The sequence below is a fragment of the Nocardia sp. NPDC005998 genome (genome assembly GCF_040614395.1).
Taxonomy (GTDB): Bacteria; Actinomycetota; Actinomycetes; order Mycobacteriales; family Mycobacteriaceae; genus Nocardia.
The window spans coordinates 1-57,671 of sequence record NZ_JBEXUI010000041.1 but is presented as its reverse complement, the minus strand read 5'-3'; the positions used below and the strand labels follow the sequence as shown (position 1 = coordinate 57,671).

53 protein-coding genes (1 of these 53 running past the window's edge) are annotated in these 57,671 nt (G+C 65.6%); 23 read left to right on the top strand and 30 right to left on the bottom strand.

What is annotated here, in order from left to right:
* The 4 genes from ABZ293_RS35185 to ABZ293_RS35170 form a co-directional block, all read right to left on the bottom strand.
* Positions 1-1,457, bottom strand: the 5' portion of a protein-coding gene (locus ABZ293_RS35185) for a tetratricopeptide repeat protein (protein WP_355187879.1). It extends 1,027 nt beyond the left edge of the window; only the first 1,457 of its 2,484 coding nucleotides appear in the window; it begins with the start codon at positions 1,455-1,457; the stop codon falls past the left edge of the window.
* 245 nt (positions 1,458-1,702) lie between these two features.
* Positions 1,703-4,279, bottom strand: coding sequence for a tetratricopeptide repeat protein (locus tag ABZ293_RS35180; RefSeq protein WP_355187877.1), 2,577 nt, complete (start codon positions 4,277-4,279; stop codon positions 1,703-1,705).
* A gap of 16 nt (positions 4,280-4,295) precedes the next feature.
* Positions 4,296-4,682, bottom strand: coding sequence for a hypothetical protein (locus tag ABZ293_RS35175; RefSeq protein ID WP_355187875.1), 387 nt, complete (start codon positions 4,680-4,682; stop codon positions 4,296-4,298).
* Between the two features lie 609 nt (positions 4,683-5,291).
* Entirely contained in the window at positions 5,292-6,170 is an 879-nt protein-coding gene (locus tag ABZ293_RS35170) for a hypothetical protein (RefSeq protein ID WP_355187873.1), read from the bottom strand.
* A gap of 118 nt (positions 6,171-6,288) precedes the next feature.
* Here ABZ293_RS35170 and ABZ293_RS35165 point away from each other — a divergent pair, with 118 nt between their 5' ends.
* The 4 genes from ABZ293_RS35165 (at position 6,289) to ABZ293_RS35150 (ending at position 10,315) form a co-directional block, all read left to right on the top strand.
* A complete protein-coding gene (locus ABZ293_RS35165; protein ID WP_355187871.1) occupies positions 6,289-7,197 on the top strand; it encodes a sigma-70 family RNA polymerase sigma factor in 909 nt (302 codons plus the stop codon).
* A 42-nt stretch (positions 7,198-7,239) separates the two neighbouring features.
* Positions 7,240-8,055, top strand: coding sequence for a class I SAM-dependent methyltransferase (locus ABZ293_RS35160; RefSeq protein WP_355187869.1), 816 nt, complete (start codon positions 7,240-7,242; stop codon positions 8,053-8,055).
* 957 nt (positions 8,056-9,012) lie between these two features.
* Entirely contained in the window at positions 9,013-9,363 is a 351-nt protein-coding gene (locus ABZ293_RS35155) for a glycine zipper domain-containing protein (RefSeq protein ID WP_355187867.1), read from the top strand.
* 130 nt (positions 9,364-9,493) lie between these two features.
* Positions 9,494-10,315: a hypothetical protein gene (locus ABZ293_RS35150; RefSeq protein ID WP_355187866.1), complete on the top strand. Its 822-nt coding sequence runs from the start codon at positions 9,494-9,496 to the stop codon at positions 10,313-10,315.
* A gap of 121 nt (positions 10,316-10,436) precedes the next feature.
* Here the strand turns inward: ABZ293_RS35150 and ABZ293_RS35145 are convergent, their stop codons facing one another.
* Together ABZ293_RS35145 and ABZ293_RS35140 are read right to left on the bottom strand one after the other, a co-directional pair.
* Positions 10,437-10,844 (bottom strand): VOC family protein, encoded by a 408-nt coding sequence (locus tag ABZ293_RS35145; protein ID WP_355187864.1) that lies wholly within the window; start codon positions 10,842-10,844, stop codon positions 10,437-10,439.
* Between the two features lie 141 nt (positions 10,845-10,985).
* Entirely contained in the window at positions 10,986-11,912 is a 927-nt protein-coding gene (locus ABZ293_RS35140) for an AraC family transcriptional regulator (protein ID WP_355187862.1), read from the bottom strand.
* A 75-nt stretch (positions 11,913-11,987) separates the two neighbouring features.
* Here ABZ293_RS35140 and ABZ293_RS35135 point away from each other — a divergent pair, with 75 nt between their 5' ends.
* Positions 11,988-12,839 carry an NAD(P)H-binding protein gene (locus ABZ293_RS35135; RefSeq protein WP_355187860.1) on the top strand — a complete coding sequence of 284 codons (852 nt, stop codon included), beginning with the start codon at positions 11,988-11,990 and terminating at the stop codon, positions 12,837-12,839.
* Positions 12,836-13,282, top strand: coding sequence for a nuclear transport factor 2 family protein (locus tag ABZ293_RS35130; RefSeq protein WP_355187858.1), 447 nt, complete (start codon positions 12,836-12,838; stop codon positions 13,280-13,282). The genes ABZ293_RS35135 and ABZ293_RS35130 overlap by 4 nt, the downstream gene beginning before the upstream one ends.
* Before the next feature lie 132 nt (positions 13,283-13,414).
* On the opposite strand, the gene ABZ293_RS35125 is transcribed toward ABZ293_RS35130, so the two are convergent.
* Positions 13,415-14,341, bottom strand: coding sequence for an LppP/LprE family lipoprotein (locus ABZ293_RS35125; RefSeq protein WP_355187856.1), 927 nt, complete (start codon positions 14,339-14,341; stop codon positions 13,415-13,417).
* A gap of 841 nt (positions 14,342-15,182) precedes the next feature.
* On the opposite strand from ABZ293_RS35125, the gene ABZ293_RS35120 reads away from it, so the two are divergent.
* Both ABZ293_RS35120 and ABZ293_RS35115 read left to right on the top strand, forming a co-directional pair.
* Positions 15,183-15,725, top strand: a complete 543-nt coding sequence (locus ABZ293_RS35120; protein ID WP_355187855.1) for a hypothetical protein — start codon at positions 15,183-15,185, stop codon at positions 15,723-15,725.
* 466 nt (positions 15,726-16,191) lie between these two features.
* Entirely contained in the window at positions 16,192-16,965 is a 774-nt protein-coding gene (locus ABZ293_RS35115; RefSeq protein ID WP_355187853.1) for a methyltransferase domain-containing protein, read from the top strand.
* Positions 16,966-17,013: 48 nt separating this feature from the next.
* Here ABZ293_RS35115 and ABZ293_RS35110 read toward each other — a convergent pair whose 3' ends face one another.
* Positions 17,014-18,303: an MFS transporter gene (locus ABZ293_RS35110; RefSeq protein WP_355187851.1), complete on the bottom strand. Its 1,290-nt coding sequence runs from the start codon at positions 18,301-18,303 to the stop codon at positions 17,014-17,016.
* A gap of 7 nt (positions 18,304-18,310) precedes the next feature.
* Positions 18,311-19,099 carry an MBL fold metallo-hydrolase gene (locus ABZ293_RS35105; protein ID WP_355187849.1) on the bottom strand — a complete coding sequence of 263 codons (789 nt, stop codon included), beginning with the start codon at positions 19,097-19,099 and terminating at the stop codon, positions 18,311-18,313.
* Between the two features lie 89 nt (positions 19,100-19,188).
* Here ABZ293_RS35105 and ABZ293_RS35100 point away from each other — a divergent pair, with 89 nt between their 5' ends.
* Entirely contained in the window at positions 19,189-19,785 is a 597-nt protein-coding gene (locus tag ABZ293_RS35100; protein WP_355187848.1) for an ABATE domain-containing protein, read from the top strand.
* A gap of 224 nt (positions 19,786-20,009) precedes the next feature.
* On the opposite strand, the gene ABZ293_RS35095 is transcribed toward ABZ293_RS35100, so the two are convergent.
* Complete coding sequence (locus ABZ293_RS35095; RefSeq protein ID WP_355187846.1) at positions 20,010-20,783, bottom strand: hypothetical protein; 774 nt, start codon at positions 20,781-20,783, stop codon at positions 20,010-20,012.
* A 513-nt stretch (positions 20,784-21,296) separates the two neighbouring features.
* Here ABZ293_RS35095 and ABZ293_RS35090 point away from each other — a divergent pair.
* Positions 21,297-22,598, top strand: coding sequence for a GDSL-type esterase/lipase family protein (locus ABZ293_RS35090; RefSeq protein ID WP_355187844.1), 1,302 nt, complete (start codon positions 21,297-21,299; stop codon positions 22,596-22,598).
* 629 nt (positions 22,599-23,227) lie between these two features.
* On the opposite strand, the gene ABZ293_RS35085 is transcribed toward ABZ293_RS35090, so the two are convergent.
* A complete protein-coding gene (locus ABZ293_RS35085) occupies positions 23,228-24,298 on the bottom strand; it encodes an acyl-CoA desaturase (RefSeq protein ID WP_355187842.1) in 1,071 nt (356 codons plus the stop codon).
* Between the two features lie 419 nt (positions 24,299-24,717).
* A complete protein-coding gene (locus tag ABZ293_RS35080) occupies positions 24,718-25,674 on the bottom strand; it encodes a 2-dehydropantoate 2-reductase N-terminal domain-containing protein (protein ID WP_355187840.1) in 957 nt (318 codons plus the stop codon).
* 140 nt (positions 25,675-25,814) lie between these two features.
* Between ABZ293_RS35080 and ABZ293_RS35075 the strand changes: the two genes are divergently transcribed.
* Both ABZ293_RS35075 and ABZ293_RS35070 read left to right on the top strand, forming a co-directional pair.
* The gene (locus ABZ293_RS35075) at positions 25,815-26,408 is read left to right on the top strand and encodes a TetR/AcrR family transcriptional regulator (protein ID WP_355187838.1); all 594 of its coding nucleotides are present in this window, start codon (positions 25,815-25,817) and stop codon (positions 26,406-26,408) included.
* Positions 26,409-26,678: 270 nt separating this feature from the next.
* Positions 26,679-27,272: a DinB family protein gene (locus tag ABZ293_RS35070; protein WP_355187836.1), complete on the top strand. Its 594-nt coding sequence runs from the start codon at positions 26,679-26,681 to the stop codon at positions 27,270-27,272.
* Positions 27,273-27,509: 237 nt separating this feature from the next.
* On the opposite strand, the gene ABZ293_RS35065 is transcribed toward ABZ293_RS35070, so the two are convergent.
* From ABZ293_RS35065 to ABZ293_RS35055, 3 genes are all read right to left on the bottom strand, one after another.
* Entirely contained in the window at positions 27,510-29,546 is a 2,037-nt protein-coding gene (locus tag ABZ293_RS35065) for a protein kinase (protein WP_355187834.1), read from the bottom strand.
* A 72-nt stretch (positions 29,547-29,618) separates the two neighbouring features.
* Positions 29,619-30,305: a response regulator transcription factor gene (locus ABZ293_RS35060; protein ID WP_355187907.1), complete on the bottom strand. Its 687-nt coding sequence runs from the start codon at positions 30,303-30,305 to the stop codon at positions 29,619-29,621.
* A 5-nt stretch (positions 30,306-30,310) separates the two neighbouring features.
* Complete coding sequence (locus ABZ293_RS35055) at positions 30,311-31,699, bottom strand: histidine kinase (protein ID WP_355187832.1); 1,389 nt, start codon at positions 31,697-31,699, stop codon at positions 30,311-30,313.
* A gap of 157 nt (positions 31,700-31,856) precedes the next feature.
* Between ABZ293_RS35055 and ABZ293_RS35050 the strand changes: the two genes are divergently transcribed.
* From ABZ293_RS35050 to ABZ293_RS35040, 3 genes are all read left to right on the top strand, one after another.
* Complete coding sequence (locus tag ABZ293_RS35050) at positions 31,857-32,240, top strand: hypothetical protein (protein WP_355187830.1); 384 nt, start codon at positions 31,857-31,859, stop codon at positions 32,238-32,240.
* Between the two features lie 72 nt (positions 32,241-32,312).
* On the top strand, positions 32,313-33,029 hold the full coding sequence (locus tag ABZ293_RS35045; protein ID WP_355187828.1) for an ABC transporter ATP-binding protein: 717 nt from the start codon (positions 32,313-32,315) through the stop codon (positions 33,027-33,029).
* Positions 33,026-35,518, top strand: a complete 2,493-nt coding sequence (locus tag ABZ293_RS35040) for an FtsX-like permease family protein (protein ID WP_355187826.1) — start codon at positions 33,026-33,028, stop codon at positions 35,516-35,518. The genes ABZ293_RS35045 and ABZ293_RS35040 overlap by 4 nt, the downstream gene beginning before the upstream one ends.
* Positions 35,519-35,688: 170 nt before the next feature.
* Here ABZ293_RS35040 and ABZ293_RS35035 read toward each other — a convergent pair whose 3' ends face one another.
* Complete coding sequence (locus ABZ293_RS35035) at positions 35,689-37,926, bottom strand: protein kinase (protein ID WP_355187905.1); 2,238 nt, start codon at positions 37,924-37,926, stop codon at positions 35,689-35,691.
* Between the two features lie 281 nt (positions 37,927-38,207).
* Here ABZ293_RS35035 and ABZ293_RS35030 point away from each other — a divergent pair, with 281 nt between their 5' ends.
* On the top strand, positions 38,208-39,110 hold the full coding sequence (locus ABZ293_RS35030; RefSeq protein WP_355187824.1) for a hypothetical protein: 903 nt from the start codon (positions 38,208-38,210) through the stop codon (positions 39,108-39,110).
* Here the strand turns inward: ABZ293_RS35030 and ABZ293_RS35025 are convergent.
* The 6 genes from ABZ293_RS35025 to ABZ293_RS35000 all read right to left on the bottom strand — a co-directional run bounded on the left by ABZ293_RS35025 (position 39,107) and on the right by ABZ293_RS35000 (position 43,480).
* Positions 39,107-39,772 (bottom strand): response regulator transcription factor, encoded by a 666-nt coding sequence (locus ABZ293_RS35025; protein ID WP_355187822.1) that lies wholly within the window; start codon positions 39,770-39,772, stop codon positions 39,107-39,109. The two genes, ABZ293_RS35030 and ABZ293_RS35025, sit on opposite strands and share 4 nt — an antisense overlap.
* Positions 39,773-40,293: 521 nt before the next feature.
* Positions 40,294-40,638 (bottom strand): hypothetical protein, encoded by a 345-nt coding sequence (locus tag ABZ293_RS35020; protein ID WP_355187820.1) that lies wholly within the window; start codon positions 40,636-40,638, stop codon positions 40,294-40,296.
* Positions 40,638-41,003 carry a hypothetical protein gene (locus tag ABZ293_RS35015; RefSeq protein ID WP_355187818.1) on the bottom strand — a complete coding sequence of 122 codons (366 nt, stop codon included), beginning with the start codon at positions 41,001-41,003 and terminating at the stop codon, positions 40,638-40,640. The genes ABZ293_RS35020 and ABZ293_RS35015 overlap by 1 nt, the downstream gene beginning before the upstream one ends.
* 64 nt (positions 41,004-41,067) lie before the next feature.
* Positions 41,068-41,697: an AAA family ATPase gene (locus ABZ293_RS35010; protein WP_355187816.1), complete on the bottom strand. Its 630-nt coding sequence runs from the start codon at positions 41,695-41,697 to the stop codon at positions 41,068-41,070.
* Positions 41,694-42,317, bottom strand: coding sequence for a 3'-5' exonuclease (locus tag ABZ293_RS35005; protein WP_355187814.1), 624 nt, complete (start codon positions 42,315-42,317; stop codon positions 41,694-41,696). Before ABZ293_RS35005 ends, ABZ293_RS35010 begins: the two co-directional genes overlap by 4 nt.
* Entirely contained in the window at positions 42,314-43,480 is a 1,167-nt protein-coding gene (locus tag ABZ293_RS35000) for a radical SAM protein (protein ID WP_355187812.1), read from the bottom strand. Before ABZ293_RS35000 ends, ABZ293_RS35005 begins: the two co-directional genes overlap by 4 nt.
* Positions 43,481-43,637: 157 nt before the next feature.
* Here ABZ293_RS35000 and ABZ293_RS34995 point away from each other — a divergent pair, with 157 nt between their 5' ends.
* Positions 43,638-45,119, top strand: coding sequence for a helix-turn-helix transcriptional regulator (locus ABZ293_RS34995; RefSeq protein WP_355187810.1), 1,482 nt, complete (start codon positions 43,638-43,640; stop codon positions 45,117-45,119).
* On the opposite strand, the gene ABZ293_RS34990 is transcribed toward ABZ293_RS34995, so the two are convergent.
* Complete coding sequence (locus ABZ293_RS34990) at positions 45,116-45,832, bottom strand: haloacid dehalogenase-like hydrolase (RefSeq protein WP_355187808.1); 717 nt, start codon at positions 45,830-45,832, stop codon at positions 45,116-45,118. The genes ABZ293_RS34995 and ABZ293_RS34990 overlap by 4 nt on opposite strands.
* Before the next feature lie 294 nt (positions 45,833-46,126).
* Between ABZ293_RS34990 and ABZ293_RS34985 the strand changes: the two genes are divergently transcribed.
* Positions 46,127-46,876, top strand: coding sequence for an IS630 family transposase (locus ABZ293_RS34985; RefSeq protein ID WP_355187806.1), 750 nt, complete (start codon positions 46,127-46,129; stop codon positions 46,874-46,876).
* Between the two features lie 15 nt (positions 46,877-46,891).
* Here ABZ293_RS34985 and ABZ293_RS34980 read toward each other — a convergent pair whose 3' ends face one another.
* A complete protein-coding gene (locus ABZ293_RS34980; protein ID WP_355187804.1) occupies positions 46,892-47,521 on the bottom strand; it encodes a hypothetical protein in 630 nt (209 codons plus the stop codon).
* A gap of 334 nt (positions 47,522-47,855) precedes the next feature.
* Entirely contained in the window at positions 47,856-49,085 is a 1,230-nt protein-coding gene (locus tag ABZ293_RS34975) for a histidine kinase (protein WP_355187802.1), read from the bottom strand.
* 168 nt (positions 49,086-49,253) lie between these two features.
* Between ABZ293_RS34975 and ABZ293_RS34970 the strand changes: the two genes are divergently transcribed.
* From ABZ293_RS34970 to ABZ293_RS34960, 3 genes are all read left to right on the top strand, one after another.
* Complete coding sequence (locus tag ABZ293_RS34970) at positions 49,254-50,021, top strand: hypothetical protein (protein WP_355187800.1); 768 nt, start codon at positions 49,254-49,256, stop codon at positions 50,019-50,021.
* 122 nt (positions 50,022-50,143) lie between these two features.
* Positions 50,144-51,472 carry an alpha/beta-hydrolase family protein gene (locus ABZ293_RS34965; protein WP_355187798.1) on the top strand — a complete coding sequence of 443 codons (1,329 nt, stop codon included), beginning with the start codon at positions 50,144-50,146 and terminating at the stop codon, positions 51,470-51,472.
* 60 nt (positions 51,473-51,532) lie between these two features.
* The gene (locus ABZ293_RS34960) at positions 51,533-51,979 is read left to right on the top strand and encodes an SRPBCC domain-containing protein (RefSeq protein WP_355187796.1); all 447 of its coding nucleotides are present in this window, start codon (positions 51,533-51,535) and stop codon (positions 51,977-51,979) included.
* Positions 51,980-52,049: 70 nt separating this feature from the next.
* Here ABZ293_RS34960 and ABZ293_RS34955 read toward each other — a convergent pair whose 3' ends face one another.
* Entirely contained in the window at positions 52,050-52,637 is a 588-nt protein-coding gene (locus tag ABZ293_RS34955) for a TetR/AcrR family transcriptional regulator (protein ID WP_355187794.1), read from the bottom strand.
* 107 nt (positions 52,638-52,744) lie between these two features.
* On the opposite strand from ABZ293_RS34955, the gene ABZ293_RS34950 reads away from it, so the two are divergent.
* Positions 52,745-53,632 (top strand): SDR family NAD(P)-dependent oxidoreductase, encoded by an 888-nt coding sequence (locus ABZ293_RS34950; RefSeq protein WP_355187792.1) that lies wholly within the window; start codon positions 52,745-52,747, stop codon positions 53,630-53,632.
* A 94-nt stretch (positions 53,633-53,726) separates the two neighbouring features.
* Here ABZ293_RS34950 and gatA read toward each other — a convergent pair whose 3' ends face one another.
* A complete protein-coding gene (gene gatA / locus ABZ293_RS34945) occupies positions 53,727-55,214 on the bottom strand; it encodes an Asp-tRNA(Asn)/Glu-tRNA(Gln) amidotransferase subunit GatA (RefSeq protein WP_355187790.1) in 1,488 nt (495 codons plus the stop codon).
* Positions 55,211-55,510, bottom strand: coding sequence for an Asp-tRNA(Asn)/Glu-tRNA(Gln) amidotransferase subunit GatC (gene gatC / locus ABZ293_RS34940; RefSeq protein ID WP_354955764.1), 300 nt, complete (start codon positions 55,508-55,510; stop codon positions 55,211-55,213). The genes gatA and gatC overlap by 4 nt, the downstream gene beginning before the upstream one ends.
* A 262-nt stretch (positions 55,511-55,772) precedes the next feature.
* Between gatC and ABZ293_RS34935 the strand changes: the two genes are divergently transcribed.
* The gene (locus tag ABZ293_RS34935) at positions 55,773-56,423 is read left to right on the top strand and encodes an amino acid-binding protein (protein WP_355187788.1); all 651 of its coding nucleotides are present in this window, start codon (positions 55,773-55,775) and stop codon (positions 56,421-56,423) included.
* A 16-nt stretch (positions 56,424-56,439) separates the two neighbouring features.
* On the opposite strand, the gene ABZ293_RS34930 is transcribed toward ABZ293_RS34935, so the two are convergent.
* The gene (locus ABZ293_RS34930) at positions 56,440-56,949 is read right to left on the bottom strand and encodes a GNAT family N-acetyltransferase (protein ID WP_354955768.1); all 510 of its coding nucleotides are present in this window, start codon (positions 56,947-56,949) and stop codon (positions 56,440-56,442) included.
* 110 nt (positions 56,950-57,059) lie between these two features.
* Positions 57,060-57,404, bottom strand: coding sequence for a hypothetical protein (locus ABZ293_RS34925; RefSeq protein ID WP_355187786.1), 345 nt, complete (start codon positions 57,402-57,404; stop codon positions 57,060-57,062).
* Positions 57,405-57,671 lie beyond the last annotated feature (267 nt).

Here is a 57,671-nt window from a genome sequence, read left to right as displayed (position 1 = left end):
CCGAGATCGTGTGCTGTGACGACAGTGCGCTGCTGAACAGCTACCGCGTGCGGCCACGGACCGTCGCGCTCCAACAAACCGGCGAGCGCCCCGGCGAGGTCAGGTGTTTGTGGGTGGTGGCGGTCGGCGGCGACCTCGAGGCAGGCCAGCAGGTTGGCACGCTCCGTTCGCATCCATGCCAGCGCCTGCTTCTCATCGCGGAAAAACCCGGTTCTAACACGTCGGGGCACAGCCGGTGGGTGGGAGTCAGGCTGTGTGATGGGGCAGGTGATGCGGGCCAAGTGCTGGTTCGCAGCGGCGGCAGTGACCTGATAGTGGTCGAGCAGGCGATCAAGAGCCCGGTTGTTGTCGTCGGGAGGGTCCGTCTCGGCAAGGGCGCGAGCATAGTCACACAGCAGATCGTGCAGTCGATAGCGACCCAGAGTGGTTTCCTCGATGAGGTGGTCGTTATAGAGCTCCTCCAACTCTGCCCGCGCTTCCCGCACCGATATACCGGCAAGCGCCGCCGCGGCATGAACGTCGATGTCCGGGCCGGGACACAGACCCAGGCACCGAAACACTCGCGCTCGCTGGGAAGGCAAGTCGCGGTAGGACATGGTGAACGCGGCGCGGACAGCGCGCTCCCCGGTGTCGAGTTCGGTGAGACGGTCACCGGTCGCCGCAAACTCGGCCGCCAGCGCCGCGATCGTCCACACGCGGTGGTGGGCCAGACGTCCGGCCAGCAATACGATCGCCAACGGCAGATATCCGCACAACTGCACGATCTGCGCCGCGGCGGCCCGGTCATTGTCATCGGGGTCACGGCGAGCCAGAGTGATGAACAAGTCAATAGCAGCACCGGGATCGAGGATGTCCAATGCCAACGGCATCGCGTCGTCGAGAGCGACCAAGCGTCGGCGGCTGGTGACAAGCGTGAAACAGCCGTCTCCGGCCGGCAACAGCGGCTCGATCTGGTCCGCGGTCGCGGCATCGTCGAGGACCAGCAGAACCTTCTTGTCCGCCAGCCAGTCCCGCCACAGATTGCTGCGCCCGGTGACCGTGTCGGGTAGGTTGCGGGGATCGATACCGAGGTCGGTAAGAAGGGTAGCCAGCACGTTGGCAGGGTCGGCGGGAGCCTGTCCGGGAGTGTGCGCATGCAACTCCACGAAGTAACGACCGTCGGGGAAACGCTCAGCCAGCACATGGGCGGCACGGATTGCCAGGGCGGTCTTGCCGACACCGGGCATTCCGTCGATCGTATGGATCGACACCACCCGCGTCGGCCCCGCCGCATCGAGAATCTGCTGCAGCTCATCGTCGCGGCCGAGAAAACCCTTCGTATCACGGCGGAGCGCAGTAGTTACGACCGGACGCGGTGGAGGCGGGGCCTCGTGCAGGGTTTTCAGGTTGAAAGTACCGGTGTTACTGCCGATTACGTTCACTTGCTGAGAGCTGTCTCGAGCCCGAAAATCGGACACGACCCCCCTATCTCATCTCGATTGTCAGCGTCGCCGCCATGCATGCTAGTACTCCGGCCACAGTCACCCCCTCTGCCTTTCTCCTGGATATGCGTGGCCCATCACTGGATGGCGAGGATCTTTACTTTGACCCTGTCGACCTCGAAACCGACTGAACTCCAACCAATTCCAGCTGGTCGAATACTGACGACAGGGCACTCAACAGGCATCCGAGCACGACAAGCAGAACGTTCCCAGCGGGTCAGCTAGAGGTCTGATCGCAAGGCCGCGAGACGCGATACTGCCGGACCGACTTCGGGTACCCCGATGCGGCGAAAGATTTCGATGGCCTCGGCCAACTGCGTAACAGCCACATCGGTATGGCCGAGACTTGCCAGACAGCACGCACCACCCTCGAGCGCGCGTGCTTGTTCGAATTTGCTTCGAATACGGCGTGCCAGCTCGAGCGCGTCGGAAAACGTTGCGAGGGCGCTTCTCAACTCGCCGATCTGAGTCAACAACTGCCCCGTCTCGTTGAGAACCTCGACCTCTCCAAGGCGGTCACCGATCTCACGACAGATTGCCAGGGCCTGTCCCAGGAGGCTGGCAGCCTCCCCATGGCTCCCCGTCCGCCAGCGCACGCCACCAAGATTGTTGAGGGCGGCGGCCATGCGGCGGCGGTCGCCTGCCTCCCGACAGATAGCCAGAGCCTGCCCGTGCAGGTCGGCGGCCACGCGGTAGTCCCCGGTCTGCATGAACACATTGCCGAGATTGTTCAGCGCATCGGGTTCGCCGCGGCGATTGCCCATCTCTCGATAGATTGTCGACGCCTGCCCGTACAGGGTGACGGCTGTGGCGTAGTCACCAGTCCGTCGGTACACATTGCCGAGGTTGAGGTACGTGTCTGCTTCACCGCGGCGCTCGCCGATCTGGCAGTAGAGCGCTTGGGCGCGAACGTGGAGATCACTCGCCTCGGTGTAGTCTCCGGTCCGCCATGCCACGATTCCGAGATCATCGAGCGTATCGGCTTCACCCCGACGATTGCCCGTCTCGCGATAGAGGTCCAGAGCCTGCCGCAATAATGCAGTGGCTTCGACATGATCACCGAACCACCACTGGACACCGCCCAGATATTCGAGCGCGCCGGCTTGCCCCAGACTGCTGTCGACTTCGCGATAGATAGCCAGAGCCTGCCGATGCAGGCTAGCGCTTTCCGCGTAGTGCCCGAGCGAAACCTGCACAATCCCTAGGTTGTTGAGGGCGTTGGCCTCGCCGACACGGTTGCCGATCTCGCGATAGATCGCCACGGCCTGCCGATGCAAATCGGCAGCATCGCCGTAGTCTCCGATCCGTCCGTGCACGAACCCTAGGTTGTCCAGGGCGGTGGCTTCACCGATCCTGTCGCCGAGATCTTTCGCGGCCGCCGCAGCGCGCTGATGAAGCAGGCGCGCCAGTGGCCAGGGCCCATCTTGATCCAGCAACCCAGCCAACACCTCGGTCAAGGCGGGCAGGCGCGTCTGCCGTTGCCCTTCTGCGTGTTCCAGACAGGCCAGCAAGTTCGCCCGTTCGGTACGCAACCACGCCACCGCCTGCACATGATCATCGAATTGCGGTAGCGCAGCGGCCGATGGCAGGGTGAGATCTGCCCTGGACCGAGGGAACAGAGACAAGTAGCTGTCAGCGAAGCCAGCCGCGAGTAGGTAATAGTCCAGCAGCCGTTGTAGCGCCTGGTGGGTCTCCACTGCGGAGTCTGTGGTTGCGAGTGCTCGCGCGTACTCACGCAACAGATCGTGCAACCGATATCTACCCGACGTGGTCTCGTCAACGAGGTGATCGACATACAGCGCCTCCAGCTCACGCCGCACCTCTGGCACCGGGCAATCGATAAGAGCTGCCGTCGCATAGACGTCGGTATCGAGCCCAGGGCGGAGACCCAAGTATCGGAAGATCCTCTGCCGTTGCGGCGGCAGATCCTGGTAGGACATGGTGAATGCCGCGCGCACGGCACGGTGCCCGGTGTCGAGTTCGCCCAGCCGGTCGGTCGCGCCGGCGAACTCCGAGGCCAGCCCCGTGATCGTCCAGGCGGGATGGTGAGCCAGCCGTCCAGCCAACAGCACGATCGCCATCGGCAAGTACCCACACGACTGCACGATCGTGCCAACCGCGCCCAAGTCGGCCTCCGTCAGGCATGTACGGCAAGCCAAGGTCGTGAACAGCTCGACGGCTGCATCCGGTGCGAGGATATCCAGAGTCAGCGGCACCGCGTCGTCGAGAGCGATCAATCGGCGGCGACTGGTGACCAGAGTCAGGCACTGGCGACCAGTCGGCAGCAGAGGCTCGATCTGGGCGTGGTCTCGAGCGTCGTCGAGCACCAGCAAGACACGTTTCCCATCAAGCCGGTCGCGCCACAGATCGCGGCGACCAACAAGGCTGTCGGGAATTCCGCCAGGATCGATCCCCAGTTCGATCAGCAATCCCGCCAGCACTTCCGTTGGGTCGGCGGGCTTTTGACCGGGAGTGTGCGCATGGAGCTCAACGAAGTATTGACCATCGGGAAACCGCTCCGCCAGCTCGTGTGCAGCACGCGTGGCCAAGGCAGTCTTACCGATCCCGGCCATGCCATCGATCGTGTGGATCGCGACCACCCGCCCCAGCCGTGCCGCTTCCAGTATCCGCCGCAGTTCATCGTCACGGCCGATAAAGGCCGCCGCGTCACGGCGCAGCGCATTAGTGACTACCGGCCTCGGCGCGGCTTCATACACGGTCGAGACACGGATACTGCCGGTGTTGTCACCAGCCACGTTGACCTGCTGGGCTCGACCACCGGCCAGGTGTTCGGACAACGGAATTCCTTGGCGTTCAAGCGATGCTGATGGTGCCGATATTATCGCCGCGAATGTTGACCTGTCGTGCGCAGTCGTAGGCGCGCGCGACGAACAGATCGATTTCTTTGTCCCATCGTGCACCGGCGATCAGCCGTTCCACCTCATGGGCAAATTCCGGATCGCGGCGCGCTGAGGCCTCTATCTGCTCAGCCAGCCGATCCCAGCCCTGTGGTGTGGCATCGTCAACGAGAGCTGTTATCGCAGTGTTGGTTTCAGCGTCACGGCCCAGCTCGGCTCCGATCAGCTCACGAAGGCGTTCGACCGCGTTCCAGGTGCTGCTTCCAGCGTCGTTCGCCAGTCTTTCACCGAACTTCGATGCCAACAACGCTGCCGCCCCGATTCCCAGCGTCACAGGCTCCATATCAACCTCCCCCTACTCGGCCCCGACAATCTGAGTCTAAGTCCGCCACGACAGCATCGCAGCCGAACCGGTCGACCAACCGTCGGTAGCGAATGGCATCGGAGGTGCGGGATCTCGATCGCATGACCCCGTGATCCGACGCCGATCCACCTGGCATCCCTGGCGCGAATCACCTTGCGGCAACCTCCGCCTCGCACCCAGGGCCCGTTCACCGATGCCTTCGGCGGATCGTATCGAGTGCGGCGCACCGGTCGACAGCATGACACTGCGCGCCGCAGATCTGACGCTGCCGTTGCGCACCGTAGACCCCGTGCTGGCACAGATCCTGCACCGGCATGCCGATTCACTCGCGACATCCCGTCTCGACGAGCCGTCCTGGACGGAGCGAGTGCAGCAGGAGCTGGCCCAGCACAACGGGCGAGGACCGAGCCACGAAATCGTCTGGCACACCGGCTCGGTTACTCCGATGCGCGGGCATTGCGCCGTGCGGCCCGGCGCTGGGATTCCGAGCCGATGTCGAACGTCAGGCCAGCTGAGGGGATTGTCCTGGATAAGACGCACTCGCAATCAGGTTGCTGCAGACAGATACCGTCGTGGCCAGCACTGCGGTCAGTTGTTCCTGGTCAGCGAGCCCGAGGTCATCATGAACGGGATGCTGTGATCCTGTCCCGCCAGGATGGCGGTTTGATGGCGCTCGTCGTCGGCGATCGACCAGAACGCCAGCGTGGTTGCGCCGCAGGTCTGCGTGGCCGGGGACAGCTCGGCGGTATTCCCATGGGCCTCGAAGGTCCAGCTGCAACCGTCGGCGGTACGCGCGGTGACGGTGCTGCCCGCCGACGGGGCGAAGGTGACCGGCCCGGACATGGGAGCGGGCGTGAACGGCAGGGGAATGAAGTAGGAGTTGGTGGCGGCGTTGGTGGGGAAGGGCGCGCGGTCGAAGGTCCAGGTACCGCTGAAACGCCGCGCGGTGTCGGCCTGCGTGCCCGCGGCGGCGTTGGTGCGGCGGCCGTCGACCAGATCGAATCCGAAGGTCCCCGGGCCGAGATAACTGTTGGCGTGCAGGGTTTCTCGCTCGATGCCGTCATCGACGGTGACGCGCCAGCGGTCTATGTTGTAGCCGGATCCGATCACCTGGTTGAAGCAGTACTGGGTGGTGGAGGTCATTTCCAGAGCGTCCCCCACGGGCCGGAAATGCCAGGTGCAGCCCTGATCGGTGTGGCCAAGGACCTCGCCGTCGGCACCGCGAGTGAAGGTAATGGTGCCGATCTGCGGAATGTCGGGCCGGTATCCGAACAGGTCCATGGTGGCGATGTTGGTTCTGCTGACGCGGTCCGGCTGGTCGTAATTCCATGTGCCCAGGTACTTTTCGACCGCTCCGGTCATTTCGGCGGACGCGGTCGAATCCGCTCCGGCCGGTGCCGGGGCGGTCGCGAGGCCGGCCAGCGCCAGGGCCGCGATCGCGGTCAGTCGGCTCGAACTGCGCAACATGAGTTCTCCTCGAATGGTGCTTCGTGTTTTGCGGGTCGGCACTATGACGAGGCGGGCGGCGGGAAAGTTACCGCGCCGGATCGGTAACTTTTCACCCCGCCGTCTCGTCGTAATCGGTATGGAGACTCATGGCGACCAGTTCACCGCGCTGTGGGATGCGCATCGCGCCTACCTGGTGGACCTGGCATTCCGAATGCTCGGTGACATCGCGGAGGCCGAAGACGTTGCACAGGAGGCGTTCCTGCGCCTCTCCCGCACCCCCGCGGACGAACTGAACAACATCCGCGGCTGGCTGACCGTGGTGACCGGCCGCCTGTGCCTGGACCTGATGGGCAGTGCCCGGGCCCGGCGCGAGCAACCCGGCGACCCGGAGCTGCTGAACTCGGTGGTCTCGCCGGGCGTCGACCCGGCGGACCGGGTCACGCTCGACGATCACCTCCGGTCGGCACTAGCGATAGTGCTGCAGCGACTGAATCCGCCCGAACGGGTGGCGTTCATCCTGCACGATGTGTTCGCGCTGCCCTTCGAGGAGATCGCGGCGATCTTGGGCCGTCCAGCGGGTACGTGCAGACAGCTGGCGCGACGGGCGCGTACGAAGATCACCGGGGCGACGACTCGTCCCACGATCGCAGCGGCTGATCGCGCGGTCGTCTCGGCCGACCCGGTAATCGATCAGGCCACGGCATCGACACACCGAGCCGTCCTGGACCGGTTCATCGCGGCCTGCTCCGGCGGCGACCTCAACGCCCTGCTGACCGTGCTGGCACCGGACGCCTGGGGATCGGCGACCTTCGTCGCGGGCTCGCTGCCGACCCCGAAGGACACCCACGGCGCGACGGCCGTGGCGTCGAACCTGCTCAGCTACTTCGGATCCGGCGCGACGCTGGTGTCACACCCAGCACCCGCAACCGTGGGTGTCCTGGCGTACCACAACCGCGTGCTGTACGGCATGCTCGTGCTCACGATGCGCGGCGACCGCGTGGCGGGCATCGAGGCGATCGTCGACCCGACGATCCCCATGGCGTAAGGACGGCCTACCGGCGCGCGCCCTGTGAGTAGTGTCGCTAGCGTGGAAGACGCCGGACTCGTCGGAGTGCAGAAGACCCTCAGCCCCGTCCTCAGGGCCAAAGCACTGGACAACCGGCTGCCCGATCCGATCCTCGGCGACAAATACGCCGAGCAGACGATGCGCCGCCTCGACCCCGACTACGACAAACGCAGATTCGGCACCAACCAGATGGGCCTCGCCGCCGTGGTACGCACCAAGGCCCACGACGACTGGGCCCGAAGCTATCTCGCCGATCACCCCGACGCGGTGGTGCTGCACCTGGGCTGCGGCCTCGACGCCCGCGTGTACCGGATCGACCCGCCCGCCACCGTCGACTGGTACGACCTGGACTACCCCGCCATTATCGAACTGCGGCAACAATTCCTGCCGCCGCGAGCGCACTACACCCTGATCGGCTCCAGCGTCACCGACCTGACCTGGCTGGACCGTATCCCCCGCGGCCGGCCCGTGCTGATGATCGCCGAGGGACTGGTGCCCTACCTGACCGAGACCGACGTCCGGCGACTGTTGACCAGTGTCGTCGACGCCTTCCCCACCGGCCGAATACAGCTCGACACGGTACCGGTCTGGGCATGGCGCACCTCGAAATGGGACCCCACCCTGCGCAAATACGACACCCAATTCCACAGCGGCTTCAACGATCCGGCCGCGCTGGCCGATTGGCACCCGCGACTCGAATACATCGACGAGGCACCGATGAACGACTCACCGGTGCTGATGGCCAAGGCACCTGCGAACGTACGCCGCATGTTCCGCCTCCTGAACCTGCTGCCGGGCATGAAACGATCCACCCGCATCGTGCGGTTCCGGTTCTGATCCGCCGACAGTCAGTACAGGCTGGTGAACGCGGGGATCTCGTTGCTCTGGCCGCGATCTGACGCGGGGCGATAACGACCGTCGAGGAGGCTGTCGCTGCTCGTCTCAGGGGACGGTGACGCGATGTAGCTGTGGTAGTGCGCGCAACAGGACCCATCGTTGCACCATGAAGCAAATAAATCACTTGTTTCACTGAAGCAAACAACTGAAGCCTGAACTGAGCCAACAGCTTCGCCGCAACTAGCCATGACGTGCAGAAAGGCCGCTCATCGGCTACTCGAGCCTGGCGTGAGGGCCGGGTCCCGGCCAGGATCCGGTCCAGGTACCCGGTGGGATGCTCCCCGAAGCGGCTGCCCGCCAGCGTGATCGGCGTGGCTCTCTCATGGCTTGCCTCCCACCGCGTGCCGTGCGGGACTGGCCGGAAAGGGGAACGCACGGCCTGGAAGAGACCGCCAGGTGTTGCCCTGCACCTGCCTCTAGGCCGGGTCCACCGGCCGAAAGCATCGAGCGAAAAGGTTTGCAAGCTCGGCCAAGTGGCTCTGTCCGTGGGCGGCAGTTATTCGCGAATCCTGGTGGCGTGTCGCCACAGGTATTCACCGAAGATATCCGCGATCGGACGAACAGGGTCAGGTCAGCGCTCGCGCTCGGCCGAGCCTCTCCCCCTCTCGAACATCCGAAATGCCGATGCACGGATGCCAATTCGCCACATACCGTCTTATTCGCGCGAGCCCTCGGTGCTGCGGGATCCGATGGATCCCGGCTGGACGGTCGGGTCTCCGGTGATCATTTTGTGATGCCAGTAATGTGCGAGTTCGCATGCAGCGCAGTATCGTCGGGCGCGGTGCGCAATAGTGGCCGCTCGATTGCTGTCTATTCATCAGAGCAGCAAGAGGCAGTCTCCCCCTGATGAAGTAGTGAAACTCGGTTGTTCCGAGGGTCCGAAAGGTTAGGAAAAATATGTTCCGTTATGCCCTGATCAAGACGAGTCGCGTCCTTGCGGTGAGTGCCCTGCCGTTAGCTGCGGCCGTCGTATTCGCGGGCGCGTCCTCCGCCTCCGTGGATCAGGCTGCTGCGGCGGCTCCGGCGGCACCGGTTGTTGCCCAGCCGATCGCCGGGCTCCCACTGGAGGTCACCACCAACCCCGACGCGCAGTACCCCGACCCGGTGCTGAACGGCGCGGCTGCGGGCGCTGCGATCGGCTCCGCCACCGGTTCCTTCATCGATCCCGTGCCCACCCTTCTCGGCGCCGTGATCGGCGGGATCGTCGGCGCGGTCGCCCCTGGCGTCGTCCCCCAGATTCTGCCCTGATCCCCTAGGGCACAACCCTTTTCGTCGAGTCCGAGCAGTTCGAGCTGCTCGGACTCGACTGGTTCACCGACTGTGCACTCACCTCGCGGTGCGGATAGACACCGCGTTCCGCTCGTATCAACGATCGGCGATGCAGGACGTTCCGCGAACGGCCAATGGCCCGAGACGATCTGATTCCATTGATCTTCCGATGCGGCCGTTTCGGACAGCGCGAGCGCGGCAAGAGCAGACCTATGCAGCCGAGAATTGTGCGAACTGTCTCCCCAGCATGGAACTATGCGCAATGGATAACGTAGGCAGGCACGGTGAGGCGGACTGGATGGCTCTGGCACGAGATGAGGCATTGGCGTTACTGGCAGATCCGCTCTCGGCGCGGCGACGGCGCGGCGCCAAACGGCTGCGTGCACTCGCCGACCCGACGACAGCAGCCCAGATTCGCACCGCGCTTGAACGTGAAATGCTGGACCGACGTACCTGGGAGACGCAGTATCAACTGATCATGGCCCTGGGTATGACCGGTGGCCGCGACGACGTCGAATTCCTGAAAGGCCTGGCACGCCAACCTCGCTCCACGACGACGGTGAACGCCGCGCTCGGAGATGCGATCGTCCGGCTCGGTCGTGCGGTCGACAACGACCCGGCCCCAGCGCTTTGGTGCCTGCGGCAAGATGCCGAACTGCTCGCCGACGGCGCGCTGCGCGCGGTCGCGATGCTTCGACTGAGATTTCCTGACGACGCGGTCGGCGAGGTCTTGGACTACGCCGAAGAGCATTTCCGCGATCTCGACCATCGGTACCTGCCGTACTGGCCGGCGGTCGCGGCGGCCGGCTGGTCCGGGCCCCGAGTGCAGGCGTTTCTGATCCGATGTTCACAAGACGACCGGCAGATCATCGCCGCCGCCGCGAACGACGCTCTGAATGGTCGATATGGAAACCATGTCAGCATCCTGTAGTGGCAGCCCGGAAATCTCGTGCCCGAGATCGCATCGGCCCATTGATCTTTGGACGAAATCCGTGCGGAAGTCACACCGTGCCAACCGGATTCGGGTGCCGCTGAGCGGGGGCCAGTTCGGGTCATGGCGTGGACGGCTGCGCTGGACCGAGAAGGTCCCACCGGTTGCCGGATATGTCGAGAAAGACGGCGACTCGTCCATACGGCTCGCGACGCGGCCTGATCACGAATTCCACTCCCGCAGCGGTCATTCGGCGGTATGCCTCATCGAAATCGTCGACGCGCAGGAAGAATCCGACGCGACCGGCCACTTGGTTGCCGATTACGGGAATTTGCAAGTCGCCATCGGCTCGGGCCAGCAGGATGCCCGTGGACGCAGCGGGCGGGCGCACCACAACCCATCTCTTCGGGCGGCCGTCGTTTGTCAGCGAAGGCGAGTCCTCGATCAGGTCGAAGCCGAGGACCCGCACGAAGAAGTCGATGGCCGGGTCGTACTCCGCGACCACGATCGTGACCAGTTCCAAGTGCACGGTGTCAGCGTATTGCGCACCGAGCCCCACCTATCAGCTCTTGCCGCTGACTGAGCGCTTCGGCGGGGTCGGCCCACGGCGTCCCATGCAGCCGATGAGCGGGCATTGGTGAGGTGCCAGGTCCGGATCGCCGTCGCCTGTTTACGTTCCGTGGATCGGCTCGGATGGGCTGGCGAGTTCGGTTCGACGCCATTGGCCTGGTGGTTGTCCGTGGTGGCGGCGGAAGGCGGCGGCGAAGGCGTTGGGTGAGGTGTAGCCGGTGCGATCCGCGATCTGGGCGAGGGTCAGTTCGCCGGTGCGGAGGTGGTCGCGGGCGAGGGTCATCCGCCAGTCGGTGAGGTATTGCAGGGGTGGCTGGCCGAGTGCGCGTTCGAAGTGGCGGGCGAAGGCAGGGCGCGAAAGTCGGCTCAGGGACGCCAGTTCGGGCACAGTCCAGGGATGACCGGGCTCGGAGTGAATGGCATGTAGAGGTGCGGCCAGCCGGGAATCTTTGGCAGCTCGGTACCACGCGGGCGCTGTCGGGTTCTGCTCGAAGTAGGCACGCATGGCCAAGACCAGTAGCACATCGAGGAGTCGATCGAGAACGGTTTGTTGTCCGGGGGCCGGTCCGCTCAGCTCGCGCGACAGCATTGCGATGACATCGTGCAGGGGGTCGTTGGCGGCGGTGCGCAGTAGCAGGATCGGGGGCAGTGTCCGGATCAGGCCGAGACCGACGTCGCCAGCGAATCGATATGCGCCACAGAGGAATACCGCCGCATTTCGGAGGTCGGTGTGCTCGTCGTCGGTGTGAAGTTCGCGGAAGCGTTCCGGTGGGATGCAGACTGCGTGCGGCTCGTGTGCGATGTGGTGGTCGCGGCCGCCGCGGACCAGGGCCAGGTCGCCGGGCGTCAGTTCGATCGCATCGTCGTGATCGTCGAGCCACAGCCAGGCGCGGCCCTGCACGACGGTGTGCACGGTCAGCTGGATGGTGCCGGGCAGCTGCAGCCCCCAGGGGGGCTGCGCGATCGAGCGGGCAAAGACACCACCCGACGCGCGGGCACACGCCAGGTGTTCTTGCAGAATATCCACTAGATGAGAGTATCTCATCGCAATTGGAGAGTTTCACACATTGATCAGCTCGATCGAGGAGGACAGAATGGGCATATGACGACTTCGACTGCTCTCACACTCGTGCTCGGCGCCACCGGCAAAACCGGCTCGCGCGTCACGAGCAGGTTGCGTGCGGCTGGGAGTGCGGTGCGCACCGCCGCCCGAGCCACCGCCGATGCGCACTTCGATTGGGACGACCCGCACACCTATGCACCGGCACTCGCGGGTGTCGAGCGGGTCTATCTCCTCGGTCCGGTCGGGCGTATCGACTTCGCCGGGCAGGTATCGACGTTCCTGGACAAGGCCGAGACCGCCGACGTCGGTCACGTCACCTATCTCAGCGCCTACGGTGTGGACGCCGCGCCACCGCAAATGGCCACGCGCAGTGTCGAACTCGACCTGATCGGCCGCGCGGGCCTCAGCCACACGATCCTGCGTCCGGCGTGGTTCATGCAGAATTTCAGCGAAACCTTCCTCGCTCCGATCAACGGCGTCATCGCTGTCCCCACCGGCAACGGCGCAGAGGCGTTCATCGACGCGGAGGACATTGCCGCGGTCGCGAGCGCGACCCTCGCCGATCCAGCGGCACACACGGGCGCGGAGTACACGCTCACCGGTCCCGAAGCGATCACGGTCGCCGACGCGGCCGCCATCATCAGCAGCGTCTCGGACACCGCGGTCAACTATCTCGACATCGACCGCGACGAATGGATCGCCGCCGCTATTGCGGGCGGAATACCGGCCGAGTACGCGCCGGTGCTGCGCATGCTGACCGAAACCATCGCGTCCGGACACGGTGCGCAACCGACCGGCGATGTGGAGAAGGTCACCGGAAAAGCACCAACGAGTTTCGCCGACTTCGCCCACCGCACGGCGGCAGCCTGGACCACCGAGACTGCCCGATGACTCCGATCGGCGATCTCGGCGACTTCCGTGCCTTGGACCCGTTCTTCCGGATCATCGAGCAGGGAGTGGCCGGCCTCGTGGACGGTGACCACTTCTTCGACATGCTCGCCGAGGACGTCGTCATCGAATACGTGATCACGGTTCCGGGTTATCCGCGCCGGGTGGTCGGCCGGCAAGCCATCGCCGATCTGTATCGACCCTACGGCGAGGTGTTCGTCCTCGACCGCTGTCACGACCTGGCCGTGCACCACGACAAGGACTCCGGCGTAGTCGTTCTCGAATATGCTTCCCAGGGCCGGACCGTCGCGACCGGTGCCGCATACGCCAACCGCTACATTTCGGTACTGACCATCGCCAACCGCAAGATCGTGCACTGGCGCGACTACCTCGACCCGCTAGCGGTCTTCGACGCCATCGGCTGGCCCGCCGACAACCGAACCTGAACACGCAGCGCAAGTACCGCCGCGGCCTGACAAGATGATTTCTCCTGTGCCAGGCCGACATCCGCTACGGCCGCATATCTCGCTGACCGAACCGGCCAGCGAGAATGGTCGGAGGGTGCGACTCACCGCCGCTCAGCGGCAGATCTTGTCTGCGACATCGCCAGGCACGCCGATCTCGGTGCAGTGCAGCGCACTGCCGAGGTCCACAGGCTTCCAGCCTCCATCGGCCGCCACGTAGTGGAACAAGACCTGGGCCCGGTTGACAGTATTGTTGTGAGTTCCCGTATGGGCCATCGCCCACTCACCCGCACAGTCGATTCGATCCTCGAGTTCGATCGGCCGCGCCAACCGCGACTCGATGTCAGTGCCCCGCAACGCTTCCAGCAAAACAGCCTTGGTAACCGGGCACACCGGCGGCGAGCTCGCCGAACTCGGATCAATGACCTCCGTCGGGAAGTCACGGTCCGGGGTCACCGTGCGGCCGTCGGCACCCAAGGTGAGAGTGACAACGACCGGCCCACCCGAGGGACAGCAGCTGGCGTCTTTACCCGTCAGCCAACGGTACTGGACCCGGACACTGCGATCGGACGAGCCGACCACCTGTGTATACGCAGTCGACTTCTTGGTCGCGGTGCCCAGATAACCTGCGTGGTTGAACAGCATCACGTGCCAGGGTGAGCTAGCGGTGCCGTGCGGAGTCCCAGCGAGCACCCACAGTATGGCGGGACATGCGCCGACGGAGGCGTCAGTGCCGCTGTCTGCATAGAACCCGTCGCCGCCGACACCGGTACCGAGTGTGCCGAGCGCGGCCGTGACCACCGCCGATGTCAGATCCACGCATCTGCCGTTTCCAGCAGTGGCAGGAGCATTGTCACCCGCAGGCGGCTTGGGACCTGGTGACTGCTCAGTGACGGGAGGCTGAGCCGATCCCGGCAGGGCAACGGTAGCGGAGCTCGACACCGACGACGCCCCGGACGTCTGCGTGGTCACGCCGTCCTGACATGCCGCCGCGATGGTCACCGCCGCGACCGCCACAATGATGCCGATGATCCTTTTCATCGAATGCCCCTTTCCCCTCGGTACTACAGAGCACTTCGCGCCCCGGACGAAGATCGTTGCACCCCTGCTTTCATGGGCACACCGCCCTGCGTCCTCGTCAACCGGCCGTCGACACCCAACCCGGGACCTACCGGATCGGATTCGAGCAAACCCGCGCCGACCGAATCGGCAACAGTGGCAATCGCGAGGCGAGACCTGTTGCAGCTCAGCGCATCCTGCTTTGCCGAGATACCGCCAAACGACCCAGCCGATGACTGCAGGCCGACAGGCTCGGTCCGGTCGTTTGCGCTTCGCAGAACAGGCGGTTGGTGTGAACACCGATAGCTTACACGGCTTCACACGGCCAGTTCATTTCCCCTGCTGCAGGTCGTGCCGAAATAGGCTCTGTTGCAACAGCTTCGCGCGCACATGATGCAGATGTTGGTTGACAAAATTTCCATGGGCAGCGAGGGTTGTCGCGGCTACCGCCTTGGCGAGCCGTTCGATGGAGGGGGTATCAGGTGTCAGTTCACCAGAACAAAACGGTGCCTGTGTGGGGCGCCAGATGCCAATGTGAGGTGCTGTGATGGCGAGTGGGTTCTACAACCACCTCGACGACCCGGATGAGTTCTGGGACGACGAGCCTCTCGTACCGCAGAGGTCCAAAGCCGCTCAACCTGATTCGGCGCCGCCTCCTCTCGCGCCGAAACCTTCATCCACCCATCAACAATCGGTGCTACCGCGGGTCGAGGCCCGCTCCCGGACAGCGGACCCATCTGCGATTCCACCCCGTGTCGGATCATCGTTCGCTTCAATGCAACTCGACCGACAAGTCCGACTGGACTGTGGGCCAATGAGGATTATGTCAACGATGATCGCCGCTGCTGCCCTGATTCTGGCGACTGGATGTTCCTCGTCGCCGCCTTCAGGAACACCCACGTCAACTCAGGCTCGACCAGCGATGACGCAGGGAGAGCTGTGCAATGTGGTGATGAACTTCTTTACGACCGAGTTGCACGCCGTCGAAGTGCGGACCATCCCGGTTGTCTCCGCAGATACCGCCCTTGCGGGCAGCGGAATATGCGAAGTCGCTCAGGGCCAAAGCCCCGCTGGCAACTACATGGCGCGAAGTGCGCCGAACGATTCGGACCCGACTGAGGGTCGCCGTGGGTACGCGAAGGCGCCAGAGCTGGGCGATGCCGTGTGGGTTTACGACATGAGAACAGACAAAGGGAATCCCTCGAACACAGTCCGGTTCGCTACCCGGGTCAACAACTGGAACGCCGTTCTCGAGGTCCAGGATACCGAGACTCGAACAGCCAACGGCACACTGCACCTGACCGATGAGGACAAGCGCAAATCCGTCCAATTCCTTGCCGAGCTGACCACTAAACTGGCTGGCTGACCGATAGCAGATGCGGTGATCTCCAAATCCTGTAGAGCCAACGTGTATAACGCGGAAAACTGCGCAGGCGCTGATGAGAATGACCGTGCCGGAAAGGGCTGAACGACCGGCCGAGGGGGCGTCCATGTCGATCAGGGGAGTCTCATCCGGCCGGAGAATCAGGGGGATGTACCCAGGCCGGCCGAGAGTCGACGACCCGCTGTCGGATAGCCAGGAAGGACTCCACCCGAGCGACCATATTCAGCGATCACGCCGCAGGGAGCCCGTGGATGGATGCGCGTGGCGGCAGATATGCGACCACCGATCGTGCAGGAGGGGCCTTTCAGTGAATCAGCGATGGGTGTGGCCGGAGGGCGAGCTGGCCGGGAATTGCGAGGCCGCCCGAAATTGTCAGCGGCTGAACCGCACGAAATTGTCAGGAGGACTCGGCGCTCTGACGTCGCCGGGCGGGGTCGATGATGGGTAAATGACCACCAGATCGCGTGCCCTGTCTTTCAATACGGCCGCCGCCGAATATGCGGCCAGCCGGCCTTCTTATCCACCTGAGCTTTTCGACGCGATCGAAGAACTCTCCTGTCACAGTTTGACGGGTGCTCGCGTCGCCGATATCGGCGCGGGCACCGGGATTGCCACGGCGCTACTGCGTGGGCGGGGAGCCGAAGTCACCGCGGTCGAGCCTGGTGCGGAGATGGCCGCTGAGTGTCGTAGGGAGGTTCCGGGCGTGCCGGTTGTGCGCGGAGACGGCAATGCTCTCCCACTGGCCAACACTTCCCACGACTTCCTCACCTACGCGCAGTCCTGGCAGTGGACCGACCCGGCGGTCTCTGTACCTGAGGCGCTGCGTGTATTGCGTAGCGACGGTGCACTGGCGATCTGGTGGAACACCACGGCTTTCGACGTGCCATGGATCCACGCGCAGCACCTGCGCATCGCCCACCACTGCGGGACGAAACCCAGGCCCGCTGCGCGCCCCGACGACGCCGAAGCCATCCGGCTTGCGGGCCTGACAGGTCTGCGAGTCGCGCGCCGCCAGATGCGCTGGTCCCGCACGGTCTCTCTGGACACGCATCTGGCCAACATCGGTAGCCGCTCGGCGTTCCTCGTTCTCGACGAAAGCCGACGGCGTGCCTTTCTTGCCGAGGAACACAGGTTGCTGAGCACTGCTTTCCCAGATGGCACCATCGAAGAGACCTACTTGGTTGATCTGTTGGTGGGCCGTTTCCCCAGTTCAGGGCACTGACATTTCGTCGACAATGGCTACGACACAGGTGCGGGCGGGCCCACATCCTCACTGCTTATGGAACACCGCCCAGCCGGGTGGGGATTTGCGGGCGGCGGCGACGACGGCGGGCACGATGGCCAGTGCCAGGATGCCGCCACCGATGGCCAGCCTGGGGTAGCCGGCAGCGGCGACGACCAGCCCCGAGGCCATGCCGCCGGCAGCACCTGCGATGGCGATGGTGACGTCGACCAGGCCCTGGGTTTTGGCACGGGTAGCCAGCGGCACGGCGTCGGTGATGATCGCGGTGCCTGCGACGAGGCCGAAGTTCCAGCCGAGACCGAGCAGCGCGAGTGCCGCCGTCAACAGGGCGACGGAGTCGCCGGGGGCACAGGCGGCGACGATTCCGGCGCCGAGCAGGGTCAGCCCGGAGACGGCGGCGATGGTGAAGCGGCCATAGCGATCTACGAGCCAGCCGGTCAGCGGCGATGGCAAGTACATCGCGCCGATGTGGATGGCGATGACGAGGCCGGCGGCGGCGGTGCCGTGGCCGTGGTCGCGCATGTGGACGGGCGTCATGGTCATGATCGCGACCATCACGAACTGGGTGAGCACCATAACCACCGCACCGACCAGCACACCGGAGCCGCGCCTTTCGACCGCACGGCGCGGCAGGCCGTCGGCATCGTCAGGCTGCGCGGCGATGCGTCCGGCCTCGAGCGTGCGGGCAAGTAGTAGCGGATCGGGGCGCAGCCAGATGGCCAGCACCACGGCTGCCAACGCGTAGGCAGCGGCAGCGAGCAGGAACGGACCGGCCAGGTGGGGGATGCCGAGTGCGTGTGCGAGGTCGCTGGTCGGCGCGGTGAGGTTGGGGCCGACCACGCCGCCGAGTGTGGTGGCGACCAGCACGGTGGACACGGCACGGGCGCGGTGCTCCGGGCCGGCCAAATCGGCTCCGGCATACCGGGCTTGCAGATTGGTGGAGGTGCCTGCGCCGTAGACGAACAACGCAACGAACAGCAGGATCGGGTTACCCGCGACAGCGGCCGCGATGACTCCGACGCTGCCGATGGCACCGGTCAGATACCCGGCGACCAGGCCGGGGCGGCGGCCGCGGGCTTGCGAGATTCGTCCGACGGCGACGGCCGCCAGCGCGGAGCCTGCGGTGCCGAGCGCACTGGGCAGACCGGCAAGGCTGGTTGAGCTGAGCATGTCCTGCGCGAGCAGTGCACCTACGGTCACACCCGCCGCCAGCCCCGCACCGCTCAGCGCCTGAGCGGCAACCAGGACGAACAGGGTGCGACGCTGGGCCTGGGAGCCGGAGGGGTCATCGATCTGGGCAGATACTGAAGTCGCCACGACAGACTCAGCCCAGCTCGCCCAGGTCAAGGCGGTCGCGCAGGCCGGCCGCAGTGAAAGCCGCGACCAATTCGGCGCGGCCCTCGGTGAAGTGGGCCCAACCCTCGTAATGAACGGGAACCACCCGACGTGCGCCGAGGAGCTCGGTGGCCTCGGCGGTCTGGGTACTGTCGAGGACGATCGGCGCACCGTCGAAGAGAACGGAGAAGCGGGGCGCACCGGCGAAGAGGATGGCGGTGTCCACCGGTGCGAAACGCTCGGCGATCTCCTCGACCGCAATGAGTGAGGCATTGTCGCCGCTGACATAGACGGTGGGCAGGCCCTCCCCGGTCAGTACGAATCCGACCACCTGGCCGGTGATCGGTTCGACCTCCTCGCGTGCGCCCGGCCCGTGGATCGCAGGCACGCCCGTCACGGTGATCGTGCCGCCGCCGGGGCGATCCAGCTCGATCGACTCCCAGTCGACCAGGCCTTTCGCCCCGTTCCCGAGGCGTTGCCCGCCACCCGGCGTGGTGAGGGTGAGTGGCACGTCGGCGAGCAGGGCACGGCCGGAGTCGTCGAGGTTGTCGGGGTGCTCATCGTGCGAGAGCAGAACCACGTCGACGCGGCCGAGGTCGGCCGGCGCAGCGGCGGCCGGCGCGGTCTTGGTCAACAGGCCGCCGGACTGCTGGTAGTCGCGGGGCGCGTCGAAGGTCGGGTCGGTGAGGAACCTGAGCCCGCCGTATTCGAAGAGGGCGGTCGGGCCGCCGAATACCCGGACGCAGATCTGCTGATCGGTTGTGCCTGCAGAAGTCACTAGCAAACTCCTCACGGATGATACTCCATATATCCGTGAGATACGGTAGGTTGTTCTCACGGATAAAAGCAAGTCGTAACATGAGATTTATGAGAGTCGTGCGAGAGACCTCGACCGCCGCATTACCGCCCGCACCCGGGGCCGAGCAGTACCTCGCTCTCGACTTTGCCGACAGCGCCTATGTGCTGCCCGGCGGACACTTCATCGACCTGCTCGGCACCCCCGAATCGACGAATCGTTGGCTCGCCGAACGCGGCCTCGCGCCTGCCGATGCCGGAGTGCAGGAGATGTGCGCGACGCAACTGCGCGTGCTGCGAGAACACATCAGGGCATTGTTCGCCGCCCGCCTTGCGCGGCAGCCGGCATTGCCTGCAGCGCTGTCCGCCGTGAACGACGCGCTGAGCCGGACCCCAACGGCCGCCCTGCTGCAATGGGACGAGAAGAAAGGCCCGTACCGCGCTGCGCTGTGTCCGCCCAATGAGATCCTCGACCGCGCGCTCGCGACGCTCGCCGCAGATGCGGCCGACCTGCTCACCGGCTCCGATGCCGATTTCCTGACCATCTGCTACTCCGCCCCGTGCAATCGGTACCTGATCCGCCACGGGCGCCGTCACTGGTGCTCAACGCGCTGCGGCGACCGCGCTCGCGCAGCCCGCGCCTACGCCCGCGCCAAGTCGAAGGACTGACCATGCCATCGAGCCGCACCGTCCTCGCGGCCCACATGGCTTCGGCCACACGACATTTCAACGCACGATAATGCCGACGAGTGAGCGGTTTCCGGCGCGCAATCGAACGCCTTGGGCGTCCGAGCGAGCAAAGCCGATGTCCAACATCCGATCTCACGCACATCGGATTCTGCCGATGAGCGGTTGCGCGGCGGCCGTGGAAGGATCGGTCGCAGCGTAATTGGTTATTGCATCAACTGGATGTGCGGATGTTCATGTGATGCCGGGCAGACTCGGATGATCTGGTTGTTGCGGTCGGAGACACAGATCTGGGTCGGCTCGCTCGGGCCGCCTCGGACAGCGCCCCATGAGATGTTGGCGGCCTGGTCCTCGTAGGGGATCCAGTGGTGGACGTCAGATCGCCACTCGTCGCTGGCGATCGTCAACAGCGGCTCGGTCGGGGTGCCGCAGGTGGGGCAGGGGTTCGGATAAGGATCTTGCATGCCCCATTTGATAAAGCCGCCGATCTTCCATCCGGGCGCGATACACAAGAAGTCGTACGGCTGATCACGGTCCTCGAGACCGCCGAACTCGACGCCGGGAATCTGGGCCATGGTCCACTGGTCCACTCGTTGCCGAAGTTCCCCCTCGAGCTCCCCCGAGTGCGGGTATTCGATCACTTGTTCCGGATCGATCATGCACGGTTCGAGCACGAGGTCCTCCTCGTACTCCGCCGGTTCCGGAGGATCCACCAGAATGTCAGTGATCGCCGCTGCGGACCGCCAGAACAGTGCGGTCTTGGGCATACCATCGTCATCGTGCTCGTAGGGGCACCACAACACTTGCAGCAGATCCGCTCCCTCGGGCGGATGCAGACCGGGCACGTCACGGACGTACAACTGCGCGACCGGTAGCATCGCTATCGGACCGTCGGCCGCCGGGCGCTCCGCCATCCGGTCGAGGATTTCCCTTTCCTCCGTGGTGTATTCCCTGCCCGCACTGCTTCTGGCCGCGCGCATCCGCCGCTCCAGCCTGGCGTCCGCCAAAGAGATCGACGGGAGACGTTCTGCGTCGTGGTCCTCAGCGTGGCAGTGCGGCCATGGCTCGCTGGCCGGCCACAACAGTGGCCCGCCAATCGAACTGTCGTGCACCGATGGTGTTCCCGGGCGCGGATGCAGGCGAGTCGCGGTGCGGGCCAGTGGCGCCAACTCGGGAAAGACGGTCACCAGATCAACCGGACGTGGCGGCGTAATACGAGTCATACAACAGCCTCTCGACGTACCCGGAGATGTTCGATTTCGATGACGATGGGGCTGGCATGGTCCCATCCTGAGACTAGGCATCCGAGCCTCGACCAACTTCCCACCACTGACAATCGCAGAGCTCTCCGAGAAAGCTGGGAATCTCAATGCAGGAGAGGTCGAAGAAGCAAGGGCCACTGCACTTCCAGGCGCATCCCCGTGGCCGAAGCTGTTCGGCCGGACCCGGTCCGCGAATTCGAGTGTCGAAACGAATGTCAGGAGTTTGTTGCTGTGAAGAAGTGGATGCCCGGGGCCAGCGCGGTGCTGATGCTGATGCTGGGCTGCCCGCCGATGGCTGGCGCCGAGAGTGCGGGCCCGGCTGATTGTGACGGTACTCAGTGGGTTGGTAGCTGGATGGCCGCACCATCGGATTCGTTCGGTGTCATCGATCCGTCGCTGGCGCCGCAGTTGTCGGCCGGCGATCAAACTTTCCGACTGGTGGTCACCCCGCACCTGGGCGGCTCGACAATGCGCGTGCACCTGACCAACCGCACCCGGCCGACACCCATCGAAATCGGGCACGTGACCATCGGCGCGCAGGCCGACGATGCTGCCGTGCACCCGGATTCGCTGCGGGAAGTGACGTTCGGCGGCGGTCGCGGTGTGACGATCCCTGCATGGGGTGACCTGGTCAGCGATCCGATCGAGCTGTCCTTCAATGCATTCGAGCCGTTGTCGATCGGGGTGTACGTGCCCGGCACCGCGGTGCTGCCGACCGAGCATTTCGTCGCGAACGCCACCAGCTTCTACAGCCCGCCGTTCGCCGGCGACCAGGCCGCCGACCCGTCCGGTGCGGCAATGTCGTTGCGCACCACCGCGATTCCGCTGGTTTCAGGGCTCGATGTAGTGGCGCCCGGTGACGTCGGGGCGATTGTCGCGGTCGGGGATTCGATCACCGACGGGTACGTCGACTCGAACTATCTGGGTTACCAGCAACACATGTCGGTGGTGGACCGCAACGTGCGCTACACCGACTTCCTGCAGCGCCGCCTCGACGCGGCGGGCAAGCCGTTCACTGTGCTCAATGCCGGTATCTCCGGAAACCGGGTCAGCCGTGACGGTCTCATCCCGCAGTTCGGGCCCGACGCCGTCGCCCGGATCCGGGCCGACGCGATCGACAAGGCGGGGGTCACCGATGTGATCGTCGCCGAAGGCATCAACGATCTCGGCATACCCGTCGGCGCCGGCTACGAGCAGGTCATCGCCGCATACACCACGGTGATCGAACGCCTGCACACGGCCGGGCTGCGCGTACACCTGGGCACCGTCATGCCCGCGAGCAACGCCCTCGCCGACGGCATCCTCACTCTCCCCACCGCCGAGCCGGTCCGCCAGCGGATCAACGCCTGGATCCGCGACCAGCAGCTGGCCGACACCGTCATCGATTTCGATGCGGCCCTGCGCGATCCCGCCGACCCCACCGTCCTCGACCCCCGCTACGCGAGCCCGGACAACCTCCACCCCAACGCCGCGGGCTACCAGGCCATGGCCGAAGCGATCAACCTTGATATCTTCACGCCCCGCTGCGCCTGACACCGGCCGCAGTCACCCGGCCACGTGATCTCGGGGGCACGTGCCGTCGGGGCGCTCGGTGGGAGCGGCCACGAGCCCCTGCTCGGTCCGGTGAGGTCACCGGCATCAGCGGAGAACTTCGAGTGCGGCACCGACAGCGATCGGGTTGTTCGCGAGCGAACGACCGCACTGCCGAGCTGATGGCCTGGGGCGCATATCAACTCCGCACCGGCCCCTACCCCACCACCGGAGTGATCGGCCCGATCGAAGCCTTCGGCCTGGAAACCCTCCGCCACGGATGCGTCGAAATCGGGCTCCGACCGGACTGATCCACCTCCTACATAACGTCCGTTTCGGTTACCGCCAACGATGGTCGCCGAGCACGGTCGCTTCCGAACCTGCGTCCGCGAAGATGACTTGACTCGTGACAAAACGGTTGTGACGCAACGGCTTTGGCGGCCTTACGCACGTCGTCATCAGCGATGATCCAAGCGGGCCGCGGGCGTATCGACAACAGCCACGGCAACGACATTGCGGGCAATGCCGGCCAAGGCGTCGAGCCTTATCTCGAGTATCCGCGAGTGGCCTTGTCCGCACCCAACTCTCGGGCCCGGCGCTCTTGTGCCGACGCAGCCCGGCCTGGGCAGAGTTCATCCGGCATCCTGGTGTCGGTCGGTGGTGCGCAGCGGCGCGCCGACGTGGTGCATGTGCTTCAGCGCCTCGCGGTAAGAGGAGATCAGCCCGGTCTCGTGGTATGGCACGCCGATTTCGGCGCAGTAGTCGCGGACGATCACCTGGGCGTGACGCAGATTCGGCGTCGGCATGCTCGGGAACAAGTGGTGCTCGATCTGATAGTTGAGCCCGCCGAGGGCGAGGTCGGTCAACACGCCACCGCGCACGTTGCGGGAGGTCAGCACCTGCCGGCGTAAGTAGTCGGGGCGGTCGTCGCCGGTCAGAGTTGGCATGCCCTTGTGGTTCGGGGCGAAGATGCAGCCCATGTACAGGCCGAACAGTGCTTGGTGGACAGCGAGGAACGCGAAGGCTTTGTCGGCGGGCAGAACCGCGAACAGTGCGGCCAGATACGCGGCGAAGTGGCCGAAGAGCAGCGCGCCCTCCAATCCGCGGTGTTTGACCGAACGATTTCTGAGCGCACGGGCGCCGGCCACATGGAGGTTCAGGCCCTCCAGCATCAGTAGGGGGAAGAACAGGAATGCCTGCGCCCTCCCGATGAGACGAGGCAGGCCACGGCTCGCCCGCGCCTGCCGTTGTGACCAGACCAGAATGTCGGGCGCGACATCGGGGTCGAGTTCCTCGTGATTCGGGTTGGCGTGATGCCGGGTGTGCTTGTCCTGCCACCAGCCGTACGCGAGGCCTATGCCGGCATTGCCGACGAGTCGGCCCACGACCTCCGTCGGCCGCCGCAGTCGGAAGACTTGGCGGTGCGCGACATCGTGCATGACGAGGGCGACCTGAGCGCACGTCACGGCCATGAAAGCCGCGACCATGAGCGTCCACCACGAGTCCCCGACGAGGACGAACGCCACCCAGCCGGCCGCGAACGCGATCCCGATGAGGCTGAGCCGGACCGCGTAGTAGAGGGGACGCCGGTTCATCAGTCCCGCATCGGAGATCCGGCGCAACAGACGGGCGTAATCACCGTCGGCGCCACCGCGCCGCGATGATCGTGGAAATGACTCTGGGACCAAGGCCGGTGTCGTCATAGATCTTCCTCAGGAGCTGGGTCGGAGGTAACACCTCCGCCCGTCCTCGATGCCGGCCGGCCGGTCGACGTCGATCGAAGATTTGATTTCAGCGAGAACTGCTCGGCATGTCGGGGCGGAGGTGCCGATTCGAAGCTATCGGCCGGATTCTCGTTCGATGTAACCCCTTGGTATGACATGGAATCGGACTGCGGTGTGATAGCGGACGCGGACCGAGGGAGGGCACACCACCCGGCACGAACCCGCTGAACGCACAGCAGCCAGAATTGCTGCATCGCGGCTCTGGCTCTAGTCGACTCGAGCGCGCGCTCATGCCGAGATGCGGATGCTCGGGCCTCAGAGTTCGAACCAATTCGGCGTGACTGCGGCAGTCGGGTGTCGTCTCCGGTGCATCCTGTCGTGGCGGGGAACTGTGCTGGTCAGCCCTTTGCCTCGCGGGTGAAGAAGGGTTCCGCCGCTTCCAGGCGCGGTACCGCGATGCCTGATCGTCGTGCTTGCGCCAGGGCGTCTCGGCAGATCTCGCGGGGCTCCTGGGCCTCGCGGTCGGAGTGCGTTTGGAAATTCAGGCGTATCGGCTCGACATGAGCGGTCAGCCAGGCGAGCGCGGAGGCCGTCAGCCGGGGTGCACGGAAGATCAGAACACTGCCCCGGTGGCGTCGCAGGTCGACGCCACGCGCCTCGAGCAGCGGTAGAAGTTCGCGACCGGCCAGCAGCCCTTCCCAAAAGTCACCCCTCGACCCGGTCAGTTCGGCCAACGAACCCAGTCTCAGGCCTTGTGAATGAAGACCGGCGTCGCTGGCGAAATGGATCCACAGCCAGCCACGGAAGTCGGGTTGTTCCTTGATCCGGAACCCGGCCTCGCGAAAGACCCGGCGCACGGCTAGTTCACGGTCGGTCGTGGGCCGGTCGATGGTACCGAAGATGACCCGCCGCAGCAGTGCCGCGCGGAGCACGCCGCCGGCGACGAAGCCGCCGCCGGATTGGGGAAAGCCCCACGCGACCTGGTCGAGCGGCAGGGCACCGATCGCGGCCGCCGGCTCGGACCAGATGTTGCCGAAGACCAGCACCGTAGCGTTACCGACGCGCGGCGCCAGGAAGGCGGCCGCCTCCGGGAGGCGATGGTGCTGCACGCTGAGCACAATGAGGTCGAAGTCGTGGTCTGTCTCCAACTCCTCGCGGTAACGCACCTGCCATTTCTGCGCGACGCGCAGCCCCCGTCCCAGGCGCCGCGTATCCAGTAGATCGAGGTCTATCGCCGCACCGTAGGCCGCCGCGCGGCCCGGCCTGACGTAGAACTCGACCTCGTGCCCGGCCTGTTCCAGTGCCCAGCCGTACACGGTGGAAATCACACCTCGTCCGAACATCAGCACCTTCATACTTTCGCCTCCGCGAGATAGGAATTACGACGCTCAGCGAATTTCCAGCATCCCCTGCAGGTGTCCTCGCCAAGCTTGTTCTGTACGAGACAGTATCGTACACTTATGTGGTGTCGACCGATCACCCACCCCGTTCACGCATGTCACCCGAACGTCTCGGCGAATTGTTCGCCGCCGTACGTGAGTTGCTATTGGAAGTCGGCTACGAGCGGCTCACGTTCGATGGGGTGGCGGCACGTGCTCGAACGAGCAAGCAAACCCTGTACAGGCATTGGGGAGGCAGCAAATCCGGTTTGGTCATGGACGCTGTCACACAACACCCTCCGACCCTGCCCGACTACACCGTAGTGACCTCGCTAGACGAGGCATTCGCGCAGATGACCCGCGCCGATAGCATGTCGGCCGGAGACCTGCGCATGGGATTCACGCTGCTGCACGCGGCCTCGACCGACCCCGATTTCGCCACCGCGCTACGCGCGCGAATCATCACACCCGTCGTGGACCAGCTGGCCGCCGTTTTCGAGGCCGCCGCCGACCGCGGCGAGATCGTGCGCGACTCGTCGCTGTTCCAGCGGTTGGCCGCGCTGATCCTCGCCGATCTGGCCTTCTCCCCCCTGATCAGCGGCCAGGAGCAGAACGAGGCGTTTCGGCACGAGCTGCTCACGACGATCGTGCGGCCGGCGCTGACCTTCATCGATGACAGCGACCACGACGGGCGAACTGCGCAGCAATAGCAGCAGGCATAGCCGAACTCGACCTTTGGCCGTTCTGGCATCAGGATCGAGGAATAGCACGGCAATCGAATAGCCACCGTCCGCCAGGTCGAGCCACAACCATTGAGTGGCAGGCAATCTCGCGGAACGCTCGCTCATGTCGACGTGTGTGTGATCAATCGTATCCGTTGAACAGAGCTGACCGAGCAGATCGCGTCTCTCGAGTGGATGCTGTTGGCTGAGAAGGAAAAACAGTCGGGGCCGGGAGAGTGTCCTGGCAGAGTGCTCGACATGACTGCCTCCGGCCCCAAAGCGGATCTGCACCGTTACCTGCGCCATGCCCGCGAAGCCATGCTGTGGAAGCTCGACGGCCTGCCCGAGTACGACGTGCGTCGCCCGATGACCCCAACCGGCACAAACCTGCTCGGCTTGGTCAAACACCTCGGCACCGTCGAGTTCGGCTACTTCGGTGACACCTTCGCCCGCCCATACGACGAACCCCTCACCGAACACGACTTCGAGGCCGATCCCACCGCCGACATGTGGGCCACCGCCGAACAGTCACGCGAGGACATCATCGGGTTCTACCGTCGGGCCTGGGCGCATGCCGACGCCACGATCGACAGCCTCGACCTCACCGCCGAAGGCTCCGTCCCGTGGTGGTCCGAGGACCACCGGATCGTCACCCTGCACCAAATCCTGGTGCACGTGGCCGCCGAAACCCACCGGCACGCCGGACATGCCGACATCATCCGCGAACTGATCGACGGCGTCGCAGGCCTGGTCGACGGCAATGACAACATGCCTACCAGCGACCCGACCTGGTGGCAGCAACATCGAGCCAAGCTGGAGAAAACCGCAAAACAGGCCGCCGGGCCGTGCTGACCGATGAATCCCAGCCTTCTTGAAAGCCGCTCATCGTCGATAGCATTCGGCAACCGACGTCAGGATGACTGCCCAGGACGTCTCGGACCCTGCCCGTATCGATCGCGGAGACTCCGATCGGTCGACTTCATTGCGCCACAACAACAATCGGCGTACGGGGGCCGGCTCGGCGACAGGGTCTTCGGCGAGGGTTCTGAGATGGGATCCTGGACAATACGCTTCGTATGGTGTGCTGTGTCAGTAGATGTAGACCACCGCATTCTCACCGCCGGTGCAGGTGATCAGTGGGCCGTCGGCGACGCAGTTCATCGTGTAGGCGCGGCCGGTGACCGGGCTGGTCGCGACGACCGAGCGCGATGAGCGCGAGACATTCGCGGCGGCGGAGTCGGCGTAGGACTGGCGGACTGCTTCGGCGAAACCGCAACTGGTGACCGAGGATCCGGTGGCCGATTGGGTGAAGGTGCCGGACACCGGTTGTCCGGTCGTGCAGTGCGTTGCGCCGGCGGGCAGGGTGACCGAGGTGGGGGCGGCCTTGCTGGTCGAGGTTGTCGGCGGTGTCGTCGAACCGGCGGTGGCGCGGGCGGCGGTGGTCGTCACCTGTGGGCCTGCCTGGGCGTCCTTGGAATTCCCGGAGTCGCCCGAACCCATCAGCTGCCAGCCGATGGCACCGCCGACGGTGAGTACGACGATGACGAAGACGGCGACCATGATGGGCAGCACGATCGAGCGGTCGCGCCGTTGATAGGTGTCCTGGCCGTAATCGTCCTCGTACTCGGGCTCGGCATAGCCGCTGTGCGGCGGGTATTCCGATGCGGCTTGGTATTCCGATGCGGCTTGGTATTGCGACGCGTGGTTGGGCGCAGCCGCGTGGGCGGGCCCGGGCGGCGGTTCGAACGGCGGTGCGCCCGAGAAGGGTTGCGGGATGCGGCGAGTCTCCGGAGCGGGCGGATACTGTTGCGCGCCGAACTGTTCCGGGTACCGCTGTTCCGGGTATCTGGCCTCGGGGTAGTGCGAATCCGGATACCGCATCGTCTGTTCGGCCTGCGACCTCTGCGCATATCGCGATTGGTCCGGATACTGCTCGGTCGGCGGGACCTGCGAGCCGCCCGGGTAGTCCGGCGACTGCGGATACAGCGTCTCCGGATACTCCGGAGGCTGCGGCGACTCCGAGTACAGGTGCGCGTCCGGAAACGGCCGCACCGGCCGCGCGGTTCCGGGCGCGCCGTGCGGCGGCCGCGACGGCTGCTGCGGCGGCAATGGTGTGAACTGCAGATCGGCGGGCGAGACCACCGTCGGCCCGGTCGGATGGATGACCGCGGTGATCGACAACTCCCCGGTCGCGTCGGCGGGCACCGAATTGCGGTGCACCACAGCCTGATCCGACGGACCACGGGACGGATCGGGCGGACGCACGATCAGCGTCGGGGTGTTCGCGGCGGGGGCGGCGGCCAGCGCCGCCCTGGCCGAGCGGGCCAGATCGGTCGCGGTCGGGAAGCGATCGGCGGGCTTCTTGGCCATACCGCGGGCGATCACCTCGTCCATCGCGGCGGGAATGCCCGGTCGCTGCACGCTCGGCCGCGGCGGCGGATCGGAAAGATGCGACCGGATCAGCACACTCATGCTCCCGGCCGGGAACGGCGTCGTCCCGGTGAGGCATTCGTGCAGCACACAGGCGAGGGAGTAGATATCGGCGCGACCGGTCACCGGGGAAGAATCGAAGCGCTCCGGCGCCATATAGGCATAGGAGCCGATCGCGGTGCCCGCCTGGGTCACGGCACTGTCGCCGTCGGTGTGGGCGATGCCGAAATCGACCAGGTACGCGAAATCCGCGTCGGTCACCAGAATATTGGCCGGTTTGACGTCACGGTGCACCAGACCATCGGCATGCGCGGCATCCAGGGCAGCGGCGATCTGCTCGATAATGCCGATTGCGCGCTCGGCGCTCATCGCCCCCTGGCCGCGCAGGATGCCGCGCAGGTCGACGCCGGGCACCAGGCGCATATCGATGAACAGCACACCGTCGATCACGCCCCAGTCATGGATCGGGATGATGTGCGGTTCGGCCAGCCGGGCGGCGGCCTGTGATTCGCGACGGAAACGCACCTGGTAAATGGGATCTCTGGCGAGCTCCTCGGACAGCAGTTTGACCGCGACCACGCGGTCTTTCACCGTGTCGTACGCCTCGTAGACCTCGCCCATACCCCCCTTGCCGAGCAGCGATCTGAGCTCATACGGCCCGAACCGACTGCCGACTCTCCATCCAGGTCCATCCACCCCGTCAATCCTCCACATCCCGGGCGAGATCGCCCACCACCATCGGCGGTCGTGCGCGATCGGGGCTGCCCGTCAACCTGTGGATTGTCCTGGTGCGACCACCCCGTGGTCAAACGCAAACACGATAGCGGCGGCCCGATCGCGCAGCTCCAGTTTGCCGAATATGTGTCCGACGTGGCTCTTCACGGTCACTTCGGAGATGCCGAGTTCACGGGCGATCTCCGCATTGACGCGACCGCGTCCGATCAGTTCGAGCACCTCGTACTCGCGCGCGGTGAGTTCGGCGAGTCTGCTGTCGTCGCGGATGGCGACGGGACGCACCGTCCGGTATGCCGAGAGCACCCGGCCGGTGACCGAGGGATCCAGCCAGGCGCCGCCGACGGCGACCGTGCGCACCGCGCGGATCAGATCCTCGGCGGGCGAATCCTTGAGGATGAACCCGGCCGCCCCGGCGCGCAGCGCACCGGAAAGCAGCTGGTCGTCATCGAAGGTGGTGAGCACGAGCACCGGTGGCGCGCCGTCGCGCGCACGCAGCGCGCGGGTCGCGTCGATACCGCCGACGCGCTTCATGCGCAGGTCCATCAGCACCACGTCGGGGCGGCTGGCCGCGATGGCGGCGGGCACCTCGTCGCCATCGGCACATTCGTTGACGACGAAGCCATCGCGCCGCCGCAGGATCCGGCGCAACCCACCGCGCACCAGCTCCTGATCATCGACCACCAGAACGGTGACGGCATCCTCGCCACCGGCCGCAGACACCGAGGTCACGCACCCTCCCCCAGCACACCGTCGCGCCGGATGGCCTCGGCCTTGTCACGCATCGCACTCGCCGCTCCGTGGATCATGTCGGGCACCGGGCACGACGGCGTCGCCCAGCTCCGCGCACCGCTCAGCGGGAATTCGGCCCGCACCATCCAGCCGTCGTCATACGGTCCGGCCTCGATCCGGCCGCCGAGTAGTTCGGCGCGCTGCCGCATACCGGACAACCCCATCCCGCCACCCAGATCCGGTGGCAACCCCTTGGGCAGTGTGTTCGTCACGATGAGCCGGGCCACCGTCGAGTCCACCTCCAGGAACACGGTCGCGGTCGCGCCGGGCGCGTGTTTGATCACATTGGCCAGGGATTCCTGGCCGATCCGGTAGAGCGCGAGCCCGACGGCGGCCGATACCGCGGTCAGATCCTCGACGCGGGAGTAGCGGACATCGAGTCCCGCCCCGGCGAAATCACCGACCAGGTCATCGAAATCGCGGATGCCGGGCTCGGGCAGCAGTTTCGACGGCCGCGCGTCCAGCAGGCCGATGGTGCGGCGAATGTCGGCCATGGCCTGTCTGCCGAGTCGTTCGGCGTCGACCAGTGCGTCCACCGCTTCGTCCACATCGCGATCGGTCTGCAGTGCGTGCCGGGCCGCGGTCAGATGCAGCAGGGTGATACTCAGCGAGTGCGCGATGACATCGTGCACTTCGCGGGCGATCCGGCGGCGCTCCTCGTCGGCGGCGCGGGCGGCCCGGATCTGTTGGCTCTGGCGTTCCTGATAGAGGAATTTGCGCTGGTACTGCAACATCACACCGACCAGCCAGCCGAGTGCGATCCCGATTGTGTACATCTGGATCCCCTGCAACCGCTCACCGGTCACACTCCACATGAGATGCCCGGCCGCGTCGAAGGCGGCCAACTGCAATGCCGCGACCACCGCGAAGAGCGCACTGAAGCGTTTTCGCACGATGGCCGCGACCTCGCCGACCATCACCACCAGGATGAACGGGGAGAAATCGGCCGATACCGGTTGGGTGAGCAGGATCGCCGTCGCGGCCAGTCCGGAGAATGCGAGCAGGATCGGGCTCGGGGTCACACCGAAGAAGCAGAACAGCGGTACCGAAACGAAGACCAGAAGCACCGCCAGGATCGGCAGCACCGTCGGAAAGTAGTCGTGCCGCTGGATGGTCGCGCCGACGCTGACGAAGAGCAGGGCCGCGTCGGCGCTGATCATTACCGATGGCGGGTAGTCGAACGGCAGCTCTTCGAGGTTGCGGCGGATGACCGCGATGGGATTGTGTAGAAAGGCCGCGAACCGATCCCGGATGCGCCCACTCTCCCGGAACGGTATCGCCGGTTGGGCGCCCGCCGACGAGCCGATGGCGTGGATCACATCCATCCTGTAAGGCTAACCGCCAGATCGGGCCCGCTGCATCGTGCCGGGAACGGGTCGGGACTCCTACCGCGGTAGGAGATCGATTCGCGTCCCTGGCACGAAGACACCTTATTTTTCCGTCCGTAGCGTGGGATTCACCAATCACGGAAGGCCGAACGCCATGTCCGATCATTTCGAGCGACCTGCAAGCAGTCGCTACGGCGATCAACTCGAGCGACAAAGTAGTCGCAATGGCTGGGAGGACCAGCACCGCCGGACCGAGATCGTGCGCACCGTGCTCACTCGCGCGGCCGTCGATCCGGCCAGCCCCGACCTGTTCGCGGACATCCCGGAATTGGACCGGCTGTTCGGCGGACCGGAAGGCCTCTTGCTCGCACTGCGCTATCGGTGGAATATCCATCTCGACGCGAAATTGGATCAAGCGCTGCTGCAGGGCCAATCCGCGGTCGAGGCCTATCTCGAACTCGCCGCCGAGCAACCGGTGCTGCGTGCCGTTCTCGACGCGCAATACCGACGCCGGGCGTCCGAGGCGATGGCCCGATAACGCGTCACGCGGCACGCGCTGCGCAACAATCGAGCGAGTTCGAACACGTGACGAAAGAGGGTGGGGACCGCGATGCCGGACTTGGCCATGCTGGAACTGACGGATATCACCAAGGAGTACCGCGTCGGCGAACAAACCGTGCGCGCGCTCGACGGCATCAGCCTGCGCATCGAATCCGGTGAATTCACCTCGATCATCGGACCGTCCGGCTCGGGCAAGAGCACACTGCTGCACCTGCTCGGCGCACTCGATACCCCCGACGCCGGGTCGATCCGGTTTCAGGGCGAGGAGATCGGCGGCCTCGACGATGAGCGGCAATCCGAATTCCGGCGCCACCGTGTCGGTTTCATCTTCCAGTTCTTCAACCTGCTGCCCACCCTCACCGCCTGGGAGAACGTCGCGATTCCGAAGCTGCTGGACGGCACCGGATTGCGCAAGGCCAAGCCGCGCGCGCTGGAACTGCTCGACCTGGTCGGGCTCAGTGAACGCGCCGCGCATCGTCCCGCCGAGTTGTCCGGTGGGCAGATGCAGCGGGTCGCGGTGGCGCGGGCGCTGATCATGGATCCGCCGCTGATCCTGGCCGACGAACCGACCGGCAATCTGGATTCCAAGACCGGCGCGGCCATCCTGAAACTGCTCGGCGATATTGCGGGCAACGGCAATTCGGTGGTGATGGTGACCCACGATATGGGCGCCATCGAATACTGCGACCGGGTGATCACGTTGCGCGACGGACAGATCGGCGCCAATGACAAGGTCGATATCGCCGAGCGGGCGGTGCGTACATGATCGGCGCGGCGTGGGATCGGCTGCGACTGTTCAATATCGGAGAACTGCTCGCCCATCGTGGCCGCACCTTCATGTCGCTGACGGTGATGGCCATCTCGGCCTCGCTGCTCGTCGCGGTGTTCAGCATCTCCGGCTCGGTCACCGGATCGGTGGACCGGCTGACCCGCAGCCTCGGCGGCAAGGCCGCACTCGAGGTCACCGGGATCACCGACGCGGGCTTCGATCAGCAGGAACTGCAACCGATCGCGACCACACCCGGTGTCGACAAAGCGGTGCCGATGTTGCGCGCGCAGGTCGGGTCCGGCGCGGATAAGGCGCTGCTGATCGGCGCCGACGCCAGCATCGCCGCACTCGGCAGTGAATTGGACGGGCCGATGGCCGCGCAGGCCGGCAAACTGCTCACCGTGCCGAACGGTGTCCTGGTCGGATCCGGCATGGGGCGCGCCGAGGGCGAACAGTTCCCGCTCGGCTCCGGAACCGTCACCGTCGCAGCGGTTCTCGATAAGAAGACCGCCGAGCAACTCAACGGCGGCCATATCATCGCCGCCCCGCTCGGCCTGGCGCAGAAACTCACCGACCGAATCGGGCGGCTGGACTCGATTCAGATCATCGCGGCCGATGGCACCGATGTCGACCAATTGCGTGCCACGCTGACCAAGGTGGTCGAGGGCCGCGCCGTGGTCGCCGATCCCGGGCTGCGCACGGCACAGGCCGGTGGCGCCATCCAGATCGTGCGGTACTCGACGCTCATGGCCTCGGCTGCGGCACTTATCGTTTCGGCGTTCCTGATCTACAACGCCATGAGTATGGCCGTCGCCCAGCGCAGGCCGGTGTTATCGATGCTGCGGGCCGTCGGCGGCAAGCGCGGGCCGATGGTGCGTGATCTGCTCGTCGAGGCGGCGCTGCTCGGCGTGCTCGGCGGTGTGGGTGGCTCGGTGATCGGTGCCGCCATGGGCGGCGTCGCGATCAACAGACTTCCCACCGCCATCATGCAGTCGGTGGAGGCGCGCACCGAATATATGGTGCCCGGGTATGCAATTCCGGTGGCGATCGGCGCCTGCGTGCTGGCCAGCGTGCTGGCGGCCGCCATCGCGGCACGCCAGGTGTACAAGGTCGAACCGATCGAGGCACTGGCACCGGTGGAGGTGGCGCGGGCCGATACGACGAGCGCGGCGCTGCGCTGGACCTCGATCGTGCTCGGCCTCGGCCTGATCGTCGGCGCGATCGTCATTGCCGAGGCCGATCTCGGCCGCGTATCGCTGGCGGCGATCTCGATGTCGTTCGCCGGGGCGGTGGCACTGTGCTTCGCCGCCACCGGGCCGATCGTGCGTGCTGCCGCGGTGATCGCCGGATGCTTCGGCGCACCGGGCACGCTCGGGGCCACCACCCTCGAACGCGCACCACGGCGGGTGTGGGCCACCGCGATGACGGTGATGATCGGCATATCCGCCACCGTCGCAATGGGCGGGGGCTCGCGCAATATGGTCGATTCGGCCACCGCTTCGTTCGCTGGGTTCGGCGATACCGATCTGTTCGTCAGCACCAGCTCGATGGAGCAGTTCCCGACGGGGCCATTGCTGCCCAGCGGATTACGCGAGAAGATCGCCGAGGTGCCCGGCGTCGAGGAGGTCGGCCCCGCGCAGATGGCCTTCGCCACCCTGGGCACCGGGCGGGTGATGCTGCAGGGCTATCCGAGCGAGGCGAACGAATCCGAGACCGGTTCGGTGCGTCCAGAAGTCGTGGCCCACTTGGCCGCCGGACAAGGTGTGGCGATCTCGCGGGATGTCGCACGATCACTCGGCGTCGGCACCGGGGCCGAATTGACCCTGCCGACCCCGACCGGCAATCACACCGTGCGGGTGCTGGATGTGATTCCGTACATCTCGGCCATCGCGGGTGTGGTGGTGATGAATCTCGACCAGATGCGCGCGTGGTATCAGCGACCGGGTGAAACCGTGCTCGCGGTGCATTTCCAACCGGGCGTGGACAAGTCGGCAGTGCGGGCCGCCGTGCGGCGGGTGGTGCCGGCGGATATCCATGTCGACACCGGCGCGCAGGCGGTCGTCGCCATCTCCTCCAGCCTGCGGCAGGGTACGGCGCTCAGTTACGCCATTCTGTGGATCGTGGTGTTGGTGGCCACCGTGGCACTGCTGAACACCCTGATGCTCTCGGTGCTGGAACGCCGTCGTGAACTGGGCGTACTGCGAGCCATGGGAACCAGCCGCAAATTTCTGCTGCGCTCGGTGCTCGCCGAAGCCGTCGGCATCGGATTCATCGGCGCGGCAATAGGTCTCGTGGCCGGTGCGGCAATCCAGTATCTGGCGACCGTCGCGATCGGCCACGCCCTGACCATCGACATCGTGTACCAGCCGAGCCCGATGCTGCTGGTCTACGGCACCGCCGCACTGGCCTTGGCGCTGCTCGGGTCGATTCCCCCCGCACTGCGCGCCGCCCGAATGCCGATCGTGGAGGCATTGGCGGTCGACTGAGTTCGATCAGGGCTGTGCCCAATGGCTTGTAGACAGCCTATTCAGCTGTCCGACAGGCGATTACCGTTGCGGTGTGGCGCGAGCACTTCCTTGGTCGACCAGTGCAGAGCATCGGCCGCTCGACCGAGGTAACGCGTATTGGGAGCCCGATTCAGTTGCCCGACAAGCGATTACAGCGGGGCTGCGGCCCACCAGGCGGTGAGGGCGTCTTGGGCGGAGGTGGTCGGGGGGATGGTCTGGGCGGCGCCAGAGGTTCCGTAATTGCTCACGTAGACCAGGAAATTCGAGCGGGCGGGGTCGGATTCGAAGCTCACCACCAGTTTTGCGGTGTGGTAGAAGGGCTGTAGTGGGCCCGGCGGATCCTCGACTGTCCATCGGTGGGTGTTGACCGGGACTCCGTCCTTCTTCTCCGCGGTCGCGACATTGGCGGGTAGGGCCTGGACCACGGCGCGTGCGTCGGCGACGGAGCCGTATTCGAGGATCGTGTAGCTCATCTGAGTGGTGGACTGCGTCTCGCGATGGCATTCCCACGCGCCGACCCATGAACTGGATTTCAAAGGTTCGTCCTGGAGCCGCAATTGATCGCCGGGCTTCGCGGCGAAACAGCGGGCGTCTTGATAGGCCGCACCATGGCTGTCCTTGCCCTGTGGCACCAGGTTCGGGAACAGCTTGCGGCTCTTCGCCATGGCATCGGGCGCGGCGGCCGTCGCCGTTGCGGTGGCGGCCGTTGGCGGCACCGCGGCGTTGTCCGGCTCGTCGGACCGCCAGCCGACGGCAACAAAGGTGCCGATGACGGCGATCACCGCGACCACGATCGCGCAGGCCATCCAGCCGAGCAGCACCGCCGTACTGCGGCTGTGCTCCGGCATCGGATGGGGGCCACCGCCATTCGGCCCGAATGGCACCGCAGGCGGTGGCACGGCACCGGGCGGCATCGGCGGACCCGCGGCAGGTGGCGGGCCCTGAGTCGGTGCGCCATGCGAGCCAGGAATCGGCAGCGCCTGAGCGGGTGCGGCCTGCAGGGGCGGCACTTGCGACGGCTGACCCTGCGCGGGCGCACTTTGCAGCGGAACCCCTTGTGCCGCCGGTGCTCCAGCCTGCGGCGCCGATGCCGCCGAATAAGCCCCGGGCTGCACTGCCGCCTGCTGTGGCGCCGGATAGGCCCCGGCCTGCGGCACCGCCCCGGCACCCGGCTGCGGCGCCGGCTGTTGCGCCGGATAAGCCCCCGCTTGCGGCACCGCCCCGGCACCCGGCTGCGGCGGCACCGCCTGTTGCGCCGGATAAGCCCCCGCTTGCGGCACCACCCCGGCACCCGGCTGCGGCGGCACCGCCTGTTGCGCCGGATAAGCCCCGGCCTGCACCGCCCCGGACTGTGGCGGCACCGGATAGCCCGCCGCCTGCGGTGGCGCGCCATATCCGGCGGGCCCGACGACCTGCGTGGACTGTACGAACGCACCCTGGTCCGCGGGCGCACCGAATGCCGGTGCGGGCGGAGCGGATCCGACGGGATTCGGCAGGCTCGCCGGGTACCCGGGGACGGGATAGCCGGGATGCACCGGAACGGTGGCGACCGCCGGCGCGGTCAATGCCTTGCGCGCCGCGGCGGCGAATTCGACACAGGTCGCGTACCGATGCTCGGGACGCTTGGACATCGCCTTGGCCAGCACCCCGTCCAGCGCCGGATTCAAACCTTGCCGCCGGGTGATCAGCGGCGCAGCGAGATGCTGCAGGTGCCCGCGAATGATGTCGTTGGGATCGGGCGCGTCGAACGGGGCCATGCCGGTGAACAACCAGTACAGCGCGCACGCCAGGGAGTACTGGTCGGTGCGGTTGTCCAGCTTGGCGCCGGTCATCTGCTCCGGCGAGGCGTAGGACAGAGTCGCGCTGAACATCCCGGTCTGGGTCAGGTGCGTGGAATCCTCGCGCAGCCGGGCGATGCCGAAATCGGTGAGGAAGACTCGCTCGCCCTGCCCACCGCTGGAACGGGCCAGCAGGAAGTTGGCGGGCTTCACATCCCGATGCAGTACTCCCATGCCGTGCGCGTAATCCAGTGCGGCCGCGACGCCCTCGATGATCTGCACCGCCCGCTCCGGCGGCAGCGTCATCGGGTCGACGGTCGCCGCGTCGACGCCGTCGATGTACTGCATGGAGATCCAGAGCTGGTTGTCCTCGGAGCCGCGGTCGTAGACGGCGACGATATTCGGATGGTCCAGATGCGCCGCCAGATCGGCCTCCCGCTCGAACCGAGCGCGCACCTCGGCGTCGGCGAACAGCTCCCGATTCAGCAGTTTCAGCGCCGTCTGCTTACCGAGGCGGGGGTGTCGGGCCAGGTACACCGAGCCCATACCACCCTGTCCGAGCAGCCGCTCCACGGTGAACCCGGCGAACACCTCACCGCTGTTCAGCAACGCGACCCCCTTCAGGTGACTGCGGCCCCCGGACATCGGTCGTCCGAGCACGTAAACAGAGTTGTGAGCCTACCGGGTAGCCCGTTGGCCACGCCGTTTCGAATTCTCCGCGAAAATCGGCGAAACTATCAACAGGGCCGCAGCGCCGCGTCAGTTGTCCCGATGGACCGACGCTGACGGCCCAACGTCCGGTCACCGACCGGACGGGTGTGACGAGGATGTTTTTTGCACCGCCGATGGAACAACGGGTGTCATGTTGTGGTGGTGGGGAGGACACGGCGGTGAGGTCTACGAAAACGATGGCGAACTACCGGGTGATGCTGCGCGGTGCGGCACTCACCGCATTGCTCACTCTTACCTCCTGTTCGCTGTTGCCCGGCACCCACAGCGCCCCCAAGGAACCGACGCTACCCGTCGAACGGCCCGGATCCTGGCATCCGGGCTGGTCGATTTCGCGGCCCGATTCGCTGGCCGCCGATTTCACCCAGTTGCAGCCGAATCTGCCGGGCCAGGTCGGGATGGCGATCATGCCGGTCGGCGGCGGCCGGATGACCATCTTCGGCGACTGGACCTCCGGCATCGCCTGGTCCACCATCAAGGTCCCGCTGGCCATCGCGGCGCTGCGGCACGATCCGACCGGCGCCGCCGAATACGCGCACGAGGCGATCACCGTCTCGGATAACGATGCGGCCGAGGCGCTGTGGCAGTCCCTCGGCGACGGTGAGGAGGCCGCCCAGGCCGTCCAGGAGGTCTTGGACGAGGCCGGTGACGCGCTGACCAATGTATCCGGTCCGAAGACCAGCCTGGACTACACCGCATTCGGCGCCACCGAATGGACACTGGCCAATCAGGCCCGCTTCGCCTCCCAGTTGCCGTGCCTGCCCGAGACCGACACCGTGGTCAGCCTGATGGAGCAGATCACGCCGGAACAGCGATGGGGCCTCGGCACGATCGAGGGCACCGAATTCAAGGGCGGTTGGGGCCCCGACGACGACACGGGCGTCTACACCGTCCGCCAGTTCGGCTTGGTGCCGACCCGATCCGGCCTGGTCGCGGTTGCCCTTGCCGCACAGGCGGATACGGGCACCTTCGAGGATGCGACCGCCCTGCTCGACCGGCTGGCCCGGCTGCTCTCGCGGCACCTCGACGATCTCAACGGCGGTAAGTGCCAGAAGCCGCGCTAGCCCGGGGTGACCAGACCGGATTCGTAGGCGAGCACAACGGCTTGGGCCCGGTCGCGCAGATTCAGCTTCGAGAACACCTTGGAGACATGTGTTTTCACCGTCTGCTCGGCGACATAGAGAGATTCTGCGATCTCGGTATTGGACATCCCTTTGGCGATCAGCTCCAGCACCTCGCGTTCGCGCGGAGTCAGCGCCGCCAGCGCGGGCGCGGGTTTGGCGCGGGCCGCGGTGCGGCGGCGGGTGACATCGGCGATGAGCCGCCGGGTGACCGTCGGGGCGAGCAGCGCCTGACCGTCGGCGACCACGCGCACGGCCCGTACCAATTCCTCGGCAGGTGCGTCCTTGAGCAGGAATCCGCTGGCGCCGATGCTCAACGCCTCGTAGACGTAATCGTCGATATCGAAGGTGGTCAGCATGAGCACCCGCACCGGCGGATCGAATCCGGCGGCCAGAATCGCGCGCGCGGCATCGAGTCCGTTCATCTCCGGCATGCGCACATCCATCAGCACCACATCCGGACGCAGCCGCTTGGCCTCGGCGACAGCGACCTTCCCGTCGGGCGCATCGCCGACCACGCTGATATCGGATTGGGCGGCGAGCAGGGCGCCGAATCCCTGGCGCACCATGGCCTGGTCGTCGGCGATCAGAACGGTTATTGCCACCAGGACAGCCTAACCGCCTCTCCGCGTACTCCTGCCATACGAGTCGGGCGCCGCGTGCGTCACATCCAGCCCCTACGTCAGGTAGACGGCAAGTTCTGGGCGTACCCGGTGAGTCAACCATGTGCTTGCGAATAAGTGGCCGCAGGTCAGGGCACCAACGCTACCGTGGCCTGCGGACACTTCGTATCAGCCCGCGTGACAATTCCGCGTTACCGGCAGGATCCGATACTCGATCCATCCCGCCCTTCCGTTAGATCTTTCCGCGTGAATTCTCTCGAGCTGTAAAGAATTCCGCCCAATACTCTCGACGGATCGCATCCCACAACTCTGACAGTTTCGGGAACCGCTCACGCATCTCCGCCAAGTCAGGGGCAGTCGCGAGCACGGCAGCCGAAAACAAATGTTGCGTCTCGGATTCGTTACCCACCAGCATTATTCGAACACGATGGTGATCGAGTAGCCAGTGCGCGACCCAGCCGTTCACTTCCGTGCAGCGCTCGCTCATACCAGCCCCTCGAAAGTTATTGATTGCCTTCGCCGCCGGAAGTGTTCGCGTTCGGGGCAGGTGACGCCAACTCCGAAAGCTTGCTCAACACTTCGCGAATCGTCAGTGCCGTCGGCCCGCTGTGCATGCTCGGCTCACTGTTCAGTGGCGGGAACGCGAGCCCCCGTGCGGCAGCGCGCTCGCGCGGGCTCGAACTCTGCGGCGCGAGTCGGCCCGCGTCCACCAACGTGCGGTACGCTGCCGCTTTCCATAGGCAGTAGGCGACCCGGCAGGCGAGATGACGTTGCATCTGCTTGTGTGCCATTTCGACATCGGCGTTGTCGCAGACCTGCGAGGGCGTCACGATCACGGTGCTATTCATCACGCCGCCCCCGGTTCGATCGACGCCGGGTACATGACCCGCGCCCAGGTCTCTGCCGGGCACACGGTTTCCAGATCGAAGTCTTCGCAGACCCGTGCCGGTTGGTTATCGACGTGGGCCAGGTCGTACACCACGATCGCCGCTACGCCCAGCCCCGCCGCGATACCCAGTGCGTAGCCGATCGGGTCGGTAGTGCCTTGTGGGGGCCGCGCCGTGTAGAGGTAGCGCAAGCCCAACGATCGAGCGTGCCGTTCAACCGCAAGCGCGTGTCGGGGCGCGGCGAGTCCGGAGACGGCCCCGCGCACGAATCCGATCGCTTTCGGTCGGCGGTCGCCATCTGGGATGTCAGGTTCTGCGGGTTGCATGCTCTCACCACCGTTAACTGTCAGTTGCATCGCGAGTGAAGGAGGTTGGGGAAGATCAGGCCGCTCACGCCGTGGCACTGGCGGGGCCGGGGATCGCGTCGTCACCGAGTCGTTCGGCGACGAAACCAGTCGCCAGTGCCAGCGCAGCCTCGTGGCCGTCGGCGGTGAGAGGCAGCCATGGGAGCGCCAACTCATTCAGCACCGCCCCGACGTGGTAGTCGGCCAGTGTCCGGAATTGCTGGTTGCCGTCGCGGGTCTTGTTGGTGCCCAAGGGAATATCCGGGTCGAGCTGCGTGCGGAGGAGGAGGTGATAGCGGTCGCTATGGGCGCGAGCCAGCGTTTCCAGATATGCCCATCCATCCGGGTCCGGGGTATCGCCGCGATAGTCCAGAGCGGCTCGGTAGTAGCCCAGCGCGTCGGGGACCGCGCGATCGACCAGCACCACATCACCATGCAGCCACGCCTCGAGCTCGTTGCTGATCCCGCGCGTCATGATCCACAACGTGGAGGTCCAAGTGTGATTCCACAGGATCGGCAAGCCCATGCGTTGCGCTTGTTCGCCCAGGTCCGCGACCGTGGAGACTTGCAGGCCCGTCCGGCGTAGCTCGTGAGCCAGCCGGGCGAGGAAGGTGCTCTTGCCGGTGGAATGGGTGCCGACTACCGCGATGGTGACCGGCTGATCGAGGGAATTCACCACAAACCTCCTTCGGGTTCTGGGACAGGCAGGAACTCGGGAAGGCCAGCCGCAGTGACCAACTCGGGCCAGTCCAGTTCCCCATCGGTGATCAATGCGCACATCAACTGCCACGCGGCCCAGGTGTCGTATCCGGCGCGGTGGTAGCCGTGTCCGGCAACGGTGCTGGTGTCGAGTTGGCCGCGTTCGATGAGTTTGTCCAGCGCATACGAATCCAGCCCCTGCCAGACCGTCTTTGCCAGCCGCAGCGTGTCCAGAATCAACGGCGGGTTCCAGTCCGGCAGATGCGCTGTGAGGACCTTGCGCTCGACAGTGGCGTTGTGGGCGACCAGCACCCGCCCGCACAGGGCTTCGTCGATCTCGTCGGCAACCTCGCGCCAAAGCGGGCAATCGGAGAGATCGGCGTTGGTAATTCCGTGGACCTTGCGCGTGACGATCGGCGTCACCGGCTGTTGCGGCTGAATCAGCCACGACCGCAACGCATCCGGGGTCGTCGGCCCGTCCACCAGCAACACCGCGATCTCAATGATCTCGGGTGGGTTCTGCCCGTTGCCCTCCACGTCGACCACGGCCAATTGCCGCTCGTGCAGGGTGTTCGGGAACGGAATCGGTGTCGTCATGATGGCGTGTTCTCCCTCGTGGTGGGCCAGCCCAGATCGGCGCGGCCGTGCCGGTTGTGGTGGTGTGGCTTGTCGATGTCATGGACCTGGTAGCCGTGACCGTGCTGGAGGCAGTAGCGGCGTTGCTCGTCCAACCCGGCCACGACCACAGCACGGTCGTTGACCTCTACGAGGGTGCCGCCCAGGTCGGCGGCCTGATCGGCGACATGCCGTTCATCGGGGCGTCGCCACGCCCGAGCGCACCGCTGTAGCTGCGCGACCGGGCAGATGTCGCACAGTTCGCGGATACCGTAATGGCCGTTGTAGTCGGCGATTCCGTGCGCATATGCGACCGCGCAACTGGTCTTGCGGAACAATGGGGAACCGGGCCGACTGGTGTCGACAGCATTGAGAATCCGTCGTTCCAGCGCCTCGGGGAACACTTTGCGCCGGGCACCGTCCGGATACGGTTCGGGCAGTCCGTTCGCCCGGTAATAGTCGCGGATCTGGTCTTTGAAGAACAGGCCAGTGAACACCGTCGCGTGTGCGTGGTGGCTCAGCGCGAGCGCACGGCGTAGATGCTCGTCCGAGTCGTTGAGACCGGGCACGATCGGCCGCCAGTACAACACCACCCGATACCGGTCCGCACGCTCGAACGCGGTCGCCAGCGATCGCGCCGCGATCGCGGAGTCCACCGGCTCTACACGGGGGTCATCGATGCCCGAATGTGTCACCAACACAGTGACTTTAAGATTCTTGATCGAGTTCAGGACCGCGCAGTCCTCCGGCTCGATCCGCCACCGGGTGATCACCAGAACGTGGTTGGTCAACCCGAGCGCATCCAGCAGTTTCAGCATGGTGAAGGTGTGCTGCTTGACCCTGGGCAACATCGGGTCGGAAGCCCGGTTCAGCAGCTGGATCGGTGTCACGTGCGGCCGGAAATACCGATGACCGGTCAGCAGGTCGGCGGCTTCGTCGTCGTCCATCAGCGCTCGCGGAACCTTCATCTCGAAGTTGTCGAACAAATGCCGCACGCAATACCCACAATCCAGCGGGCACCCCACAATCCAGTTCACGCTCAATCCGGACTTGCGGTACTCGATCACGTCCAGCAGTTCCGGCCGCATCCTCGCTCGCTGTGCCACGTCCAGCAGCGGAACGCCGTGGCGGGTCGTCGTTCTCATGGCCTGCGCCTCCCACTCGATTCCAGGCCACCGGTTTTGCGGTGCCTGCAACGAGCAGACCGCCACACCCCCCATGCAAGGAAGAAGGCAAATCGCCGGAAAGCCGATTTGCCACCCCCGCGCGGTAGGTAAGAATGAACCGATGCAGGGGGTACCAATGAACAACCCGACCAGCGAATCAGAACGGCAACCGGCAAGCATCGCCGACCAGTTGGCATGCGAAATCAAACGCCGCAGGCAGGCAGCGGGTCTGAGTCAGCGCCAGCTTGCTGCCAAGATTCGCTATACACGTCAGTACGTCGGCATGGCCGAGAATCAGGACGCCGTGCTCCCATCGCGCGAGCTTGTGGCCGCGCTGGACGCCGGGCTCGGTGCGGACGGCGCACTGGTCGCACTGCGCGCGCAGGCCCACGACGTGCAACGCGCCACGCGCATGCGCAACAGGTCGACCGCCCCGGAGGACACGGTCAGCGGCACCGCCGTCATGTTGCCGGTTATCGTCGACGGCCGAGTTGTATCACTGCCTCTCGATCCGCGTATCGTCGGTCTAGCGTGTGGCGGACTTGCCGGTCCCGCTGGTAAATCCGAAGACGATGGGGATTTTTCTGTGATAGACCGTCGCACACTCCTCACTCAAGGAATTGCGGTCGCGGCAACCGGCGCATTAGACCCCGACCTTATTCGTAACTCTGACCCCGTAGAGGCTGTCGTTCGTTCAAGACAAATTTCTGAACGCACCCTTAATAGCTTTACGGCCGTGACCCGCTTACTTGCAGGCCAAAGACAAAGCGTTGCACCCGATGCGCTACTGACACTTATTTCGGCGCATCGGAATTCGGTGACAGCGCTGTTTCGGAGCGCCGCGGACGAACGTGTCAAAAATCAGATCGGTTTCCTCCTTGGCGAAACCTCAATCGTGGCGAGTCGACTCTGGAGCGCAATTGGAGATCGTTCGATGGCGCTGGCGAGTTGCGCATTCGCAAAACGTCTCGCGGACGATATTAGAGACCCAACACTCGGTGGGATTGCAAGAATCTTCGAAAGCAATCTTCGCTCGGACGCCGCGACGCTGATCGGTTCAGACGGCGATATCGTGGACGGTCTCCAGCTGCTCGGGGAGGCTGCCGCAGTCGCCGATGCTCTTCCACCCTCCGCGCAAGCTCGGATAGCAGCGGAGCAAGCACAGGCATTCGCAGTGTTGAAGCTGGCCAGGGAATGTCGAGAAGCACTAGCGCGCGCACGCCGCGCTGTAGACGAGATCGCCGAGCCCGATCAGACCGGTCTTTTCAGCGATTGGAATCCGACACGGCTTATGGTCTACGAAGGAACATGCTGGCTATTCCTTAACGAACCTCGGAAAGCGATAAGTGCACTGAATCAAGCCATCAGTACAACCGCAGCAGATAATCGGAATGTCGCTCTCGCCGCTCGAGTCGACCTCGCGAGCGCCCACGTACTGAGTGGCGAGCTAGAAGAAGGGTGCCGAATGCTGGGAGACGCATACGAAAATCTTGTTGCAATGGGAAATTCGCGAGGGATTGAACGCGCTCAGCGCGCGCTCAGCCGACTCGAGCCATGGAAAACTGAAACGCCGGTTCGGGAGCTTCGGGAGAGAATAGAAACCCTCGAGGTCTCCTAATTATTACCCGCTAAGGAAGCTACGGCCGAGACCACCATATCTGTGTCCAGCCGATCCAAGGCCGCATCGGGAGAATGCAGTTCTAGCTCATTACGGGGCATTCGATGCGCGACCGCGATAACGTGAAAACCTGCATGACGAGCACAAGCAATGTCGTTCGGGGCATCACCAATGACAACCGTCCGACTCGCATCGAGCGTAGTGCCGTATTGAGCGGCGAACCGTTCGACAACGACGGCAGGAAGCTCGAACCGGTCACGCGCGTCATCGCCGAACGCGCCGATACCCAGATCCAGGTGTCGGTCCAGGCCCGATACGCGAAGTTTGACTTCGGCTGCTACACGCAGATTTCCGGTCAAGACAGTCTGCACGAACCCGTGTTCGTGCAGCGAGGCAATGGAATCGAACGCGCCGGGATACGCTGGCTGCTCACGGGCGAGTTCCTGTTCCCCCTCGAACATCACACGGGCCAGTACCTCGTGAAACCGCTCGACGCCCTCTTCGGCAACTTCCGACTGCACGCCCGAAGCGATAGCTGTATCCACAACGATCGACTCGTCGGTGTAGCCATGCACGCGTGCCTTCGGGAAGACGATCGACTCCTCCTGAAGACCATATGTGCGGGCGACAGCCCTTCGGAGCCAACGCAAGTCGGCCGGTATCAAGGTGCCGTCAACATCCCAGACGACCAGACCCGCGTAAGCCGCACTCATACCGAACATTCTGGCATGAGGTCTGTCTGAGCGGCACTCTGCGCGTCCGTGTCCGTGATGGGTGGCCTACTGGCCGACTCGGAGCTGACCTTCGAAACGTAGCGGCCTTCGCTCGGGGACGATCGCTTGTCTCCTGGGTGGTTGCTGGTCAGCCGTCGCCCGCTTGTCATCAATCCCGCCATTTAATGACTGACGTCGACCCAACGACGCTCGCACGCGCCAACGCTAGTGCCTCGTCTGGATAGGTTGCTGCGGTAACTGGGTGTCGGCTTGCTTTGGCGTCCGGGGGCATCGATGCTGCCGGTGGAGGTGATGCCGGCGGTTCGGAAGCCGGATGTGTTCGTCAGAGCGGTGACCCCGGAAGAGGGCCGCAAGCTGGCTCAGATCGCGCGGCGTAGTAAGCAGCCGGTGCGGATGCGGCGCGCGGTGGTGGTGATGGCCTCAGCGCAGCATCAGCCGGTGGGGTTGATCGCGAAGCTGATGCAGGTGTCGGAATCGTATGTGCGGCAAGTGATCCACGATTTCAACGAGAAGGGGTTCAACTCTCTGGACCCAAAATGGAGAGGGGGCAGGCCGGCGAAGACCGATCAGGCGACGCGTGACCGGATCTGTCAGATCGCCCGGTGCTGCCCCCTCGACCTGAACTGGCCGTTCGCGACATGGAGCTTGTCGAAACTGCGGGATGTGCTGCGGATCAACAAGATAGCGGATATCAGCCGCGAGACGCTGCGGCAGGTCCTGAAGGCCGACGGCGTGTCGTGGCAGGCCACCAAGACGTGGAAAGCCAGCAACGATCCGGATTTCACCACGAAGATGAACCGGGTGCTGGATCTCTACGACCGGCCGCCCGCCGACGGCCGCGTCGTCTGCGTCGATGAGTTCGGGCCGCTCAACCTGCAGCCCGGGCCCGGCCGCGGCTGGTTTCCCAAGCGTCGGCCGGTTCGGCTGCGGGCGACCTACCATAACCAGCACACCGGTCCGGTCCGTGACTTCGCCGTCGGCTCCAAGATCCGCAAGCCGGATTACCTACAGAAGGTAGCGTGACCCGGCGCGTCCGGCTCACGCGTTGTGAACCGGCCGAAGCCTGACCTGGATGTTCGTCCATCCAAATAGCGAATACAGATCAACGCGCAGGGTCGTGACTTCCAACGAGACAACGGTGCCGACCTGCGGCCACTGTTGGGGATTACGCGGCAAGTCGAGTTGATCAACGAACCCATGAGCCACCGAGCCGATATCCACGAACAGCCCGGTCCGCCCGGCATCCCAGGGCAGAGCGATGACAGTCCCGGACACACGTGTCCCCACGGGAAGCGGACCAGTGTCGTATCGGCTGAAGTGACGATGGCGTAGAGCTGTATGCCAGGCCTGCTCGAACTCTGCCCGGGTTGCACCTGTGGCACTCTCTGGAGCGTTCACGGGTCCTTCCGACAGCACGCCATAGACGGCTTCGTAGAACTGCACGCCAGGTAACCCGAACTCCTCACGCACCCGGGCGAGATCGTCGGCCGAGGCTGCAACCGACGCGCCACCGACTACACCGTCGATGAGCGGCGCAGAAGGATCGGATACCGGTATGGGTAACGCCGCCTCGAACACTGCCTGCCGCAACGCCCAGCCGCCGTCGCCCACCTCGAACCAGTACCACGCATCCCCATCGGGATCATGAACCCGGAACCAGCGCAGCATAATCCGAAGCTACACCAAACCGTATACACGACCGCCACCACGCACACCCATACTCGGCCTCACTACCTGCGACGATACCGGACACGGCACTGAAACCATTACAGCACCGACCTTTCTGGACGACGCACTAGCAATCAATACCACAGCCGAAACGGGGTGATACTTCAACGTATCCACAGCTCAGAGGCCCAATGAAGCCAACTACACCCAGCGGTGCCCGCTCTGGACAACGATGCCAATCGCAAGCTAGTTCGACGTGAGTACATGGAGTTACCCATGTGCTTTCAAAATCAGTTGCCCCGTGGCCATTTCGGGGCGCGCCCACGTTATGCCCTCACCGGTCCGCCGCATCGGCGACCGCTGCGGCCATCGACGGGTCGGGCACCGACCCGGATCCCGGAGCGATCGGCAGATGTGCCTGGACTTCGAACCCGCCATCCGCCCGAGGACCAGCGGACACCTCCCCGCCCACCGCCAGTGCGCGGGCCCGCATCCCGGCCAGGCCATGGCCGCCATTGCCGACCGGGCGGGCCACGGTGGCGCTGAGATCGTTGCCGACGCTCAGCTGCAGTGCGTCGGTGCCGATGACGACCGATACGCGGACTGGAGCGCCCGGCGCGTGCCGGGAGGCATTGGACAGCGATTCCTGGACGATCCGGTACAGCGCGAGGCCGACCGAGTCCGGAACCGGATCCAGTAGCCCATCGATGGTCCAGTCGATGCGCACACCGGCGCGGCGCGCCGCCTCGAACAGGCCGAGCACATCCGCGGCCTTCGGCTGCGGCGCGTGTTCGGGTAGTTGACCGTCGCTGCGCAGCACGCCGAGCATGCCGCGGATCTCGTTCAATGCCTCGCGGGCGGTCGCGCCGATGGATTCGAACTCCGCGCGGGCGGCCGGGGTCACACCCTGGACCCGATACGGCGCGGTCTGGGCCTGTACCACCACCAGGGACATGTGGTGGGCGACCACATCGTGCAGGTCGCGGGCGATGCGGGCCTTCTCCTCGAGAATGGCGCGCCGGGCCCGCTCGAGCTCGTTCTCCTCCTCCTGAGCCAGCAACTGTTTGCGTGACTGCACCAGCCAGCGCACCAGCATCGCGAACAGGACGACCGCGGCGAAGGCGATGGCCCAGGCCCACGCACCCCCGGAGAATCCGCCGCCGTCACCGGACATCGTCGCGGCCAGCAGCGAGGTCGCACCCCAGGCAACGGCAACGATCGGCACCGGCGCGCGCACGGCCACCGCGAACAGCAGCGCGAACAGGCTCAGGATGTGCACCACCTGAATCGGGAGTTCATTGCCCGGCTGATGCGGTATGACCAGCGCGATGATCAGCGCCGAACCCGCCGATATCGCCCAGCCGAGCGCCGGGTTGAGCCGGATCAGCAGAACCGGGAAGGCCGCCAGCGCGGCGATGAACGGCTGCACCGCGACCGGAACGACATGGGTGACGTGCAGCGTCGGCCACGCGACGGCGAAGAAGATCACCGCCACGAGCACGGTGCACGCGTCGAACCACATTCGCGCATTCATCCGCTTGATCTGGGCACGCCGTTTTTCCATGCCTACGACACTAGGAAACCGAGCGGTCCGGGTCCTCATACCCACGGGTGAAATCCGCCGCAGTACTGCAGGGGGAGCGGGCGCATGCGCTCACCCGATGGCACGGGCCGGGAAACCGCACCCCGGCGTGAGGTGGTGCGGCGGTCCGGATTCCTAGCGTCGAGCATCATGAGCACACCGAACACCGCCAGGCTGGCCGACGCCGGGGCGCACGATGCCCGAGCGCAACCCATCGCCCGACGCTGCGCCGCATTGACGGCGGCCGCGCTGACCACCATGGCAGCCACCGTTGTGCTGGCGCCCGCGGCGCACGCCGCCACCGTGCACCGGCCGATGGAAAACGCCGCGGCCGGTGCGGCGGTTGTCGACCTGACCTCGGGTGGGCCGGGTTCGATCGCCGCGATTCCCGCCGATTTCGTGGACCGGTTCGGTTATCGGCCGACCGTCGTCGACGGGCTGCTGGTGAATCCGAATGGGGACTGCTCGTCACCGGTGACATTGCCCGCCGAATTCGAAACTGCTTGTAAGGCACACGATCTGGGCTACGACCTGCTGCGCTACGCGGGCGAGCGCGACGAGCCGCTGGCCGGTTGGGCCAGGCAGGACCTCGACGCGACGCTGGCCACGCATATGCACGAGGCGTGCGCGAGCCGCGACGACGCGTTCTCCCGCGCTCGCTGCAATGCGATGGCGAGTATCGCGTACACATTCGTCGATCTGAATTCGCGACGGCAGGACTACGGGGTGCCGGTGCTCGAATCCGTACTCGGCGCGGAGAGTTCCGAGAGCGGCGGCGGGTGGCTGGCATGGCTTGCCGGTGTAGTCGGGCTCGGGGTGGTGCTGGCTGGTGTGCTGCCGTCCGCCCGGCGGCGGGCCGAGGTTAGGACACCGGCCAGATTTTCGAATCGCATTGGTGCACAGGGGGTTCAGGCATGAGCACGTTGACGACGACCAGACCGGCCGCCACCGCGCCGAATGCCGTCGGGACGGCGAGTCCGAATGGCCGGTCACCTCGATATAGTCGGTGGAAGACACTGGCCGCCAATCGGTTTCACCGCGTGCTGCAGCCACGCATAGGCACGACGCTCGGAATCGGACTCGGCACAGTAATATCGCTCGCACCCGGTCTGCTGCCGCGCACTCCGAGCGCCCAGGCGGTGCTGACCGGGCTGCTCGCCACCGTCGCGCTCGGCATAGCGGGCGTTCTCCGATTTACCGTGCGGTACTGGGATTTCGACATCAACCGTCGCTTGACTCGGTGCCGGAGACCACTGCTCGGTCTGACCGCGATCGCGATCCTCGGCACGGCCGCAAATGCGAGTCATTGGCAGAGCCAGTTGCGCACGGCGATGGACACGGCGCCAATCGGCCCGGGTTACTGGCTGCACTGGGCGGTGATGTCGGCGGTGATCGTCGGCACTGTCGCCGGAATCGCCCGCGTCACCCGGTGGATCGCGCGGCAACTCGGCTGGGCGCGCGGGATCGCGGTCACCGCGGTCGCGGCATCGATGCTCTATCTGATCGGCGTACCCGCGGTGGTGGACTGGCGGCGCAGTGCCTATGCCACCGCCAATGCGACGATCGATCCCGAACTGGTGCAACCGGTTTCTCATACCCGCTCCGGCAGCGCCGAATCGGCCATCAGCTGGCCGTCGCTGGGCGCGGAGGGTCGCAAGTTCGTTTCCGGATCGCCCGCCGGACCCGTCCGGGTGTATGTCGGACTCGACTCCGCACCGGATCTCGATTCCCGTGTTGCCCTCGCGATTCGGGAACTGGAACGCTCCGGCGGACTGGAACGCTCGAATATCGTCCTCGCGGTACCGACCGGGTCGGGATGGATCGATGCGAATGCGGTCCGCGGCTTCTACCAACGCTTCGGCGGTGACGTCGCCCTGGTCGGCATGCAGTACTCCTATGCCCCGAGCTGGGTAACCTTCCTCTTCGGCCGCGATGATGCGATGGCCTCGGCACGTGCGCTGTTCACCGCGGTGGAGCGACGCATCGGCACACTCGAGCACAAGCCCCGGCTCTACGTCTATGGACAGAGCCTCGGCGCGCTGGGCGGCAGCTCGATCTTCACCGATGACGCCGACCAGGACCGCCGCACCTGCGCCGCGCTCTGGGCGGGTCCGCCCGCCGGTCAGGTGCATCATGCGGGGGCAACGGTGCTGGCGAATAGCTCCGATCCAGTGGTGCACTGGTCGCCGTCGCTGCTGTGGCGGGCACCCGAACTTCGCGATGTTCGGGTGGATGCCCCTGTCCCGCAATGGCTTCCGGTTGTCAGCTTCCTGCAGACCAGCGCCGACCTGCTCGCCGCACTGCACGCGCCGCCGGGCCACGGCCACCGCTACGGCGCCGATCAAGGCACCGCCATGGGCACCTGCTGATCGGCGACTGCGCAGCTCGGAGGCTTGATCACCCTTAGAACTTGTTCTAGTTTACTGATCATGTCCTTTGTCATCGATGCCACCGTCGAGATCGACGCCCCCGCCGAGCTGGTGTGGCAGGTGATCACCGACCTCCCCCGCTACGGCGAGTGGAACCCCTTCTGCATCGAAGCCCGCAGCACCCTCGTCCCCGGCGAACCCATCGACATGCTGGTCGCACTGTCCGGTTCCAGCCCGCGACGCCAGCGCGAATGGATGGTCTCGCATACCCCGGACACCGAATTCAGCTACTCGATGAAACCGGTCCCGCTCGGCACCCTGCACAGCCTGCGCTCACACAAGGTCACCGCGCTCGGCCCGGACCGCACCCGCTACGAATCCCACTTCGAACTCGCGGGTTGGCTGCACCCCCTCGTCGTCGCCCTGCTCGGCAAGAACCTCCGCCGCGGCTTCGCCGATATGACCGAAGGCATCCAGCGACAAGCCGAATCCCTACGCTCCCACTGATCTCCATTCCATCGCGATGTACCAGTCATGATCCGTACCCCGCTCGGAATCCGAGCGGGGTACGGGCGGATCAGGGGGCTAGGTGGTCCAGGGCGGCATCCAAAGCGGCGTCGGCATAGTCCTCGGTGAGGCCGGGCAGGCCCAGGGTCCAGCGACTCTGAATCGGGCCGAGGAGTAGATCGATGGCGATATCGGGGTCCAGATCGGCGCGGAGTTGGCCCGCCCGGACGCCCGCGGCCAGGCGTTCGGCAATGGCGGCGCGCTGCGGGAGCAGAAGTCGCTCGCGATAGGCGGCGCCGAGTTCCGGATCCTGCTGGATCTCGACGTACATCGCGCGCAGGAAGGCCTCGAAACTCGGATCGGTGAGTTCGGCGATCGCGCCGCGGACCAGCTCCCGCAGGTCCGCACGGATGTCGCCGGTGTCCGGAAGCACGACACCTTCCGGGCCGGAATAGAGTTCGAGCATCGCGTCGAATACAACGGCACCCTTCGACGGCCACCAGCGGTAGATCGTCTGCTTGCCGACTCCGGCCCGAGCCGCGATGGCCTCGATGCTCAGCTTCGCATAGGGCAGCTCGCGGATCAGTTCGGTGGCGGCGGCGAGGATCGCGGCGCGGGCGCGTTCGCTGCGCCTGGCTGCGCTCGGTGTTTCGGCCATATCGAGACCATACCAGAAACGAGACGCAACGTATCGTCTTGACAAGATCGAATCGGCTTGGCATCTTTGCCGAACGAGACGGAGCGTCTCGCGACGAAAGGATCGACATGACCAGAACTTGGTTCATCACCGGCGCCAACCGCGGACTGGGGCGCGCGTTCACCCTCGCCGCGCTCGCCGGTGGCGACCGCGTTGTCGCGACCGCTCGCGATCCGCGGTCCATGGCCGATATCGACAGTGACCGATTGACGGTGCTGCCCTTGGATGTTCGCGACCGCGACCGCGCGATCGCCACCGTGGACCGGGCATTCGCGATCGCGGGCAGTATCGACGTGATCGTGAACAATGCCGGATACGGTCTGGTTGGCGCGGTCGAGGAACTGACCGAGGCCCAGATCCGCGCCCAGATGGATACCAATTTCTATGGCGCGCTGTGGGTTTCGCAGGCAGCGGTACCGCACCTGCGCAAACAGGGGTCGGGACACATCGTGCAGATCTCGACGGTCGGCGCGGTGGGCAGCCTGCCGCTGTTCAGCATGTACAACGCGAGCAAATGGGCGCTGGAGGGTTTCGGCGCAGCACTCGCGGATGAGCTGCGCCCCTTCGGAATTCACGTCACGCTGGCACAGCTGGGCGGCTTCGACACCGATTGGGCGAAGTCGAGCATGAAGTTCGCGACGGCGCTCCCGGCGTACGACGAACTGCGCAGTGGCATCCTCGGTATGCCGGACTACCCGGACCCGACTGCGCCGCCGGTCACCGACACGACCGATCTCGAGCCAGCAGGCCACGGCGAAACCACGGCCGATGCCGCTGCCGAATGGGTCGAGGCGGCACCGGAAGTCGCCGCGGCGGAGTTGATCGCGCTGGTGAACATGCCGAATCCGCCGGTGCGCAAGGTAATCGGACCCGGTGCGCACCAGATGGTGGCGATGGCACTGGATCAGCGGCGTCAGGACTATCTGACGGATCCGGAATTCATCTGGCCCGCCTAGCGGCTATCGAGCGGTAGATAGCCGCACTGAGCGCCCGGTCCCGTCGAAATCCGAGGAATCGAGACGAGACCGGGCGCTCAGGCCATATACGCCGTCAGGCGACCGGTCCCCGCGCCGCCTCGTACGCCGCACCAACGCGGTACAGCCGATCATCGGCGAGCGCGGGCGCCATGATCTGCAGACCCACCGGCATGCCATCGTCCTTGCTCAACCCCGACGGCACCGACATGGCCGGATGTCCGGCCAGGTTCGTCGGCAGGGTGCACAGGTCCGAGAGGTACATCGCGAGCGGATCGTCGACCTTCTCCCCGAGCTTCCACGGGGTGAACGGGCTGGTCGGGGAGATCAGGACGTCGACCTGCTCATAGGCCTTGTCGAAGTCCCGGGCGATCAGCGTGCGCACCTTGAGCGCCTGACCGTAGTAGGCGTCGTAGTAACCGGCCGACAGTGCGTAGGTGCCGATCATGATGCGGCGCTTGACCTCCGGGCCGAATCCGGCCGCACGGGTGGCGGCCATGACCTGCTCGGCGCTGTGGCTGCCGTCATCGGCGACGCGCAGCCCGTAGCGCATGGCGTCGAAGCGCGCGAGGTTCGAGGACACCTCGCTCGGCAGGATCAGGTAGTAGGAGGCCAGCGCGTACTCGAAGTGCGGACACGACACCTCGACCACCTCGGCGCCCAATTCCTTCAGCACCGCGACCGCCGCATCGAAGGATGCGATGACGCCCGGCTGGTAGCTGTCGGAGTGGAGTTCCTTCACCACACCGACTTTCACGCCGCGCAGATCACCGGTGGCGCCCTGACGCGCCGCGGCCACCACCGGTGGCACCGGCACATTGCGGGAGGTGGAGTCGCGCGGATCGTATCCGGCGACCACCTCGTGCAGCAGTGCGGTGTCGAGCACGGTGCGACCGCACGGGCCGCCCTGGTCCAGCGATGATGCGCACGCGACCAGACCGAACCGGGAAACGGTGCCATAGGTCGGCTTGGTGCCGACGGTCGCGGTCACCGCGGCGGGCTGGCGAATCGATCCGCCGGTATCGGTGCCGATCGCCAGCGGTGCCTGGTGCGAGGCCAGCGCGGCCGCCGAGCCGCCGCCGGAGCCACCCGGAATCCTGGTGGTATCCCACGGATTACGGGTCGGGCCGAAGGCCGAGTTCTCGGTGGAGGAGCCCATGGCGAACTCGTCCATATTGGTCTTGCCGAGGATCGGGATGCCCGCGGCGCGCAACCGGGCGGTCAGCGTCGCGTCGTAGGGCGCGACCCAGCCCTCGAGAATTTTCGAGGCGCAGGTGGTCGGCATATCGGTGGTGGTGAAAACGTCCTTGAGCGCCAACGGAACTCCGGCCAGCGGCGAGGCGGGCGCATCGCCTGCGGCCAGCGCGGCGTCCACCGCGGCGGCCGCGCTCAGCGCCTCGTTCCCGGCCACGTGCAGGAATGCGTGGTACTCGCCGTCGACGGCGGCGATCCGATCCAGATGCGCCTGGGTGACCTCCACCGAGGTCACCTCGCGGCCGTGGATCTTGACTGCCAGTTCGGCAGCCGACAGCGCGGTCAGGTCGCTCTGCGATGCTGCGCTCATTCGCCTTCTCCCAGGATCTGCGGAACGACGAACCGCTGGTCTTCGACCGCGGGAGCGCCCGACAGCGCCTCCTCCGGGGTCAGGCACGGAACGACCTGATCCGGACGCGTCACATTGGTCGCCGGATTCGGCGACGCGGTCGCGGGCACATCGGCGGCGGCGACCTCGGAGACGGTCCGCACGTGACTCAGGATCGAATCCAACTGACCGGCGAACTGATCGAGTTCGGCTTCGGACAGGGCGAGCCTGGACAGCCGGGCGAGGTGTGCAACCTCGTCGCGGGAGATGGCGGGCACCGCGGACCCCTTTCGGCATGGTTTGAGCTTGGTGAACGGCCACCGAACAGCCTAGCGACCATCTATTGCACAATTTTCACAGGAGCCGGGCGTGCGACGACACACCCCACCCACTAGCGTGACACGCCGCATCCGCGCGAACTCGCGGTGTGGCATCCGTCACTGGCCGTACTTCGAGTCGATAACCGGGACTCGGGGGTGTAAGTATTGCGTGACCCGGGTATTCGTTTGAGAGCCTCGGCCGCCAAGGAAAGGAACGCGCGTGTCATACCTGCTCCGCGTGCAACTTCCGGATCGACCGGGAAGCCTCGGTGCGCTCGCACTCGCACTGGGTTCCGTCGGCGCCGACATCCTCTCCCTCGACGTGGTCGAGCGTGGCGCGGGTTTCGCGGTCGACGACCTCGTCGTCGAGGTGCCGCAGGGTGCGCTGCCGGACACCTTGATCACCGCCGCCGAATCGATCGGCGATGTGCACGTGGACTCCATCCGGCCGTACTCCGGCGTACTGGACACCCATCGCGAGCTCGAGCTGATCGACCAGGTCGCCAGCGCCCGCGACGACCGGCTGCAGGTGCTCGTCGAGGGTGTGCCGCGGGTGCTGCGGGTCGGCTGGAGCACCATTATGGATATGGGCCCGCAGGGTGCCTACCGCGTCGTCGGCAGCCAGTCCGCGCCGCAGACCCAAGCGGGTTCGGCCCCGTGGATGCCGCTGGAGAAGCCCGCCGTCCTCGATCCCGAGGCCGATTGGGTGCCGCAGATCTGGCGCGATATGGACACCAAACTGGCCGCCGCGCCGCTGGGCAATACCGGCAAGGTGCTGCTGCTCGGGCGACCCGGTGGACCCGACTTCCGTCCGTCCGAGGTCGCGCGGCTCGGTTACCTGGCAGGCATCGTCGCGACTGCGCTGGGCTGAGCCCGCCCGCGCGGCATCAGGCCGGAAGATCCAACCGCAGCACGGTCAACCACTCTCCCGCCTCGGTCGTCCAATCCCGTTCCGGCGCAGGGACGAAACCGAAGCGGTCGTAGATCCGCCGCGCGTCGACCATGGCGGGCATGGTCGTAAGTACCACGGCGTCAAAGGATTCGGCACGGGCCAGTTCGATGACGGTGCGTATCAATGCCGTTCCCGCGCCGAGGCCGCGCGCCGATTTCGACACGGCGAGCATGCGGAACTCCAGCTCACCCGGCCGGGCGATCTCGGCATAGGGCGTTCCGGGCCGGGCGACCGCCAGCGCGCCGACCACCTGGTCGCCGTGCACGGCGACCAGCACCTGGGCCGCGTCGGCGCGATGGGCGATATCGGCGAGTTGGGTGACATAGGGGCTACCGGCGCGCACATAACCTTCACCGACGTAGACCTGCACCGTCAGGTCACCGACCGCGTCGTACTCATCCGGCCGAGCAGTTCGAATGACGAGCTCGGTGTCCTTCGCATCCATACCGGCATCCTCCCACCGGCCCAGCAGTCGCACGGCAACAACCCGATCGAGTGGTCTTGCCGCCCAGGCCGCCGACTCCGCCGAGGCCGTTGGTCGGGCCTACGACCAGGTCAGGAACCGAGCCCCGGACGCGCGCCCGGGCGCGAGAGCTGCCAGCGTTCGGGTTTGCCGGACGGATAGACGACCGGGATGAGATCGCCGATGGCAGGCCAATCGTTCACATCCCAGGCCATACGGCCGTAGACCACGGTCCCGGGCACCGACGGGCCCGTCAGATTGCCGGTGATGGTCACATACTGCGCACCGGTCGCATCCGGCCGCGGACTCACCCCGGTGACATAGAGCGTCCCCGACTCCGGATTCGCCACCCGGAACCCGCTGCGCCCGCGCAGGTAGATCATGACCATCGCCACCAGCGCGCCGCCGACGATCACCAGCATCGCGAACTCCACCATGGCACCCATGCTATTGGCCCGCACGCGCACGCCGTCGGCGCTGCTGGATGTCGCAGGCGACCGATGCACAGGCCCGTCGGGCGATCGTGGCACCATCAGGCGCTCGCAGCACGGCACGCGGTCGCAGCACGGCACGCGGTCGCAGCACGGCACGCGCCTACAGCACAGCACGCGCCCACAGCACGCCTGGCGCTCGCAGCACGCCTGGCGCCCACCGCACGCCTGGCGCCCACAGCACACATAGGAAGAGCTCACGTCTGAAGTCCA

Bases quoted from the DNA above. Each gene is read 5' to 3' on its own strand.
- ABZ293_RS34930 (WP_354955768.1), bottom strand. From the start codon at position 56,949: ATGGATGCGAAGGACACCGAGCTCGTCATTCGAACTGCTCGGCCGGAT.
- ABZ293_RS35120 (WP_355187855.1), top strand. From the start codon at position 15,183: ATGTCAACGATGATCGCCGCTGCTGCCCTGATTCTGGCGACTGGATGT.
- ABZ293_RS35155 (WP_355187867.1), top strand. From the start codon at position 9,013: ATGTTCCGTTATGCCCTGATCAAGACGAGTCGCGTCCTTGCGGTGAGT.
- ABZ293_RS34980 (WP_355187804.1), bottom strand. From the start codon at position 47,521: ATGCTGCGCTGGTTCCGGGTTCATGATCCCGATGGGGATGCGTGGTAC.
- ABZ293_RS34950 (WP_355187792.1), top strand. From the start codon at position 52,745: ATGACCAGAACTTGGTTCATCACCGGCGCCAACCGCGGACTGGGGCGC.
- ABZ293_RS34955 (WP_355187794.1), bottom strand. From the start codon at position 52,637: ATGGCCGAAACACCGAGCGCAGCCAGGCGCAGCGAACGCGCCCGCGCC.
- ABZ293_RS34990 (WP_355187808.1), bottom strand. From the start codon at position 45,832: ATGAGTGCGGCTTACGCGGGTCTGGTCGTCTGGGATGTTGACGGCACC.
- ABZ293_RS35165 (WP_355187871.1), top strand. From the start codon at position 6,289: ATGGAGACTCATGGCGACCAGTTCACCGCGCTGTGGGATGCGCATCGC.
- ABZ293_RS35170 (WP_355187873.1), bottom strand. From the start codon at position 6,170: ATGTTGCGCAGTTCGAGCCGACTGACCGCGATCGCGGCCCTGGCGCTG.
- ABZ293_RS35100 (WP_355187848.1), top strand. From the start codon at position 19,189: ATGAGAGTCGTGCGAGAGACCTCGACCGCCGCATTACCGCCCGCACCC.
- ABZ293_RS35050 (WP_355187830.1), top strand. From the start codon at position 31,857: ATGTCCGATCATTTCGAGCGACCTGCAAGCAGTCGCTACGGCGATCAA.
- ABZ293_RS35045 (WP_355187828.1), top strand. From the start codon at position 32,313: ATGCCGGACTTGGCCATGCTGGAACTGACGGATATCACCAAGGAGTAC.
- ABZ293_RS34975 (WP_355187802.1), bottom strand. From the start codon at position 49,085: ATGGAAAAACGGCGTGCCCAGATCAAGCGGATGAATGCGCGAATGTGG.
- ABZ293_RS34995 (WP_355187810.1), top strand. From the start codon at position 43,638: ATGAACAACCCGACCAGCGAATCAGAACGGCAACCGGCAAGCATCGCC.
- ABZ293_RS35150 (WP_355187866.1), top strand. From the start codon at position 9,494: ATGCAGGACGTTCCGCGAACGGCCAATGGCCCGAGACGATCTGATTCC.
- ABZ293_RS35005 (WP_355187814.1), bottom strand. From the start codon at position 42,317: ATGACGACACCGATTCCGTTCCCGAACACCCTGCACGAGCGGCAATTG.
- ABZ293_RS34925 (WP_355187786.1), bottom strand. From the start codon at position 57,404: ATGGTGGAGTTCGCGATGCTGGTGATCGTCGGCGGCGCGCTGGTGGCG.
- ABZ293_RS35125 (WP_355187856.1), bottom strand. From the start codon at position 14,341: ATGAAAAGGATCATCGGCATCATTGTGGCGGTCGCGGCGGTGACCATC.
- ABZ293_RS35175 (WP_355187875.1), bottom strand. From the start codon at position 4,682: ATGGAGCCTGTGACGCTGGGAATCGGGGCGGCAGCGTTGTTGGCATCG.
- ABZ293_RS34960 (WP_355187796.1), top strand. From the start codon at position 51,533: ATGTCCTTTGTCATCGATGCCACCGTCGAGATCGACGCCCCCGCCGAG.
- ABZ293_RS35070 (WP_355187836.1), top strand. From the start codon at position 26,679: ATGACTGCCTCCGGCCCCAAAGCGGATCTGCACCGTTACCTGCGCCAT.
- ABZ293_RS34985 (WP_355187806.1), top strand. From the start codon at position 46,127: ATGCTGCCGGTGGAGGTGATGCCGGCGGTTCGGAAGCCGGATGTGTTC.
- ABZ293_RS35015 (WP_355187818.1), bottom strand. From the start codon at position 41,003: ATGCAACCCGCAGAACCTGACATCCCAGATGGCGACCGCCGACCGAAA.
- ABZ293_RS35040 (WP_355187826.1), top strand. From the start codon at position 33,026: ATGATCGGCGCGGCGTGGGATCGGCTGCGACTGTTCAATATCGGAGAA.
- ABZ293_RS35095 (WP_355187846.1), bottom strand. From the start codon at position 20,783: ATGCGCGCGGCCAGAAGCAGTGCGGGCAGGGAATACACCACGGAGGAA.
- ABZ293_RS35080 (WP_355187840.1), bottom strand. From the start codon at position 25,674: ATGAAGGTGCTGATGTTCGGACGAGGTGTGATTTCCACCGTGTACGGC.
- gatA (WP_355187790.1), bottom strand. From the start codon at position 55,214: ATGAGCGCAGCATCGCAGAGCGACCTGACCGCGCTGTCGGCTGCCGAA.
- ABZ293_RS35085 (WP_355187842.1), bottom strand. From the start codon at position 24,298: ATGACGACACCGGCCTTGGTCCCAGAGTCATTTCCACGATCATCGCGG.
- ABZ293_RS35075 (WP_355187838.1), top strand. From the start codon at position 25,815: ATGTCACCCGAACGTCTCGGCGAATTGTTCGCCGCCGTACGTGAGTTG.
- ABZ293_RS35130 (WP_355187858.1), top strand. From the start codon at position 12,836: ATGACTCCGATCGGCGATCTCGGCGACTTCCGTGCCTTGGACCCGTTC.
- ABZ293_RS35000 (WP_355187812.1), bottom strand. From the start codon at position 43,480: ATGAGAACGACGACCCGCCACGGCGTTCCGCTGCTGGACGTGGCACAG.
- ABZ293_RS35135 (WP_355187860.1), top strand. From the start codon at position 11,988: ATGACGACTTCGACTGCTCTCACACTCGTGCTCGGCGCCACCGGCAAA.
- ABZ293_RS35115 (WP_355187853.1), top strand. From the start codon at position 16,192: ATGACCACCAGATCGCGTGCCCTGTCTTTCAATACGGCCGCCGCCGAA.
- ABZ293_RS35020 (WP_355187820.1), bottom strand. From the start codon at position 40,638: ATGAATAGCACCGTGATCGTGACGCCCTCGCAGGTCTGCGACAACGCC.
- ABZ293_RS35055 (WP_355187832.1), bottom strand. From the start codon at position 31,699: ATGGATGTGATCCACGCCATCGGCTCGTCGGCGGGCGCCCAACCGGCG.
- ABZ293_RS34970 (WP_355187800.1), top strand. From the start codon at position 49,254: ATGAGCACACCGAACACCGCCAGGCTGGCCGACGCCGGGGCGCACGAT.